Annotated in this window: 50 protein-coding genes (2 of these 50 running past the window's edge); 20 read left to right on the forward strand and 30 right to left on the reverse strand. The window is 72.2% G+C overall.

Translation table 11 applies throughout. From position 1 onward, the window contains the following. Positions 1 to 179 carry the start of an ABATE domain-containing protein gene (locus HHX35_RS02400; RefSeq protein WP_182897357.1) on the reverse strand. 394 nt of this gene lie to the left of the window's left edge, so only the first 179 of its 573 coding nucleotides appear in the window; its start codon is at positions 177 to 179; its stop codon lies off the left edge, out of view. 81 nt (positions 180 to 260) lie between these two features. Here HHX35_RS02400 and HHX35_RS02405 point away from each other — a divergent pair, with 81 nt between their 5' ends. Further along, positions 261 to 749 (forward strand): DinB family protein, encoded by a 489-nt coding sequence (locus tag HHX35_RS02405; protein WP_182897358.1) that lies wholly within the window; start codon positions 261 to 263, stop codon positions 747 to 749. Next, entirely contained in the window at positions 746 to 1,936 is a 1,191-nt protein-coding gene (locus tag HHX35_RS02410) for a MalY/PatB family protein (RefSeq protein WP_259404686.1), read from the forward strand. Before HHX35_RS02405 ends, HHX35_RS02410 begins: the two co-directional genes overlap by 4 nt. A gap of 121 nt (positions 1,937 to 2,057) precedes the next feature. Here the strand turns inward: HHX35_RS02410 and HHX35_RS02415 are convergent, their stop codons facing one another. Continuing rightward, positions 2,058 to 2,828, reverse strand: coding sequence for a hypothetical protein (locus HHX35_RS02415; RefSeq protein WP_182897359.1), 771 nt, complete (start codon positions 2,826 to 2,828; stop codon positions 2,058 to 2,060). A gap of 160 nt (positions 2,829 to 2,988) precedes the next feature. Beyond that, positions 2,989 to 4,350: a type I glutamate--ammonia ligase gene (gene glnA, locus HHX35_RS02420; RefSeq protein ID WP_139578245.1), complete on the reverse strand. Its 1,362-nt coding sequence runs from the start codon at positions 4,348 to 4,350 to the stop codon at positions 2,989 to 2,991. Between the two features lie 246 nt (positions 4,351 to 4,596). Between glnA and HHX35_RS02425 the strand changes: the two genes are divergently transcribed. Next, positions 4,597 to 6,684: a sensor histidine kinase gene (locus HHX35_RS02425; RefSeq protein WP_182897360.1), complete on the forward strand. Its 2,088-nt coding sequence runs from the start codon at positions 4,597 to 4,599 to the stop codon at positions 6,682 to 6,684. Here the strand turns inward: HHX35_RS02425 and HHX35_RS02430 are convergent, their stop codons facing one another. After that, positions 6,685 to 7,647 (reverse strand): DUF5937 family protein, encoded by a 963-nt coding sequence (locus HHX35_RS02430; RefSeq protein ID WP_182897361.1) that lies wholly within the window; start codon positions 7,645 to 7,647, stop codon positions 6,685 to 6,687. 73 nt (positions 7,648 to 7,720) lie between these two features. On the opposite strand from HHX35_RS02430, the gene HHX35_RS02435 reads away from it, so the two are divergent. The 4 genes from HHX35_RS02435 (at position 7,721) to HHX35_RS02450 (ending at position 14,381) form a co-directional block, all read left to right on the forward strand. Continuing rightward, a complete protein-coding gene (locus tag HHX35_RS02435; protein ID WP_310738855.1) occupies positions 7,721 to 8,926 on the forward strand; it encodes an MFS transporter in 1,206 nt (401 codons plus the stop codon). A 71-nt stretch (positions 8,927 to 8,997) separates the two neighbouring features. Further along, positions 8,998 to 11,022, forward strand: a complete 2,025-nt coding sequence (locus tag HHX35_RS02440) for a sensor histidine kinase (RefSeq protein WP_182897362.1) — start codon at positions 8,998 to 9,000, stop codon at positions 11,020 to 11,022. 81 nt (positions 11,023 to 11,103) lie between these two features. After that, a complete protein-coding gene (locus HHX35_RS44455) occupies positions 11,104 to 12,582 on the forward strand; it encodes a BTAD domain-containing putative transcriptional regulator (RefSeq protein WP_182897363.1) in 1,479 nt (492 codons plus the stop codon). A 50-nt stretch (positions 12,583 to 12,632) separates the two neighbouring features. Then, positions 12,633 to 14,381 carry an NAD+ synthase gene (locus HHX35_RS02450; protein WP_182897364.1) on the forward strand — a complete coding sequence of 583 codons (1,749 nt, stop codon included), beginning with the start codon at positions 12,633 to 12,635 and terminating at the stop codon, positions 14,379 to 14,381. A 277-nt stretch (positions 14,382 to 14,658) separates the two neighbouring features. Here HHX35_RS02450 and HHX35_RS02455 read toward each other — a convergent pair whose 3' ends face one another. The 3 genes from HHX35_RS02455 to HHX35_RS02465 all read right to left on the reverse strand — a co-directional run bounded on the left by HHX35_RS02455 (position 14,659) and on the right by HHX35_RS02465 (position 18,554). Beyond that, a complete protein-coding gene (locus HHX35_RS02455; RefSeq protein WP_182897365.1) occupies positions 14,659 to 15,282 on the reverse strand; it encodes a TetR/AcrR family transcriptional regulator in 624 nt (207 codons plus the stop codon). A 7-nt stretch (positions 15,283 to 15,289) separates the two neighbouring features. After that, positions 15,290 to 16,804, reverse strand: a complete 1,515-nt coding sequence (locus tag HHX35_RS02460; protein ID WP_182897764.1) for an MFS transporter — start codon at positions 16,802 to 16,804, stop codon at positions 15,290 to 15,292. 415 nt (positions 16,805 to 17,219) lie between these two features. Beyond that, positions 17,220 to 18,554 (reverse strand): MFS transporter, encoded by a 1,335-nt coding sequence (locus tag HHX35_RS02465; RefSeq protein ID WP_182897366.1) that lies wholly within the window; start codon positions 18,552 to 18,554, stop codon positions 17,220 to 17,222. Positions 18,555 to 18,755: 201 nt separating this feature from the next. Between HHX35_RS02465 and panB the strand changes: the two genes are divergently transcribed. After that, complete coding sequence (gene panB / locus HHX35_RS02470) at positions 18,756 to 19,601, forward strand: 3-methyl-2-oxobutanoate hydroxymethyltransferase (RefSeq protein ID WP_182897367.1); 846 nt, start codon at positions 18,756 to 18,758, stop codon at positions 19,599 to 19,601. An 85-nt stretch (positions 19,602 to 19,686) separates the two neighbouring features. On the opposite strand, the gene HHX35_RS02475 is transcribed toward panB, so the two are convergent. Further along, positions 19,687 to 20,865, reverse strand: a complete 1,179-nt coding sequence (locus HHX35_RS02475; RefSeq protein ID WP_182897368.1) for a PLP-dependent aspartate aminotransferase family protein — start codon at positions 20,863 to 20,865, stop codon at positions 19,687 to 19,689. A 113-nt stretch (positions 20,866 to 20,978) separates the two neighbouring features. On the opposite strand from HHX35_RS02475, the gene HHX35_RS02480 reads away from it, so the two are divergent. Continuing rightward, the gene (locus HHX35_RS02480; protein ID WP_182897369.1) at positions 20,979 to 21,659 is read left to right on the forward strand and encodes an alpha/beta hydrolase; all 681 of its coding nucleotides are present in this window, start codon (positions 20,979 to 20,981) and stop codon (positions 21,657 to 21,659) included. A 19-nt stretch (positions 21,660 to 21,678) separates the two neighbouring features. Here the strand turns inward: HHX35_RS02480 and HHX35_RS02485 are convergent, their stop codons facing one another. The 5 genes from HHX35_RS02485 to HHX35_RS02505 form a co-directional block, all read right to left on the reverse strand. After that, positions 21,679 to 22,974 carry an esterase-like activity of phytase family protein gene (locus HHX35_RS02485; protein ID WP_310738856.1) on the reverse strand — a complete coding sequence of 432 codons (1,296 nt, stop codon included), beginning with the start codon at positions 22,972 to 22,974 and terminating at the stop codon, positions 21,679 to 21,681. An 86-nt stretch (positions 22,975 to 23,060) separates the two neighbouring features. Next, positions 23,061 to 23,732, reverse strand: a complete 672-nt coding sequence (gene npdG, locus HHX35_RS02490) for an NADPH-dependent F420 reductase (protein WP_182897370.1) — start codon at positions 23,730 to 23,732, stop codon at positions 23,061 to 23,063. 75 nt (positions 23,733 to 23,807) lie between these two features. Further along, entirely contained in the window at positions 23,808 to 24,575 is a 768-nt protein-coding gene (locus tag HHX35_RS02495) for an ABC transporter permease (RefSeq protein WP_182897371.1), read from the reverse strand. Beyond that, positions 24,572 to 25,336 carry an ABC transporter permease gene (locus HHX35_RS02500; RefSeq protein WP_182897372.1) on the reverse strand — a complete coding sequence of 255 codons (765 nt, stop codon included), beginning with the start codon at positions 25,334 to 25,336 and terminating at the stop codon, positions 24,572 to 24,574. The genes HHX35_RS02495 and HHX35_RS02500 overlap by 4 nt, the downstream gene beginning before the upstream one ends. Continuing rightward, a complete protein-coding gene (locus HHX35_RS02505) occupies positions 25,333 to 26,037 on the reverse strand; it encodes an ABC transporter ATP-binding protein (RefSeq protein WP_182897373.1) in 705 nt (234 codons plus the stop codon). Before HHX35_RS02505 ends, HHX35_RS02500 begins: the two co-directional genes overlap by 4 nt. Positions 26,038 to 26,169: 132 nt before the next feature. Here HHX35_RS02505 and HHX35_RS02510 point away from each other — a divergent pair, with 132 nt between their 5' ends. Next, on the forward strand, positions 26,170 to 27,024 hold the full coding sequence (locus HHX35_RS02510) for a sensor histidine kinase (RefSeq protein WP_182897374.1): 855 nt from the start codon (positions 26,170 to 26,172) through the stop codon (positions 27,022 to 27,024). Next, the gene (locus tag HHX35_RS02515) at positions 27,021 to 27,695 is read left to right on the forward strand and encodes a response regulator transcription factor (protein ID WP_182897375.1); all 675 of its coding nucleotides are present in this window, start codon (positions 27,021 to 27,023) and stop codon (positions 27,693 to 27,695) included. Before HHX35_RS02510 ends, HHX35_RS02515 begins: the two co-directional genes overlap by 4 nt. Positions 27,696 to 27,776: 81 nt before the next feature. Here the strand turns inward: HHX35_RS02515 and HHX35_RS02520 are convergent, their stop codons facing one another. Beyond that, positions 27,777 to 28,925, reverse strand: a complete 1,149-nt coding sequence (locus tag HHX35_RS02520; RefSeq protein WP_259404687.1) for a lipase family protein — start codon at positions 28,923 to 28,925, stop codon at positions 27,777 to 27,779. Positions 28,926 to 29,056: 131 nt separating this feature from the next. On the opposite strand from HHX35_RS02520, the gene HHX35_RS02525 reads away from it, so the two are divergent. Further along, the gene (locus HHX35_RS02525; RefSeq protein WP_182897376.1) at positions 29,057 to 29,635 is read left to right on the forward strand and encodes a hypothetical protein; all 579 of its coding nucleotides are present in this window, start codon (positions 29,057 to 29,059) and stop codon (positions 29,633 to 29,635) included. Positions 29,636 to 29,668: 33 nt separating this feature from the next. Here the strand turns inward: HHX35_RS02525 and HHX35_RS02530 are convergent, their stop codons facing one another. Continuing rightward, positions 29,669 to 31,051 carry an FAD-binding oxidoreductase gene (locus HHX35_RS02530; RefSeq protein WP_182897377.1) on the reverse strand — a complete coding sequence of 461 codons (1,383 nt, stop codon included), beginning with the start codon at positions 31,049 to 31,051 and terminating at the stop codon, positions 29,669 to 29,671. 115 nt (positions 31,052 to 31,166) lie between these two features. On the opposite strand from HHX35_RS02530, the gene HHX35_RS44460 reads away from it, so the two are divergent. Further along, entirely contained in the window at positions 31,167 to 32,231 is a 1,065-nt protein-coding gene (locus HHX35_RS44460; RefSeq protein ID WP_182897378.1) for a helix-turn-helix transcriptional regulator, read from the forward strand. A 39-nt stretch (positions 32,232 to 32,270) separates the two neighbouring features. Here HHX35_RS44460 and HHX35_RS02540 read toward each other — a convergent pair whose 3' ends face one another. Continuing rightward, on the reverse strand, positions 32,271 to 33,230 hold the full coding sequence (locus HHX35_RS02540; protein WP_182897379.1) for a LysR family transcriptional regulator: 960 nt from the start codon (positions 33,228 to 33,230) through the stop codon (positions 32,271 to 32,273). 103 nt (positions 33,231 to 33,333) lie between these two features. On the opposite strand from HHX35_RS02540, the gene HHX35_RS02545 reads away from it, so the two are divergent. Next, entirely contained in the window at positions 33,334 to 33,624 is a 291-nt protein-coding gene (locus HHX35_RS02545) for a hypothetical protein (protein ID WP_182897380.1), read from the forward strand. 67 nt (positions 33,625 to 33,691) lie between these two features. Here the strand turns inward: HHX35_RS02545 and HHX35_RS02550 are convergent, their stop codons facing one another. After that, on the reverse strand, positions 33,692 to 33,868 hold the full coding sequence (locus HHX35_RS02550) for a hypothetical protein (RefSeq protein WP_225898484.1): 177 nt from the start codon (positions 33,866 to 33,868) through the stop codon (positions 33,692 to 33,694). 43 nt (positions 33,869 to 33,911) lie between these two features. Between HHX35_RS02550 and map the strand changes: the two genes are divergently transcribed. Continuing rightward, positions 33,912 to 34,760: a type I methionyl aminopeptidase gene (gene map / locus HHX35_RS02555; RefSeq protein ID WP_182897382.1), complete on the forward strand. Its 849-nt coding sequence runs from the start codon at positions 33,912 to 33,914 to the stop codon at positions 34,758 to 34,760. A gap of 108 nt (positions 34,761 to 34,868) precedes the next feature. Here map and HHX35_RS02560 read toward each other — a convergent pair whose 3' ends face one another. The 4 genes from HHX35_RS02560 to HHX35_RS02575 all read right to left on the reverse strand — a co-directional run bounded on the left by HHX35_RS02560 (position 34,869) and on the right by HHX35_RS02575 (position 40,937). Next, on the reverse strand, positions 34,869 to 36,863 hold the full coding sequence (locus HHX35_RS02560; protein WP_310738858.1) for a cytochrome c oxidase assembly protein: 1,995 nt from the start codon (positions 36,861 to 36,863) through the stop codon (positions 34,869 to 34,871). After that, positions 36,860 to 37,426, reverse strand: a complete 567-nt coding sequence (locus HHX35_RS02565) for a copper resistance CopC family protein (protein WP_182897383.1) — start codon at positions 37,424 to 37,426, stop codon at positions 36,860 to 36,862. Before HHX35_RS02565 ends, HHX35_RS02560 begins: the two co-directional genes overlap by 4 nt. A gap of 120 nt (positions 37,427 to 37,546) precedes the next feature. After that, positions 37,547 to 38,845 carry a helix-turn-helix domain-containing protein gene (locus HHX35_RS02570; protein ID WP_182897384.1) on the reverse strand — a complete coding sequence of 433 codons (1,299 nt, stop codon included), beginning with the start codon at positions 38,843 to 38,845 and terminating at the stop codon, positions 37,547 to 37,549. A 568-nt stretch (positions 38,846 to 39,413) separates the two neighbouring features. Further along, the gene (locus tag HHX35_RS02575) at positions 39,414 to 40,937 is read right to left on the reverse strand and encodes a PucR family transcriptional regulator (RefSeq protein WP_182897385.1); all 1,524 of its coding nucleotides are present in this window, start codon (positions 40,935 to 40,937) and stop codon (positions 39,414 to 39,416) included. Between the two features lie 119 nt (positions 40,938 to 41,056). Here HHX35_RS02575 and HHX35_RS02580 point away from each other — a divergent pair, with 119 nt between their 5' ends. Then, a complete protein-coding gene (locus HHX35_RS02580; RefSeq protein ID WP_182897386.1) occupies positions 41,057 to 43,342 on the forward strand; it encodes a molybdopterin cofactor-binding domain-containing protein in 2,286 nt (761 codons plus the stop codon). Positions 43,343 to 43,427: 85 nt separating this feature from the next. Here the strand turns inward: HHX35_RS02580 and HHX35_RS02585 are convergent, their stop codons facing one another. Beyond that, on the reverse strand, positions 43,428 to 44,138 hold the full coding sequence (locus tag HHX35_RS02585; protein ID WP_182897387.1) for a hypothetical protein: 711 nt from the start codon (positions 44,136 to 44,138) through the stop codon (positions 43,428 to 43,430). Positions 44,139 to 44,521: 383 nt separating this feature from the next. Beyond that, positions 44,522 to 46,159 carry a SecDF P1 head subdomain-containing protein gene (locus tag HHX35_RS02590; protein ID WP_182897388.1) on the reverse strand — a complete coding sequence of 546 codons (1,638 nt, stop codon included), beginning with the start codon at positions 46,157 to 46,159 and terminating at the stop codon, positions 44,522 to 44,524. A 177-nt stretch (positions 46,160 to 46,336) separates the two neighbouring features. Between HHX35_RS02590 and ald the strand changes: the two genes are divergently transcribed. Then, a complete protein-coding gene (gene ald, locus HHX35_RS02595) occupies positions 46,337 to 47,455 on the forward strand; it encodes an alanine dehydrogenase (protein WP_182897389.1) in 1,119 nt (372 codons plus the stop codon). 22 nt (positions 47,456 to 47,477) lie between these two features. On the opposite strand, the gene HHX35_RS02600 is transcribed toward ald, so the two are convergent. Continuing rightward, positions 47,478 to 48,155 (reverse strand): DUF3105 domain-containing protein, encoded by a 678-nt coding sequence (locus tag HHX35_RS02600; RefSeq protein WP_182897390.1) that lies wholly within the window; start codon positions 48,153 to 48,155, stop codon positions 47,478 to 47,480. A gap of 106 nt (positions 48,156 to 48,261) precedes the next feature. On the opposite strand from HHX35_RS02600, the gene HHX35_RS02605 reads away from it, so the two are divergent. After that, positions 48,262 to 48,942 carry a DUF305 domain-containing protein gene (locus tag HHX35_RS02605; protein ID WP_285782824.1) on the forward strand — a complete coding sequence of 227 codons (681 nt, stop codon included), beginning with the start codon at positions 48,262 to 48,264 and terminating at the stop codon, positions 48,940 to 48,942. Between the two features lie 61 nt (positions 48,943 to 49,003). Here HHX35_RS02605 and HHX35_RS02610 read toward each other — a convergent pair whose 3' ends face one another. Beyond that, complete coding sequence (locus tag HHX35_RS02610) at positions 49,004 to 49,852, reverse strand: alpha/beta fold hydrolase (protein WP_182897392.1); 849 nt, start codon at positions 49,850 to 49,852, stop codon at positions 49,004 to 49,006. 88 nt (positions 49,853 to 49,940) lie between these two features. Between HHX35_RS02610 and HHX35_RS02615 the strand changes: the two genes are divergently transcribed. Beyond that, positions 49,941 to 50,813, forward strand: coding sequence for an AraC family transcriptional regulator (locus tag HHX35_RS02615; RefSeq protein WP_182897393.1), 873 nt, complete (start codon positions 49,941 to 49,943; stop codon positions 50,811 to 50,813). On the opposite strand, the gene HHX35_RS02620 is transcribed toward HHX35_RS02615, so the two are convergent. From HHX35_RS02620 to HHX35_RS02630, 3 genes are all read right to left on the reverse strand, one after another. Then, complete coding sequence (locus tag HHX35_RS02620; RefSeq protein WP_139578113.1) at positions 50,810 to 51,898, reverse strand: low specificity L-threonine aldolase; 1,089 nt, start codon at positions 51,896 to 51,898, stop codon at positions 50,810 to 50,812. The genes HHX35_RS02615 and HHX35_RS02620 overlap by 4 nt on opposite strands. Before the next feature lie 64 nt (positions 51,899 to 51,962). Beyond that, a complete protein-coding gene (locus HHX35_RS02625) occupies positions 51,963 to 52,616 on the reverse strand; it encodes an SDR family NAD(P)-dependent oxidoreductase (protein WP_182897394.1) in 654 nt (217 codons plus the stop codon). 23 nt (positions 52,617 to 52,639) lie between these two features. Next, positions 52,640 to 54,730 (reverse strand): DUF6421 family protein, encoded by a 2,091-nt coding sequence (locus tag HHX35_RS02630; protein ID WP_182897395.1) that lies wholly within the window; start codon positions 54,728 to 54,730, stop codon positions 52,640 to 52,642. Positions 54,731 to 54,903: 173 nt separating this feature from the next. On the opposite strand from HHX35_RS02630, the gene HHX35_RS02635 reads away from it, so the two are divergent. Continuing rightward, positions 54,904 to 55,614 carry a hypothetical protein gene (locus tag HHX35_RS02635; RefSeq protein WP_182897396.1) on the forward strand — a complete coding sequence of 237 codons (711 nt, stop codon included), beginning with the start codon at positions 54,904 to 54,906 and terminating at the stop codon, positions 55,612 to 55,614. On the opposite strand, the gene HHX35_RS02640 is transcribed toward HHX35_RS02635, so the two are convergent. Both HHX35_RS02640 and HHX35_RS02645 read right to left on the reverse strand, forming a co-directional pair. Then, a complete protein-coding gene (locus tag HHX35_RS02640; protein WP_182897397.1) occupies positions 55,554 to 56,216 on the reverse strand; it encodes a response regulator transcription factor in 663 nt (220 codons plus the stop codon). The genes HHX35_RS02635 and HHX35_RS02640 overlap by 61 nt on opposite strands. Beyond that, positions 56,213 to 56,844: the 3' portion of a sensor histidine kinase gene (locus tag HHX35_RS02645; protein WP_182897398.1), read on the reverse strand. Its footprint extends 550 nt past the window's final position; the window shows 632 of its 1,182 coding nt (coding positions 551-1,182); the start codon falls outside the window, past its right edge; it ends in the stop codon at positions 56,213 to 56,215. Before HHX35_RS02645 ends, HHX35_RS02640 begins: the two co-directional genes overlap by 4 nt.

Raw genomic sequence — 56,844 nt, forward strand, 5'->3', positions numbered from 1 at the left:
AGCAGCGTGCGCAGATCCTCGCCGTCGAGCGGCGGCTCCCCGGTGAGCACGCCCGCCTCCACCGACCATCGGGCCAGGTCGCCGGGGGTGCGCAACAGCTCCTCCGCGCGGGTACGGCGCCACTTGAGCGTGCCGGCGAAGTCCAGTGCCAGATTCCCGCCGACGAAGACGAAATCCACGTCACCACCTTGGCAGGTGACATCGGGGTGCTGCAAGCACTATCGTCACCCCCTGAACCAGTGACGCCATCGGAGGTCGCGGTGATCGACGAAGACGACTACCTCTACTTCGCCTGCCGGGCCCTCGACGGGATGACCGGCATCGTCGCCGAGCTGGGCGACGACCTCGCCAACGTCCGGCCGCCCTTCCCCGGCGCGAACTCTCCCCACGCCCTGCTCACCCACTGCCTCGGCGTGGTCTCGTACTGGGCGGGCGCACTCGTGGCGGGCCGTGAGGTGGTCCGGGACCGCGACGCGGAGTTCGCCGCCGCCGGGCCCGCCGGGCCCCTGCTCGAACGGGCCGCCGCCGTACGCGACCGGCTGGCGGTGGACGTGCGGGCCGCGCGGCCGGCCGAGCCGCTGCGGGGCACGCCGCCCGCCGCGTTCCTCGGGCCCGCTCGCGAGCTGACCCAGGGGGCCGCGCTCCTGCACGTGTACGAGGAGCTGGCCCAGCACCACGGCCAGATGGAGATCCTGCGCGACTGGATCGTCGCCTCCGCGGCCGGCTCCGGAACGAAAGGACGATCATGACCCGTGACCCCTTCGCCCACGTCGACGTCGACCGGCTGCGGTCCGGGTACGGCGTCAAGTGGGGCTCCCTGGCGTCCGGCGTCCTCGGCGCGTGGGTCGCCGACATGGACTTCGGCGTGCCGCCGGCCGTACGGGAGTGCGTGATCCGGCTGGCCGAGCGGGAGGACTTCGGCTATCCGTTCTGGCGGGGCGAGGATCCGGTGGCCGAGGCGTTCGCGGAGCGGATGGCCGCGCGGCACGGCTGGACGCCGCGGCCGGGGCGTGTCCGCGTCCTGACCGACCTGATCCAGATCCTCCAGGTGATGGTCGAGCACGCCACCCGGCCCGGCGACGGGGTGGCGATCCACGTGCCGTCCTATCCGCCGTTCCTGGCGAGCATCGCGCGGGCGGGGCGCCGGATCGTGCCGCTGCCCATGACGCGAACCGCGAACGGCTGGGGCTTCGCGGCCGAGGGGCTGGCCGACCGGCTGCGGGCGGCGGGCTGCCGGATGCTCGTGCTCGTCAACCCGCACAACCCGACCGGACGGGTCTTCACGCGGGAGGAGCTGGAAGCGCTCGCCGAAGCGGCCGAGGAGCTGGACCTGGTCGTCGTCTCGGACGAGATCCACGCCGACCTCGCCTACGCGCCGCACCGCCACGTCCCGTTCGCCTCGCTCGGGCCCGCGACGGCGGCACGGACGATCACCGCGACCTCCGCCACGAAGACGTTCAACATCGCCGGGCTGCGCTGTGCCGTCGCCCACGTCGGGCACGACGGCGTGTGGGAGGCGCTGTCGCGCATGCCGTACGACTACTTCGGCACGCCGGCCGTCGTGGGCCGGGCGGCCACGGTCGCGGCGTGGCGGGAGTCGGCGGACTGGCACGCCGGCCTGATGCGGACGCTGGAGCGCAACCGGCGGACGGTCGAACGGTGGGCCGCGGACCTGCCGTGGGACCTCGGCTACCACTCGCCGCAGGCCACCTACCTGAGCTGGTTCGACTTCACCGGCACGCCGCTCGGGGGCGTCGCCCCAGCCGAGCGCCTGGAACGCGAGGCGGGGGTCAAGCTGGCCGAGGGCGCCGAGTTCGGGCAGGAGACGCCGGTGGACACCGCCGGGTTCGCGCGGCTCAACTTCGCCACGAGCCCCACGGTCCTGGACGAGATCCTCGGCCGCATCACGGCGGCCGTGTCCTGCGGCTCGTCCTGAGCGAGGCTCCGCCGGCCGGTGGTCGCGAATCCCCGGGACCATCCGGCCGGCGCCGCGTCGGCTTCCGGGGCGTGTACCCCGGTGTCACGTACGGCAGGGCGGGATCATCGGCAGGACCGGGTCACTGGCGGGGCAGGATCCAGGTCGCCTTGGCGGCGGCGACGAGCGCGCCGTCCACCTCGTAGACCGCGCTCGTGCCGAACAGCTTGCGGCCGTCGCGGCCTTCCGCCCGGGCCACGACCGAGTATCGGCCCATCGGGTAGACCCGGCGGAACACCTGCCCGGTCAGCCGCCCGAGCAGCGGAGGCTGGATGGGCCGCCGGTCCGGGAAGCTGCGGTAGTGCGCCCATCCGGTGGCGCAGTCCAGCGCCGCCCAGACGATCGAGTCGGGGACCACGCCCTGCTCGTCGGTCACGTTGAACGGCACCCGCCAGCCGGCGGCCACGAGCTCGCCGCCCTCCGCGGGGTCCTCCACCGGGTCCTTCACCGGGCCGGGGAAGATGCGCAGCCCGTCGCCCGGCTCGCGCAGCCCGCAGGCGAAGCAGCCCGCGATCGCGTGGCCGTGCCTGCCGGGGAAGCCCGCCTCCGCGCGGGCCGCGTCGGTGAACCGCACGAACGGCGGCGGCGTCAGCGTCTCGGCGACGGGGATCGCCTCGACAAGGTGGCCGTCGCCCTGGCTGAGGACGACGGCGTTGCCGACGTGCTCGACCGACAGCGCGGTCTCCAGCGGGACCGGTCTGCGAAGGGTGACCTCCACCGGCGAGTCGTGACCGCCCCCGGTCAGCGTGCCGGCGAGAGTGCCCGCGATCCAGCCGCCGTTGGCGGTGCCCTCGGGCCCTCGGAAACGCTTCGGTACGGTCAGAACGGTCTGCAGCCCCGCAGCCGCCGTCATATGGCCCACGCCCTCCCTGAGTCACGTCTTGATACGGCTCACCCGTAAAAGTCGTAACAAGTGAACCGATTTTACTGTTCCGGCGTAGGGACCAGCCAAACAGACGGGAGTGTCAGAAAGATTTGCAGGCTGTAACACCGCGGTGACGGAGTGACCTCCGTCAGAGCACGGGCAGGTAGCGGCCGAGTTCGTACTCGGTCACCTGACGGCGGTAATCCTGCCACTCCGCGCGCTTGTTGCGCAGGAAGTAGTCGAAGACGTGCTCGCCCAGCGTCTCGGCGACCAGCTCGCTGTGCTCCATCGCCGCGATCGCCTCGTCCAGCGACTGGGGCAGCGGCTGGATGCCGAGCGCCCGCCGCTCCGCGCTGGTCAGCGCCCACACGTCGTCCTCGGCGCCCGGCGGCATCTCGTACCCCTCCTCGATGCCCTTCAGCCCGGCGGCCAGGATGACGGCGAAGGCGAGGTAGGGGTTGCAGGAGGAGTCGACCGACCGGAACTCGATGCGGGTCGAGCCGCCCTTGTGCGGCTTGTACATGGGCACGCGCACGAGCGCGGAGCGGTTGTTGTGCCCCCAGCAGATGTACGCGGGGGCCTCGCCGCCGGCCCCGGCGATCGCCTCGGCGCCGCCCCACAGCCGCTTGTAGGAGTTGACCCACTGGTTGCACACGGCGGTGATCTCCGCCGCGTGCCGGAGCAGGCCGCCGATGAACGACCGGCCGATCTTGGAGAGCTGGTAGTCGGCGCCGGGCTCGTAGAAGGCGTTGCGGTCGCCCTCGAACAGCGACATGTGCGTGTGCATGCCGGACCCGGGGTAGTCCGTGAACGGCTTGGGCATGAACGAGGCCCACACGCCCTGCTCCAGCGCCACCTCCTTCATGACCAGCCGGAACGTCATGATGTTGTCGGCGGTGGTCAGCGCGTCGGCGTAGCGGAGGTCGATCTCCTGCTGGCCCGGCGCGCCCTCGTGGTGGCTGAACTCCACCGAGATGCCCATCGACTCCAGCATCATGATCGCGTTGCGGCGGAAGTCGTGGCCCGCGCTGTGCGGGGTGTGGTCGAAGTAGCCGCCCTCGTCGATGGGCTGGGGCCTGTCGCCCTTCTCCGGCCGGTTGCGCAGCAGGAAGAACTCCACCTCGGGGTGGGTGTAGAACGTGAAGCCCATGTCGGCCGCCTTGGCCAGCGTCCGCTTGAGCACGAAGCGCGGGTCGGCGTGCGACGGCGAGCCGTCCGGCATCAGGATGTCGCAGAACATGCGGGCGGCGCCCGGCGACTCGCTGCGCCACGGCAGTATCTGGAACGTCGACGGGTCGGGCTTGGCCAGCATGTCCGACTCGTAGACCCGCGAGAAGCCCTCGATCGCCGAGCCGTCGAAGCCGATGCCCTCGGCGAAGGCGCCTTCCAGCTCGGCCGGCGCGATCGCCACCGACTTCAGGAAACCGAGCACGTCGGTGAACCACAGCCGGATGAACCGGATGTCTCGCTCTTCGAGCGTGCGGAGGACGAATTCCTGCTGGCGGTCCAAGGCGTACCTCACGGAGTTACAGGTCTGGTCGCCTACCAGTCTGCCTCCTGAGTGTTTCACAGGGGTTACGAGGGAGTGTGAGGCGGCTGTCCTGGGGATCACCGCGGACCCGGGTCGGCTACGGCGCCCGGAGGGACGGGTGGATCAGGTGACGTAGATCACAGCGAACAAAACCCATGGCGGGGTCGTCGTTGCTGTTGATCCGGCGTTGATCGGGTGTCGACCCGCGCGCCCTACCTTCCCGGCATGCCGGTGCACAACCCGAAGGAGCCCACGTCCGTGGCACGACCGCTGCTCGACTCCGCGGATCCCCGGCTCCTGCGGCTGCGGACGCTCGACTGGCCGGGCCGGGTGCGGGCGCTCGGGCCCGCCGTCGCGGTGGCGATCGCGGGCGTGGCGATCTGCCTGGAGCTCGCCGACGTCTGGGTGACCGCCCAGTTGCCCGACGCCCCCTACACGCCGCTGCCGTTCGCGCCCGAGGACGTGGCGGGCACCACGTTCCCGATCTTCGGCGCGCTGCTGGTGATCTCGCGGCCCCGGCTGCTGCTCGGCTGGCTGCTGTGCCTGGGCGGCCTGGGCTCGGCCGCCAACATCCTCGCCGCCAACACGGCGACCCTGCTCGTCCACAGCGGCGGCCATCCGCTGGTCCACCCGCTCTGGGTGTTCGCCGACGGCGTGTGGAACCTCACGACGTACGCGCTCGGCGTGCTGCTGCCGCTGCTCTACCCCACCGGGCGCATCCTGTCCAAGCGGTGGTGCGTGCCCGGGGGCGTGACCGCCACGGCCCTCGCCCTCGACTGGCTGTGCTCGCTGATCGCCCCGTCGAGCGTGCGCACCGGCTACAACGCGCTGGAGGTGGCCGCCTTCGCGCCGTACTACCAGGGCACCCGGCAGGTGATGCACGCGGTCGTCGCGGTGGGCATGGCGCTGGCGTTCTCCTCGCTCGTCGTCCGCTTCAACCGGGCCGACGGGATCGAGCGCCGCCAGATCCTGTGGCCCCTGGTGGCCATGGCCGGGGTGGTGATCCCCTGGGTGATCGGCTATCCGGTCTGGTGGACCGCCTCGCTCACGCTCCCGCTGGTGCCGGCCGCGATCGCGGTCGCCGTGCTGCGCTACCGGCTGTACGGCATCGACACGCTGATCAGCAGGGCCCTCGTCGGGGCGGGCCTGGTCGGCGTCGTGGCCGCCGTCTACGTGCTCGTCGGGGCGGGCTCCAGCCTGATCCTGTCCGGCGTCGACCGGTTCGCCGGCCTGGCCGCGGCCCTGTTCGCCGGGGCGTTCTTCCATCCGATCCGGGGCGGCCTGCAGCGCCTCGTCGACCGCGCGCTGTACGGCAGGGGCGGCGACCCGTTCGCGCTCGCCGCCGGGCTGCGGCGGCGGCTGCAGCACGCCGACCCCGCGCACGCCCTGCTGGCCGCCCTGGAGGTGCTGCGCGAGGGCCTGTCGGTCACGGGCATGGCGGTGGAGATCGACGGGACGGTCACGACGAGCGGACGGCCCGGTCCCGTGGCGCGGGAGGTGCCCCTGGTCTGGCACGGCGAGCCGGTCGGCCGCCTGCTCATCGGCCCGCCGGGCGGGCGCCGCTTCCCCGCCGCCCACGACGAGCGCGTGATCGCGGTGCTGGCGCCGTACGTCGCCGACGCCGCGCACACGGTGTCGCTGACCACCGCGCTGCAGCGCTCCCGCGAGCGCATCCTGACGGCCCGGGAGGAGGAGCGGCGGCGGCTGCGCCGCGACCTGCACGACGGGCTCGGGCAGACGCTGGCGTCGATGGCGATGACGATCAACATGGCGCGCCACAGCCTGGAACGGTCCCCGGAGACGGCCGACACCCTGCTGCGGGACCTGCGCGAGGGCATGAACAGCGTCACCGCCGACGTCCGCCAGCTCGTGTACGGCCTGCGTCCGCCCGCGCTCGACGACCTGGGGCTGGCGGGAGCCGTACGGGCCCTGGCGGAGGAGGCGCGCCCCGGCCTGGCCGCCGGCGGGGAGTCGGTCGCGGAGGTCGAGGTGACCGGGGACATGGCCGGGCTGCCCGCCGCCGTGGAGGTGGCGGCCTACCGGATCGTGCAGGAGGCGCTGACCAACGTGCGCAAGCACGCGCGGGCCCGGCGGGTGCGGGTGGTCCTGCACAGGAACGGCGAGCTGCGGGTCGTCGTGACCGACGACGGCGTGGGACTGCCGCCGGGCCGCAGGTCGGGTGTGGGCATGAGCTCGATGGCCGAGCGGGCGGCCGAGCTGGGCGGCACCTGCGCCGTCACCTCCGGACCCGGCCGCGGCACGACGGTCACGGCCCGGCTGCCCGCCGTGCCCGCCCCGCCCGACCTGGGCTGATCAGCAGACGGCGGCGAGCGACTCTCCGACGGGTGTCCGCCGGTAGAGCACCTCGCGGCCGAGCCGCCGCCGAGCCACCAGGCCCGCGTCGGACAGCACGGCGAGATGCTGACTGACCGCGCCCGGCGTGAGGCCGAGCCGCCGGGCGAGCCCGGTGGTCGAGCCGGGCTCGGCCAGCGCGGTGAGCACCTGCGCCCGGGTGCGGCCGATGAGCGCGGCCAGCGCCTCGGGCGTGCAGGGCGTGCCGTCCGACCACAGCGTCCCGACGCCCCGCGCCGGGTAGCACAGCATCGGCAGGTAAGGCTCGTACATCACCCAGACGTCCGGCCAGGAGAAGGCGCTCGGCACGAGGACGAGGCCGTCCCCGCCGAGGTCGCCGTCATAGTCGCAGCTCTTGGCCGTGACGAGCCGGTCGCCGTGCCAGGCGACGCCCGGATGCAGGTCGGCGAACAGCTCGCGCACTCCCCCGGCCGCCAGCGTGCGGGCCCGCCACATGACGTCGGCCTCCAGCAGCGCGCGGATCCCGGGCCAGAACTCCTCGAACGCGACCGTCCAGTACGCCCGCAGCTGGTCGGCCACCCTCCGCACGCCCTCCGCCGGGTCGTCGGCGAACCGCCGCAGCGCCGCGGGATCGGGCGTCTGCACCCACACCATCTCCTCGTACGCCGTGGTGGGCGGCGTGGCGCGCACCCGCTCCAGCTCGGCGGCGAAGTCCGGCAGCGGGGTGTCGGGCGGCGGGGTGAGGAAGTCGGGTATGTAGCCGCTCACCGGGACCAGCGCGAGCAGATCCCTGAGATCCACCTCACGCAGGCGCGGCCGTACGGCCCGCAGCCACGGCAGGTGCAGCGAGTGACGGCCGGGGGCGCGCAGCACCCGGAGGCTGGCGACCAGCTCCCACATCGGGGAGAACGCGAAGCGCAGCCGCGCCACGTCGTCCGGCGTGAACCGCCACTCCACCGCCACGGCCGTCCCCCCATGTTTCAGCCAGGGCTAAAAGATTGGCACGGGACGTCCCCATTGTCCAAGGGTGGACGCCGTGACCACTGTGATCAGCAGGACCGGCTTCATCCAGTCGAAGGTCGGCGGCCTGCCCCGTCCGTTCTGGGTGCTGTTCGGCGGATCGTTCGTCAACCGGCTCGGCACGATGGTGGAGCCGTTCATCGGCATCTACCTCACGCAGGCGCGCGGCGTCTCCCTCGCCACCGCGGGGCTGGTCATGACGATGTTCGGCGTGGGATCGCTGCTGTCGCAGCCGGTCGCCGGATGGCTGGCCGACCGCCTCGGGCGCCGGGTCACGCTCACGGGCGGCATGGTCGCCACGGCCGTCACCATGATCGCGCTCGGCTACACGACCAGCGTGCCGGGGCTCGTCGTGGGCATGCTCGTGCTGGGCATCGTGGTGGACGCCTACCGGCCGGCGTCGCAGGCGATCGTCGCCGACCTGGTGCCGCCGGAGGACCGGCCCCGGGCGTTCGGCCTGCTGTTCTGGGCCATCAACCTCGGTTTCTCGGTCGCCATGGTGGCCGGCGGCTGGCTCGCCCGTTCGGGCTTCACGGTGCTGTTCTGGGTCGACGCCGTCACCTGCCTGATCTTCGGCCTCCTCGTCTGGCGGGCCATCCCGGAGACCCGCCCGGCCCGCGAGGACGCGCAGCCCGGCCGGTTCGCCGACGTCCTGCGCGACCGCCTCATGCTGGCCTTCGTGCTGGGCAACCTGGCGTACGCGCTGGTCTACCTGCAGGCGTACAGCACGCTGCCGCTCGCCATGACCGGGCAGGGGCTGCCCACCAGCGCGTACGGCATGGCGATGGCGGTCAACGGCCTGCTGATCGTGGTCGTCCAGCCGCTCACGAACTCGTGGCTCGCCAGGTTCGACCCGTCCAGGGTGCTCGCGGCCGGGTTCGCGCTCGTCGGGCTCGGGTTCGCGCTGACCTCGCTGGTGTCGTCTGCGGCCGGGCACGCGGCGGCCGTGGCCGTCTGGACGCTCGGCGAGGTGCTCACGGCCGGGATCCCCGGGGCGATCGTCGCGACGCTCGCGCCGCCCCACCTGCGCGGGCGCTACTCGGGCCTGTACGGCCTGGCCTGGTCGGCCGGCTCCCTGCTCGCCCCCCTGGTGGGCACCCGGCTGCTGGCCGCCGCCCCCGGGCTGGTGTGGCCCCTGTTCGGCGGCCTCGGCCTGCTCGCGGCGGCGGGCCAGCTCCTCATCGGCCGCGCCGTCCGCCGCCGCGCCGCCCAGACGGTCTAGCTCCGCCGGGACTCACGCGCTGGCCGTTTCCTGGCCAGAACGGAACGGGACAGGACATAATCCATCGCAGGATGGACGAGAACCCCCCTGCCTTTCCCGCGCGGGCGGTGGCCTGGGCGATGGCGGCCGTGGCACTGGTCCTGACCCTCGTGGGGGTGCTGGTCCAGGTCCGGATCCCCGCGGAGTGGCAGCCGCACCCCCCGTTGACGCCGGACTTCGGCGTCGCGCTCACGTTCCCGCTCACGGGAGCGTTCCTGGTGTCCCAGCGGCCCCGGCTCAGCACAGCCTGGCTGATCTGCGTGGGCGGCCTGCTGGGGTCGGGCAACGTGGCCTTCACGGCGCTGATGTTCCACTGGGCTTCGCAGGGCGACATGGGAGCGGCCATCACGGCCCGGGCCGTCCAGTTGATCTGCTGGGCGGTGTCGGGCCTGCTGCTGGCGGTCATGGTTCCGCTCTACTCGCCCACCGGGGCGCTCCCCTCCCGCGGCTGGCGCGTGGTCGTCGCCGCCGGCGCCGTCACCACCCTCGCCGAGCTGGTCCTGGGCCTGCTGCGGCCCGACCCCGACCCGGCCGCGTACGACTGGCCGGCGGTGATCCACAACCCGCTGCAGGTCAGAGGCCTCCTCCCGTACTACGGCACGGCGTGGAACGTGCTGCAGTACGTGATCCAGGTCTGTGTGGTGCTGGCACTGGCCTCGCTCGTGCTCCGGCTGCGGCGCGCCGATCCCGTGACGCGGCGGCAGATCGCCTGGCCGCTGTCCATCTTCGCCGTGTACGTGGCGCTGTACCTGCTCGGCCCCGCGCTGTGGCTGCCCGCGACGCTGTGGACGGCGCTCATCCCGTTCGGGATCCTCTTCGCGGTGCTGCGCTACCGGCTGTACGGCATCGACACGGTGATCAGCCGGACGTTCGTCACCGCCGGGCTCCTGGGCACGATCAGCGCCGTCTACTTCGGGGCCGGGGCGGTCTCCAGCCTGGTCCTGTCCGGGTACCACCAGGTGGGCGGCCTCGCGGCGGCGCTGTTCGCCGGTGCGTTCTTCCAGCCGCTGCGCCGCGCCCTGCAGCGGGTGGTCGACCGCGCGCTCTACGGCAGGGTGGGCGATCCGGCGCTGCTCGCCGAGCGGCTGACGCAGGAGGTGCGGCGGGCCGACCCCGGCGAGGCGCTCGCGTCGGTGGTGACGGTCGTGCGCGAGGGCCTGGCCGTGGACGGGGTCGCCGTCGAGATCGCCGACGGCAGGCCGCGATACGTCGAGAGCGGCCAGGTCGGGCCGTCGCCGCGCGAGGTGCCGCTGGTCTGGCACGGCGAGCCGGTGGGCCGGCTGCTCGTCGGCCCGCCGGGAACACGGCGGTTCGCCCCCGCCCACGACGAGCGGGTGCTCTCCACGCTGCTCCCCTACGTGGCCGACGTGGCCCATGCCGTGCGGATGGCCGCCGACCTCCAGCGCTCGCGCGAGCGCATCCTCGCCGCCCGCGAGGAGGAGCGCCGGCGGCTGCGCCGCGACCTGCACGACGGGCTCGGCCAGACGCTCGGGGCGATGGCGATGACGATCAACTTGGCCAGGATCAGCCTGGCCAAGTCGCCGGACACGGCCGACGACCTGCTGCGGGACCTGCGGGTCGGCATGGACGCGGTGGCCGGCGACATCCGCGAGCTCGTGTACGGCCTGCGGCCCCCGGCGCTCGACGACCTGGGGCTGGAGGGAGCCGTACGGGCGCTGGCGGAGGAGACGCTGCCCGCGGGGACGGACGGCGTCGAGGACGTCTCGGTGCGGGTGGACGGCGATCTCGCCGGGCTGCCCGCCGCCGTGGAGGTCGCGGTGTACCGCATCGTGCAGGAGGCGCTGAACAACGTGCGGCGTCACGCGCGGGCCACCCGCGTCGAGGTCCGCGTCACGCGTCCCCCGGCCGGGGACGGCGGCGGCGAGCTGCGGGTGACGGTCGCCGACGACGGCATCGGCCCGCCCGCCCGGCTGCGCGCGGGGGTCGGCATGTCGTCGATGCGCGAGCGCGCGGCCGAACTGGGCGGAAGCTGCGTGGTCGCCGCCCCCGACACCGGCGGCACGGTCGTCGAGGCTCGGTTCCCGCTCACCGCCTGAGTGCCCGCCGCCCGCCTCGTGACCCAACCGAGAGGCGCTCGGCACGACCGGGAGTGCCACTGCCTCTACGCTTACCGTGCGATGGTGACTTTTCGTGCTCTTGGGCCGTTCGAAGCGATTACCGGTGGCGAGACGCTCGACCTGGGCGGCCAGCGGCAACAGGCCGTGCTCGCCCGGTTGCTCGTGGCCGGAGGGCGCGCCGTACCGGTGAGCGTGCTGATCGACGAACTGTGGCCCGGCGAGCCGCCCGCCCAGGCGTTGTCCACCATCCAGGGGTACGTCTCCCGGCTGCGGCGGGCGCTCGAACCGAACCGCGCGCCGCGCGAGGAGGCCGGCGTCCTGGTGTCGGCCCCGCCCGGCTACGCGCTGCGGGCGGACGTCGAGGACGTGGACTCCTGGCACTTCGAGCACCTGGTCAAGAGCGACCACGAGGGCCCGGCCGCGACGCTGGAGCGGATGGAGACGGCCCTCGCCCTGTGGCGCGGACCCGCGCTCGCCGGGTTCCAGGAGCTGGCCTGGGCGCAGACCGAGGCCACGCGACTGGACGAGCTTCGCCTGCTCGCCGTGGAGCGCCGCGCGGACGCCGCGCTGCGACTGGGCCGCACCGGCCCGATGATCCCCGACCTGGAGGCGCACGCGTCGGCGCACCCGCTGCGGGAGGAGGCCTGGCGGCTGCTGGCGCTCGCGCTCTACCGCGCCGGGCGGCAGGGTGACGCCCTCGGCGCGCTGCGCCGGGCCCGGGAGGCGCTGCGCGACGAACTCGGGCTCGACCTCGGCCCTACCTTGCAGAGGCTGGAGCAGGACATCCTCGTGCAGGCCGAGCATCTGGACGCCCCCGAGCCGGCCGCCGGCGGGCCGCTGAGCGGGCACGGTGTGGAGCCGTCCACGCTGTCCGTGCCGGGGGTGGCGGCCCTGCGCGTGCTGATCGCCGACGACCAGGCGCTGGTGCGCACCGGTCTCAAGGTGATCCTCGACAGCGAGCCGGGGCTCGACCTCGTCGGAGAGGCGGAGAACGGCGAGCAGGCGATCGCGCTCGTCCAGTCGGCGCGGCCCGACGTGGTGCTCATGGACATCCAGATGCCGCGCCTGGACGGCCTGGCGGCGGCCCGGCGGATCCTCGCGGCGGAGGCGCCACCGAAGGTGATCATGATGACCACCTTCGGCACCGACGAGAATCTCTACGCCGCGCTGCGAGCCGGAGTGAGCGGCTTCGTGCTGAAGACCTCCGCACCCGAGCAGCTCATCGCGGCGGTCCGGGCGGCCGTCGCGGGCGACGCGCTGCTCGACCCCGCGGTCACCACGCACCTCATCGCGGCCTTCGCCGGGCGGCGCGACCCGGCGGCGCCGGAAGGCCTGTCCGACTCCGACATCGACCTGATCAAGCTCGTCGCCCGGGGCTTCACCAACCGGCAGATCGCGATGACGCTCGCCGTGCCGGAGCAGGAGGTCGCCGACGAGGTCACGGCGCTGCTGCGCGGCCTCGGCCTGGTCGACCGCGCCCAGCTCGTGGTCCTGGCGTACGAAAGAGGGCTGGTCAGCCCCGGGTCGCCCGGCGCCTGACCCTTATCGTCGCTTTGACGACAAAGAATCGGACACCTTAGGGTGGGACCGTGGCTCAACTGCGTATCGCTCTCGCCCAGACCAATCCGGTCGTCGGTGACATCGCCGGCAACGCCGACATGCTCGTCGAGTGGACCCGCAGGGCCGCCGAGCGCGGCGCGCACCTCGTGGTGTTCCCCGAGATGTTCCTGACCGGCTACCCCGCCGAGGACCTGGTGCTCCGGTCGTCGTTCGTGGAGGCGTCGATCACGGCGCTGTCGAAGGCGGCCACGCGACTCGCCGACGAGGGTCTCGGCGACCTCCCCGTCGTGGTGGGCTACCTCGACCGGGCCGACCTCGCCCCGCGCGTGGGACAGCCCAAGGGCGCCCCGCTCGACGCGGTCGCCCTGCTCCACGAGGGCCGCGTGGTGACGAAGTCGGCCAAGCACCACCTGCCGAACTACGGGGTGTTCGACGAGTACCGCTACTTCGTGCGCGGCGACCGCCTGCCGATCTTCCGCCTGCACGGCGTGGACGTCGCCGTGGCCGTGTGCGAGGACCTGTGGCAGGACGGCGGTCCCGTCTCGGTGGTCGCCGAGGCCGGCGCCGGCCTGCTCGTCGTCCCCAACGGCTCGCCGTACGAGACGAACAAGGACGACGTGCGGCTGGAGCTGTGCGCGCGGCGGGCCCGTGAGGCGGGCTGCGCGCTCGCGTACGTGAACATGGTCGGCGGCCAGGACGAGCTGGTCTTCGACGGCGACTCGCTCATCGTGGACGCCTCCGGGGAACTGGTCGCCCGCGCGCCGCAGTTCGAGGAGGACCTGTTCGTCACCGACCTGGAGCTCCCGGAGGGCACGGGCGAGCTCGGCGAGTCGCGCCACGACGCGCACGACGGCACGGTCATCACGGTCGAGCGGGTGCTGCTGTCGGCCGCGCCGGTCGAGCCGTACGAGCCGGAGGCGCCGGTCGTCGCCGAGCGGCTGGACGACCTGGCGGAGATCTACAACGCGCTCGTGCTCGGCGTGCGCGACTACGTCCGCAAGAACGGCTTCCGGTCGGTCATCCTCGGCCTGTCCGGCGGCATCGACTCCGCCCTCGTCGCCACGATCGCCGCCGACGCCGTCGGGCCCGAGCGGGTCCACGTGGTGCTGATGCCCTCGCGCTACTCCTCGGACCACTCGATCACCGACGCGGAGGAGCTGGTGCGCCGCCAGGGGGTCGGCTCCCAGGTCGTCCCGATCGCCGACATCGTCTCGGCGTTCGAGAAGGAGATCGAGCTGCACGGCCTCGCGGCAGAGAACCTGCAGGCCCGCGTGCGCGGCATGCTGCTGATGAGCCTGTCGAACGAGCACGGCCACCTGGTGCTGACCACCGGCAACAAGAGCGAGCTGGCCACCGGCTACTCCACGCTGTACGGCGACTCGGCGGGCGGGTTCGCCCCGATCAAGGACGTGCTCAAGAGCGTGGTCTGGAAGCTCGCGGAGTGGCGCAACGCCCAGCCGGGACAGCCCCCGATCCCGGAGAACTCGATCACCAAGGAGCCGAGCGCGGAGCTGCGGCCGGACCAGCGCGACACCGACTCGCTCCCGCCGTACGAGGTGCTCGACCGGCTGCTGCGCGACTACGTCGAGCGGGACATGGGCCGCGACGAGCTGGTCGCGGCCGATCACGACCCCGAGCTGGTCACACAGATCATCCGCCTGGTCGACCTGGCCGAGTACAAGCGCCGTCAGTACCCGCCGGGTCCGAAGATCACGCCCAAGAACTTCGGCCGCGACCGCCGCCTGCCCATCACCACCCGCTGGCGCGAGCGCCTCTGAACGCGCACGTCGCGGGTGCGGGCCTGAGATAAGAATGCCGTGACCGGAGGCGGCATCGCCGGCAGACGGCCGCCCGCCCTCGCGTCCATTCCCGCCAGTGGTACCCGGATCTCCCGAGAAGGCTCGGCGCGGTGCTCCGCTCCGCGCAGCGCATGACGGTGACGAGCGTGGTCCGTACGACAGTCGGCCGCACGGACCGGGTCACGCCTCGGAGGTGAAGGGCCGCATCACGGCTCGGGTGGAGAGCCGGGTCACAGCTCGGGGGCGGAGGGACGGGTCACGGCTCGGAGGGGCGGGGGCGGAAGCCCTTGAGCGCCTCGTCGACGATCCGCTCGGGAACGTCGGCGTGGGACTCGCCGGGGTGGGACCACTTCGTGAGCCAGACCACCGCCCCGCTGAGGAGCGCCAGCGCCATGTCGATGTCGAGGTCCGCGCGCAGTTCCCCGGTCTCCATGCCACGCCGCAGAACCGCCGCCACCACCGCCCTGCGCGGCTCCACGGTCAGCTCGCGGAACCGCTCCGCCAGCCGGGGATGCCGCTCGGAGTCGCTCATGGCGATGTTCATGATGCAGCGGGTGCGGTGGTGGCTGGCCTCCTCCTGGATCACCCGGAGGTAGGTCACCAGGTCGTCTCGCACGGTTCCGCCCTGCGGCAACGGGATCGGCGGCTTGAGCGACGCCAGAGCGTCAACCACCAGATCCTCCTTGTTGGACCACCTGCGGTAGATCGTGGTCTTCCCGACACCGGCGCGGCTGGCGATCGACTCGATGGACAGCTCCGACACCCCGATGCCCTCGCCGAGCAGTTCGAGGGTGGCCTCGATGATCGACCGTTCCGCCTTCTCGCTGCGCGGGCGGCCCGCCGGGCGGGCCACCCCCTCAGCCGTCTGCTGCGTCTTCATGACGAGTTCACACTACCGCCGCTTCCTTTTCGGTCTCAGGCTTGGTGACCGCGGCCTGGACCGAAGCCTTGCCCGGCATCCAGCGGGCCACCACAAGAGTGCCGACGAGGGCGACGAGGGCCGATCCGAGGGCCGCCCAGTGGATGCCGGTGACGAACGCGGCGTTCGCGGCGTCGAGCAGCCTCGTGCCCTGCGGGCCCAGGTGCCCGGCGACGCCGGCCGCGCCGGAGATGGACTCGGTCACGACGTGGCGGAGCTGCTCCGGCAGGGCCGTGACCTTGCTCTCCATGTCGCTGCGGTAGCTCGCGGACAGGACCGCACCCAGGATGGCGATGCCCAGCGTGCCGCCGACCTGCCGGACGACGTTGCTCATCGAGGAGCCCACACCGGCCTTCTCGCGCGGCAGCGCGTTCATGATGGCCGTCGTCGCCGGGGGCATGATGTTGGCCATCGCGGCGCCCTGGACGAAGCCGAGGGCCAGCAGGATCCAGATCGGGGTGTCCACCTGCACGAAGGCGTAGCACGCCAGGGCCAGCGTGATGACGAGCATGGCCACCGTGCCGACGGCGCGGGCGCCGTACTTCTGCACCATGCGCGCGCTCTGCGGCGCGAAGATCAGCTGAGCGGCCGCGAACGGCAGCACGAGCGCCCCCGACTGCAGCGGCGAGTAGTTCCGGACGATCTGCCAGTAGAAGGCCAGGAAGAACATGACGCCCATGGCCGCGAAGAACACGAGGCCGACGGTGGCGATAGCGGTGGAGAAGCCGGCGTTGCGGAAGTTGCGCACGTCGAACGCGGGGTGGTCGATCCGGCTCTCGTACCAGACGAACGCGGCGAGGATCGCGAGGCCCAGCAGCGACGGCACGATGACCGAGACGTCGGCGACGGTGCCGAGGTCGCTGATCCGGACGATGCCGTAGACGAGGCTGATCAGGCCGAGGATGGACAGCAGCACGCCGACCGGGTCGAGACCGGACTTGTTCGGGTCCTTGGAGTCGGGCACGATCCCGGCGATCAGCGCCAGGCCGATGAGCACGATGGGCACGTTGACGAGGAAGACCGAGCCCCACCAGAAGTGCTCCAGCAGCACGCCCCCCGTGATCGGGCCGATCGCCACGGCGATGCCGACGCCGCCGGCCCAGATGCCGATCGCCTTGCCCCGCTCGTGGATCGGGAAGACGTTGGAGATGATCGCCAGCGTGGCCGGCATGATGGCGGCGCCGCCGAGGCCCATCAGAGCCCTCGCCGCGATGAGCTGCATCGGGTCCTGCGCGTACGCGCTGGCCAGCGAGGCCAGGCCGAACAGGACCATGCCGGCCATGAGCATCCGCTTACGCCCGTAGCGGTCGCCCAGCACCCCGAAGGTGAACAGCAGGCCGGCGAACACCAGGGTGTAGGAGTTCATCGCCCATTCGAGCTCGCTCTGGGTCGCACCCAGGCCGTGAACGGGATCGGCGATCGTCTTGATCGCCACGTTGAGGATGGTGTTGTCGAGGACGACGGCAAGCAGGCTGAACACCATCACGCCGAGGACCTGCCATCGGCGTGGGTGACCTGTATGGGCTTCTGTCTGGGCTTCCACGGATTCCCCCATGATTTCGATACGGCTGAGTTTCGCAACGCAAGCGTAGCGTTGGCTATTCCGATACGCAACGGGACCGTTTCATAATCTGGGCGGTGCCGCCGTATCCGCTGGTCAGTTGGGCAAAAGACGCTCGGCCGAGGCACCGGGCCCGCGCACTGCTCGGCCCCGGCACCCGCGCCTTCCGGCATGCGGGGACGTCGCGGCGTCTCGCACGGCCACCCCGGAGCGGGCGGCGGCGGACACCCTTCGCACGGCGGCCCCGAGGGACAGCCGCACGCCCCTTGTACATCCGCGCGGGGGCCGGTTCTATTCCCGCTCCGGGGCGGGATCCAATCCCGCGTGTGGCCCGGTTTCAGTCCGCGGCGGGGGCGGGCAGGGGTGTCGAGGCGTCCAGAACGGCCGCGACGTCCGAGCCGGCCGCCGGGCCGAGACCGCTCACGCCCCCAGAGCCGGCCGCCGCGGCGAGGCCGCTCACGCCCTCCGAGCCGGTCGCCGTGCTCGATCCGGCCGGGGCGAGGGCCGCGGCCGGAGCATCCCGCATGACCAGGGCGGCGAGCAGCGCCAGCGCGACGCCGACCGTTCCGGACACGGCGAAGGCCCAGGCGGGGCCGTGGGCGTCCAGGAGCCCGCCGGCGAGGGGCCCGGCCAGCGCTCCTCCGATCGTCAGCGACGTGCCGTGCAGGCCCATCGCCTCACCCCGCGCCGCCGCCGGGACGCGCCGGTTGACGGCGTCCACGGTGGACGACAGCGCCGGGGCGCACAGCAGCCCGGCCGGCACCAGCGCCAGGCACAGCCAGCCCCAGCCCCCGCCGACCAGGCCCACGGGCGCGGTCAGCACAGCCAGGCCGCCCGCGAGCACCACGGGCGGCAGCCCCCGGGAGAGCCCGCCGTACACGAACCCGCCGACGAGCGAGAACGCGCACCACAGCGCGATGACCAGCCCTGTCCAGGCGGTCGCGCCGTCCGCCTTGAGCATCGCCACGACGCTCAACTCGGTCGTGGTGAGCACGAAGGTGAGCCCGGACACCAGGCAGAGCAGGGCGAGCAGGCCCGGCCGCAGCCACTGCCGCCGGGAGACGGCCCCCTCGTGCCGCGCATCCTCCTCGGCCGACCGTGTTGGCGGGTTGAGCAGGTAGAGCGCCACTCCCGAGCCGGCCAGACCGGCGGCCACGCCGTACATCGTCGCGGTGCCGCCGAACGCCGTCACGCTCGCGACGGCGAGAGCCGGTCCGACCATGTACGACAACTCCACGCCCATCGAGTCGAGGGCGAAGCCGGTCTGATGGTTCTCCACCGGCACCATCGCGGCCACGCACTGCCGGATGGCCCCGAACACCGGCTGGCTGAACAGCCCGCCGATCAGGGCGCCCGGCAGCAGCACGGCGTACGGCATCGCCGGCGCGGCGCACCACAGGCACAGTTGCACGACGGTCGTCACGGCCAGCACCGGCCGCAGCCCGCGCCGGTCGACGAACCGGCCGACGAGCGGCGAGCCGATCGCGGCGCCCGCCATGGAGGCGGTGCCGACCAGACCCGCCTGGAGGAAACCCAGCTTCTGGTCGTTCACCACGTGCAGGGTCAGCGTCATGCCGGTGCCGGTGAGGGGAATTCTCGCGATCATGCCGACCAGCAGCAACGTCCGCACGCCCGGCAGGGCGAGCACCCGCCGGTAACGATCAAAAGCCATTGTGGTTCCTTACCTCCGCACGGCATTGTGCCGGGCGCCTCCGACATTCATGCGGCCGGGTCGCCTCATTCGTCCCTTTAGTCCCACTCGTCGCAGGCCAGGATTACGGCGCCCGTATGGGGGTGTTCCAGCCCATGGCGGCATGCAATGATCTGACTGTCCGGGGACGCCACAGGGGCGCCACGAGGCCTGGAGGTAGCCATGTCCTCTGTTTCCGTTGTGTCCAATCCCGCCCTCTACGGCGGGGCCGCGGGACGCAGGGTCACCGTCCGCGACATCGCGGCGGCCAAGGAGCGCCACGAGAAGTGGCCGATGGTGACGGCGTACGACGCGATGACCGCGAGGGTGTTCGACGAGGCGGGCATCCCGGTGATGCTCGTGGGCGACTCGGCCGCCATGGTCGTCTACGGCTACGACTCGACGCTGCCCGTCACGGTCGACGACCTCATCCCGCTCACCGCCGCGGTCGTACGCGGCTCGTCGCGGGCGATGGTCGTGGCCGACCTGCCGTTCGGCTCCTACCAGGCCTCACCGCAGCAGGCTCTGGAGACCGCGGCCCGCTTCGTGAAGGAGGCCGGCGCGCACGCCGTCAAGCTGGAGGGCGGCCACCGGGTCCTCCCGCAGGTGGAGATGCTCGTGTCGGCCGGAATTCCGGTCATGGCCCACCTCGGCCTGACCCCGCAGTCGGTCAACGCCTTCGGCGGCTACCGGGTTCAGGGCCGCGGCCAGGCGGGTGACGAGATCATGGCCGACGCCAAGGCGCTGGAGCACGCGGGCGCCTTCGCCGTCGTGCTCGAATGCGTTCCCGCCGACCTCGCCCAGCGGGTCACCGCGTCGCTGAGCATCCCTACGATCGGCATCGGAGCGGGTCCCCACACCGACGCGCAGGTCCTCGTCTGGCAGGACCTGATGGGCCTGACCCCGCAGCCCGCGAAGTTCGTGAAGAAGTACTTCGACCTGGCCGGTGAGATGGACCGGGCGATCCGCGCGTACGCCGACGAGGTCGTCTCCGGCGTCTTCCCCAGGCCCGAGCACAGCTACCGCTGACGCCCGGCGGGCGGCCGCGGCAGCGCGCGGCGGCCGCCCTTGACCGGCGTCTTCCGGCGGCGGGGGTCGTCCCCCGCGAGGCGTCTCAGATCGCGTCGAGCGCCTGGGCGAAGTCGGCCCACAGGTCCTCGGCGTGCTCGATGCCCACGGCCACCCGGACCGTCCCCTCGCCGATGCCCGCCGCGGCCAGGCCCTCGGCGCTCACCGTACGGTGGGACGTGGTGGCCGGGTGGAGGATCAGCGTCTCCACGCCGCCGAGCGAGGGCGCGAGCAGCGCGAGCCGCACGTTGCGCATGAACGCCTCGCCGGCGGGACGCCCTCCGGCGAGGTCGAAGGAGAACACGCCGCCGAAGTCGGGCAGGAGCTTCGCCGCGAGTTCGTGCGACGGGTGGGAGGGCAGGCCCGGCCAGTGGACCGCGGCCACGGCCGGATGCCCGGCGAGCCGCGTCGCGAGCACGCGGGCGTTGGCGCAATGGCGCTCCATCCGCAGCGGCAGCGTCTGCATCCCCCGCAGGGTCAGCCACGCGGCGAACGGGTCGGCCGTCGCGCCGAGCTCCACCGCGTACGACCACACCCTGCGGTACACGTCCTCAGAGGCGAACACGGCGATCCCGCCGACGACGTCGGTGTGCCCGGACAGATACTTGGTGACGGAGTGCACCACGATGTCGGCGCCGTGCTCGATGGGGCGGCACAGGATCGGCGAGGCGAAGGTGTTGTCGACCACGGTGAGGATCCCGGCCTCTCGCGCCGCCGCGCACATCCCCGGCAGGTCGGCCACCTGCGTCATCGGGTTGGCGATGGTCTCCAGATACAGCAGCTTCGTCGTGGGCCGCACGGCGGCGCGTACGGCCGCGGGGTCGTCCTCCGGCACGCGGGTGACCTCGACGCCGAAGCGCTCCGCCAGGTCGGCCAGCGTCTGCGCGGTGGCGCCGTACAGCGCCGACTGGGCGATCACGTGGTCGCCCGACTTCAGCAGGCCGAGCAGCACGGCGTTGATCGCGCCCATGCCCGAGCCGGCGGCCACGGCGGCCACGCCGCCCTCCAGGCCGGCGACCGCCTCCTCCAGCGCGCGCACGGTGGGGTTGGAGAGCCGGCCGTAGACGTACGCCCCGTCGGGCCGTCCCATGCCGTCGGCGAAGACGGCCGGGTCGTCGAAGACGAATCCCGAGGTCTGGTAGATCGGCATGGAGATCGGCGTGCTGGCCTCGGGCATGGGCCGGGGCAGATGGACGACGCGCGTTTCCGGATGCAGGGAGCTCATGCCGTCCAGAATTACCCAGAAAAGCCGTTCTTGTCAGGTTGGCCACCCGACGACCGGTTACGCGGCGAGCGGAGAATGCGTCCGGCGCCGCCGCACATGGTGAGGATGAGGGGATGGACGTCAGCTTCCTCCTCGTGCACAGCCCCTCCGTCGGTCCCTCGACCTGGGCCCCCGTCGCCGAGATCCTGCGGGCGCGCGGGCACACCGCCGTGGTGCCGCGGTTGACCGACGTGACGGCCGGTCCGCCGCCCTACTGGCCGAGGGTGGTGAGCGAGGTGGCGGCGAACGCGCCGCGCGGGCCGCTGGCCGTCGTGGCGCACAGCAACGCCGGGCTGTTCGTGCCGCTGATCGCGCAGGCCCTCGCCGGGCAGGTCGCCGCATGCCTGTTCGTCGACGCCGCCCTGCCGCCGCGCAGGGGCGTGTGCCAGGCGGCGGAGCCGGAGCACCTCGCCTTCCTGCGCTCGCTCGCCGACGACGCGGGCGTCCTGCCCCGCTGGACCGACTGGTGGCCCGAGGACGACGTCGCCGCCCTCCTGCCCGACCCGGTGGTCCGCCAGGTGGTCGTGGCCGAGCAGGCGCGGCTGCCCCTCGCGTACTACCTGGAGGAGATCCCGGTGCCCGCCCGCTGGGACCACCTCAGGAGCGGCTACCTGTGGTTCGCGGACATGTACGCCGCCCTCGCCCACGAGGCCGGGGAGCGCGGCTGGCCGGTCGCCCGCATCCCCGGCGAGCACCTGCACCAGCTCGTCGCGCCGGAGGCGGTGGCCGACTGGCTGCTCGCCAGCGTCACATAAGCGCAGTCAGCGGGCGCGCTCAGTGGGCGCCGAGTGCCCGAGCGAGCCGGACGACGACGAGACGGTTCGGCACGCCGCTGTCCACCAGCCTGCCGTCGGGGCCGAAGTCGCCGAGGCCGAAGTCGTTGTCGTTGGCCAGCGCGATCGTGCGCGGGCCGAGCACCGCCAGCCCCTCGATCTTGCCGGGCAGCGACGGCACCAGCGCGTTCGGCTCCAGCACGAGCGACTTGGCGGGCAGCCCGAGGCCGGACGCGCCGGTCAGCGCCTCCAGGGACGGAGTGGTCTTCGGGTCGTCGTACGGCCCGCCGAGCAGGTTCGTCGCCTTCGCCAGGTCGATCGAGTACACCCGCGCGACGTTGTCCGTGCGCTCGTCCACGAGCAGGCGGTCCCGGCCGGCGTACGCCAGACCGGAGATCTTCATCTCGCTCTGGTCGCCGTTCACCTTCGGATCGAAGGTCGTGACGTCCTCGAACTGGTACGGATACTCCCCGGTCACCTTCCGGCCGCGCAGGTCGAAGGTGAGGATGCGCCCGAACCGCGACTTCTTCGCGGCTTTCTTGTCGGGGTTGGCCAGCGGGCTCTGCACGGCCAGGTACAGCGTGCGCTGGTCGGACGAGATCGCGAGGCCCTCGAAGCCGCGGTTCTGCTGGCGGCTCGCCAGGATCGCGGGCAGCGTCTCCTTCACCGGGTAGTCCGCGCCCGTCAGCCCGAGCCCCGCGGGGACGTGCCGCTCCAGCACCCGGCCGTCCGGCGACACCCGCACCAGCGACGGGCCGTACTCGTCGACCAGCCAGAAGTCGCCGTCGCGGGTGCGCACGAGGTCCTCGACGTCCAGCCCGCTCGGGTTGTACGGCAGAACCGTGCGGCCGTCCCAGGTGTAGGGCGTCTCGTCGTGCCCCGCCTGGTTCGACAGGCCGGTCACGGGCTTGCCTGAGGCGCCGACGATCGGGATGTACTGCTTGATCTTCGCCGTGCCGCCCGCGAGGGCGACCCGGACGATCGCCGGAGCGAACTCGGGCACCGGGAAGGTCCGGCGCTTCTCCCCGTCCACGGTCGGCTGGCCGTTCGGGCCGCGGTCGGTGACGAGCCAGAACTCTCCGGCCCGGCCGGCCGGGAACAGGCCGCTGCCGACGCCGCCGAGCCGCACGCCGCGGTCGTCCGCGATGGACGGCTGCACCTGCTTCAGCGCGGGGGCGGGGAGTGTGACGTCGGCGACGACGACGGGGCCCTTGGCCGGATCGGCGGCGGCCGTACCGGTGGTGGTGAGGGTGAGCGCGGCGGCGATCGCCAGACCGGCGGAGACGTGACGTAGCACTGGAGACCTTTCAGACAGCGACGACAGCGCCCGAAGGTAGTGAACGACCACGTCTCCGACGTGACGATCAGATGAAGCGCGGATGGCTAGACGTCGGTCACCCGGATGCCGGCGTGGGCCTTGTATCGGCGGTTGATCGAGATCAGGTTCGCCGTGAACGCCTCGACCTGGTGGGCGCTCCGCAGCCGGCCCGCGTAGACGCCGCGCGCGCCGGGGATGCGGCCGGCGAGCGCGCGTACGACGTCGGTGGCCTCGCGGTCGTCGCCGAGCACGAGCACGTCGAGATCGATCTCGGCCACCGACGGGTCGAGCAGCAGCACCGCCGACACGTGGTGGAAGGCCGCGACCACCCGGCTGCCGGTCAGCACCGCCGCCGCCTGCTGCGCCGCGCTGCCCTCCTCCACGGGCAGCGCGTACGCCCCCTGCTTGTCGAAGCCGAGCGGGTTGACGCAGTCCACCACGATCTTCCCGGCGAGCGGTTCGCGCAGAGACTCCAGCAGTGCCTTGTGCCCCTCCCAGGGCACGGCGACGATCACGACGTCCGCCTCGGCCGCCACCTCGGCGTTCGCGGCCCCGCGTACGCCGATCTCACGTGCCGCCTCCTGGGCGCGCTCGGCGCTGCGCGAGCCGATCAGCACGGTGTGCCCGGCCAGCGAGAACCGGCGGGCCAGTCCCTTGCCCTGGTCTCCGGTCCCGCCCAGGATGCCGATGGTCAGCGCGGAGACGTCGGGCAGATCTACGGAGGTGTGCTCAACCATGGGTCAGATCATGCCAGCAGGCGAGCGCCGCGACCTCTCCGGGGCGTCCCCGCCACGGTGTCCGACGATCGCGTTTCACACATCCCGTCGGCGGTATCCGAGCACGACAACGGCCATGAGGGCGGCGGTCCAGGCCATGAGGAGCAGCGCACCGTGCACCGGTGTCACCGCGCCGGCGTCGTCGGCCGGCGGGAACCACATGGCGACTCCGGCGCTGTCCGGGAGGTATTTCGCCGCGGAGACATGGTCGCGCAGGAGCGGCCCGGCGATGAAGAGATACCCCAGCAGGACGACGACCGCCGCGAGCGTCTGCCGCGCGAGGGCGCCGACGGCCGCGCTGATCAGCGTCGTGAGCGCGAGATACGCGGTCACACCGCTCAGCGCCCCCGCGACACGGCCCGAGGTCACGGGCGCGGCCGCGTCGCCGAGCACACCGGCCGCGAGCACGACCCCGGACGCAGCCGTGATCGCCGCCGCGGGAAGCACGACGATCGCCAGCGCGACGTGCTTGGCGGTGAACTGGAGGGCGCGACGGGGCATCGCGGTCAGCGTGGTGCGAATCTGCCCGCCGGTGTACTCGGAGCAGGCGGCCAGGACGCCGAGAACGACGAAACCGGCCTGCGCGTAGCCGATCGACGCCAGTCCGATGTCAGGAGCGCTCCCGGTTCCGGTCGAACCCCGCAGACCGGCGATCGTGAACGCGGTCGCGAGGATCAGATTCACTACGAGAGTGCCTCCGAGCGTGAGCCAGGTCGCCGGAAGAGACACGAGCTTCGACAGCTCCGCCGCGAGCGCGCGGGCTCCTTCCCGGCCACGGGTGCGAGTCGCCGGGGGGACCGTCATGCGTCCCTCCGCGTGAACGAGATCACGGCGATCACGAGCAGCACCGTCACCCAGGCGGTCATCACCAGGCCTCCGGTGAGCGGGCTGATCTCGGCGGTGCTGTCGGCGAGCTTTCGGATGAACATGCGGATTCCGGCCATGTCGGGCAGATAATTCGCCAAGGGTGTGATCTTGGTCAGCAGGTAGGTGACGGAGACGACCGAGGTGTTCGCGAGGAGCACCGCGAGCGGAACGACCCCGTGGCGGGTGAGCACGGTGATCGCGGAGGCGAGGAGCGCGGTGTACATCCAGTAGCAGACCACACCGGCCAGCCGTGGAACGTCGTCCGCTCCCCATGCGGGGGCGTGCTCGCCAAGCACCACCCGGACGACGCCCATGGTGGTCACTGTCGCGGTGATCGCGAGCAACGCGCTGCTGATCGCGATCGCGGACATCTTCGCAAGCAGGAATCGGAGGCGGGAGGGAACGACGGTCAGGCTGGTGGTGATCTGACGCCCGCCTCCGTATTCCGCGCTCTCGGTGACGTACTCGCCGCTGACACCGACGACGCCGAGAATGATCGCTCCGGCCACGCCGAAAGCCAGCTCCTGATAGCCGGTGTCGATCGCGGCGTTCGCCTCGGTGCCTCGGGTGATCGCGCCGAGGGCCGAGGAGGCGGTGATCGCGGCGATCACGCCCGGCACGAGCACCCCGGCCGCCGTCGCGATCCACACCGCCGGCGACGAGGCGAGCTTCGAGGCCTCCGCCGCGAGCGCCTTCATGGGGCACCACCGGTGGTGAGGGCGAAGAACGCGTCCTCAAGGGTGCCGTAGGGGCCGGTGACCTCGTCGACGGTGCCGTCCGCCACGACCTCGCCCTCGTTGACGATCACGACGTCGTCCACTGTCGCCGCGAGCTCCCCCATCAGGTGGCTGGACAGCAGCACGGTCCGGCCGGACGCGGCGCGTTCGCGCAGGAAGGTCCTGATCCACCGGATGCCGTCCGGGTCCAGCCCGTTCACCGGCTCGTCGAGGACCAGAACCTCCGGGTCGCCGAGCAGCGCCGTCGCCAGCCCGAGGCGGCGCCCCATGCCCAGGGAGTAGCCGCCGACCCGCTTGGACGCGGCGTTCGTCAGGCCCACGATCTCGAGTACCTCGTCGACGCGCGCACGCGGCAATCCGGCGGAGCGGGCCACCCACCGCAGGTGCGCCCGGCCCGTCCGCGCCCGATGCGCGCCGGAGCCGTCCAGCATGGCCCCGACCGTGGCGAGCGGATCACGAAGCTTCACGAACGGGACGGAACCGATGAGCGCCGTGCCGGAGGTCGCCCGATCCAGACCCAGCAGAATGCGCAGTGTGGAGCTTTTGCCCGCGCCGTTCGGCCCGAGGAGCCCGGTCACTCTTCCGGGGCGGGCCCGGAAGCTGACGCCGCTCAGAATCGTTGTGGAACCGCGCCGCTTGACGAGGTTGTCGATCGTAATCATGTCCACATGTGAACGCGGAGCATCACCTCCGGTCATCGGACCGACGACCGGACTCGGTGTCGCGGCTCAGACCCAGATCTCTCGGACCCTGGTCCGATGCGCCGTTCGGGGGCGCGTCCGTAGATTTGGAGCATGGGGGTCGACCAAGCACTTCCGAGACGCGGGCGGCGAGTCTGGCCACTGGCCATCGCCGCTCACGTCGTGCTGCTGCTCGTCCTTCTCACGGTCAGCCGCGGAGGTCTCGCCGCGGTCGTTCTCCCCGTCGTCATCGCCGCGCTGGCGTTGGCGGTCACCGTGTGGGCGGCGTTCTACGCGCGCCGGCAGCGGATCGCGTACGAAGCGCGGCTCGCAGCGTGGGCCGGCGAACGCGCGGCGCAGGCCGAACGGCTCCGGATCGCGCGCGAGCTGCACGACATCGTCTCCCACGGCCTCGGCCTGATCACTGTACGGGCGAGCGCGGCACGCTATCCCGGCACGGGGGACGACACCTCTGCGGCGCTGGCGGACATCGAGCGCATCGGGCGGCAGACCACGACGGAGCTACGCCGCATGCTCAAGGTGCTGCGTGACTCGACCGATGTGGCCGCGCCTCTGCGGCCCGCCGAGTCCTTCCACGACCTGCCGGCCATCATCGAGGATGCCGAAAGGGCGGGCCCGGCCGTCACTCTCAAGCTCGGCGAGATCGACGACATCAGCTCCGGGGCACAACTCGCGGTCTGCTCCATCGTGCGCGAGGCCCTCACGAACACCGCTCGGCACGCAGGACCCACCAGCGCGAACGTGTACGTCCGTCGCGACGGCGACTGGATCGTCACGAGCGTCTGGGACGAGGGCCCCGTGGACGGATGGACCCCGCATCCGGGAGCCGGGCACGGAATCGAGGGGCTGAGGGAACGTGTCACCGCGATCGGCGGGACCTTCGACGCCGAGCACGTCGAGAACGGCTTTCGCGTCACCGCCCGTATCCCTGAGGCTGGAATGTCATGAATGACGGCGGAACCTCGATTCGCGTCGTCATCGCCGACGACCAGCCCTTGCTGCGCCACAGCCTCGCCGTCGTCATCGACGCCAATCACGACATGACGGTGGTCGGCGAGGCGGGCACCGGCGATGAGGCCGTCAGGCTCTGCGCCGAGCTGCGCCCCGATGTCGTGCTCATGGACATTCGGATGCCGGGCACCGACGGAATCGCGGCCACCCGCCGCGTCACGGCCGACGCGGGAATCGGATCCGTGAAGGTCATCGTGCTCACGATGTTCGAGCTCGACGAGTACGTCCGCGCCGCCCTCCACGCCGGCGCCAGCGGCTTCCTCCTCAAGGATTCCCACCCCGACACGCTCCTTGACGCGATCCGCCGGACTCATCGGGGCGAATCGCCGTTCGCCCCAAAAGTCCTCACCCGCATGATCGAGGCCTACATCGCCCAGCCACCACGCGCGAAGCCGGCGAGCCTGGACGCTCTCACCGCGCGGGAGACCGAGGTCCTCACCCTGGTCGGTCGCGGGCTGTCCAACGACGAGATCGCGGCGAGACTCACGATCTCGATCAAGACCGTCAAGACCCACATCGGCAACCTGCTGAGCAAACTCCAGGCACGAGATCGCGCACACCTCGTCATCGCGGCCTACGAGGGCGACCTCGTCCACTCGGCTCGCTGAAGCGCGCGGGCGATCTTCTTCACGGCCACCGCCCGGCGGTTCCGCGGCCGCGGAGACCGCCGGCGGTGGTTTCCGGGGCGCTCAGCAGTTCGGGATCGCGGGGAGACCGGCGACGCGGGTGGCCAGCCACGCGACCGCCAGCGGGCCGCCCTCGACCGCGCCGAGCACGTGGCTGCCGGCCGGCAGGCTGGTCCACAGGACGTTCACGCCCTGAGCGCAGTACTGCTTCCGCAGGGTTCTGCCCACCTCGTACGGGATGATCTCGTCACCCTTGGCGTGGTAGAGGAACAACGGCACCCGCGGCGCGGACGCGCCGAGGCGGTTCTCGGCGAGGCGGGCCCGCCAGTCCGGCAGGTTCAGCACGTCGGCGGTGGTGAACTCCGCCAGCCGCCGCCCGCCGAACTCGGCCCGCAGGTCGCTCACGCAGTCGTCGCGGGCGTCGTCGAACAGCGCCGCGCCCTCGGGGGTCAGGTAGCTCTCCAGGTGCAGCTCGGGATAGGCGGCGTCCAGCCCGATACCGGCGGCCGCGGCGAGCCCGAAGTCGCCGGTGCCGTCCAGGTGGTCGGCCACGGCCCGCAGGTCGGCCGGCACCCCGCCCGCCGCGACGCCCTTGAGCCGCAGCTCGGGCGCGTACGACGGCTGGAGCTGGGCCGCCCAGGCCGCCGACGACCCGCCCTGCGAGTAGCCCATGACCACGACGGGAGCGCTGCCGGACAGGTTCGCGCCCGGCACCCGCGTCGCCGCCCTGATCGAGTCGAGCACGGCGTGCCCCTGCGACAGGCCCGCCATGTACGTGTGGCCGCCCGGCGTGCCGAGACCCTCGTAGTCGGTCACCGCGACGGCCCAGCCCTTGAGCAGCATCAGGCTCATGATGGCGAGCTCGGCCTCGGTGCCGCCCTCCATGGCGGCCGACGGGGCGCACTGGTCGCCCATGCCGTGCGTGCCTACGGCGTACCCGGCGATGGGCCGCTTGCCGAGGGGATACGGGGAGTCGGGCACGAGCAGGGTGCCCGAGACGACGTTCGGCTCTCCGGTGGCGGAAGTGGACCGGTAGCGGAGGTGCCAGGCCTTCACCGGCACCTCCAGCAGCTTGCCGGGCACGAGGTAGACCGTCGTACGGCTCGCTTCGACCACGTCCCCGGCGGAGGTCGCGCGTGCGGTGCCGCCCAGTGCGGGCAGCAGGAGGAAAGCCCCGATCATGGACAGGGTGGCACGAACGCGAAGGTTCATGAAGCCGCCTTCCGGCTGTTGGATCACGTTCCAGGATCGGCGCCGTGGGCTGATCGTTACCTGAGGGTAACGGTGTGTCAAGGACCCAATTGGCGGGACTTCACGCGCTCATGTCAGGCACCATGACGGTCATGGACGCCGCATCGGTGAACCTGTTGCGCGAGGTGCTCGCCTCCACCGGATGGCTCGAACGCACCCGGGAGCTCGGCCTGGCCCTGCGGGCCACCCGGTCGCCCGGGGGGCTCCTCGTCGTCGGCACCCCCGAGGACGAGCCGTGGCATGTCACCGCCCACCTCACGGACGAGGCCCGGCTGTCGGGGCTCGCCCAGCTCTCCCCCACGCTCGTCCGCTGGGCGCCGCCGCCCGGAGCGCCCGCCCACCTGCGGGTCGGGATGGAGCGCCTGCGAAGCGCCGGCAGGGGCGAGACGCTGTTCGTGGTCGCCGAGCAACGAGCCCCCGTGCCCCTGCTCGAGCGCGTGGACGACGCCCGCCGCACCGGCGCCACGATCCTCGCCATCGACGGCGGCGACCCCGAACTGGAGTCCCTGGCCCACGACGCGATCGCCGTGCCGGCCGAGGGGGCCGTCCTGAGCTTCGACGCGGCGCAGCACCTGGTGAGCAGCGCGGCCGGGGAGGTGCGGCGGCTCGGCCTGCGGGAACGCCTCGCCCGCCTGGCCGAACGGATCACCGGCCCCCACGTGAGCGACTGAGGTCGGGCCGGGTTCCCGGTCCCCCAGCGCGCCTCAGGCACCTGCGGGTGGGATGTTCTGGTTCAACGCGAAGACGTTGTCCGGATCCATACGCGCCTTGAGCCGGGTCAGACGGCTCCAACTGCCGGGCAGATACGCCTCTCGGATGCGGCCGCCGCCCTCGTCGCCCAGGTGGTTGACGTAGGTGCCGTGGGCCCAGGGCCGGGTGGAGTTCCACGTCTCGCCCACCCAATGGCGGTGCCGCTCGGGGTCCTCGGCCGGGTCCTCCCACGTGGCCGCGATCATCGTCATGTAGTCCGCCGACCGGTGACCGAAGGCCGTCGCCTCCGGGTCCCTGTCGGCGACGGCGCCCCCGAGGCGGCGGAGCAGCACCTGGTTCAGGGGCGACGACGGGTGGGTGCCGTGGCGGGCGAGCGCGGCAACGGCCTCGTCCGGCAGGCCGTGGAGGAAGTCGGAACGCACGTACTGCTGCCGCCCGGGGACGTTCGCGTCGTCGAGCATCCGCTGCAGGCCGGCGTACCCGGTCACCCCGAAGGTGTCGACGAGCGGCCGTCCGAGGCCGCGCAGCGACGCGGTCAGCTCCTGACCCGTGCCGTGCGGGCCGAAGTAGGCGGCCGCGATGCCGACGACGGGCCTGCCGACGGCCTCGGCGGGCACGAAGGGCGCCGCAGGAGCGGACACCAGCGCCGCGACCAGGGACAGCTCGCGCGGCGCCCGCTCGCCGGCCTGGTGGAAGGCGTGGAGGGCGTCGCGGGCGAGTTCTCCCGGATACATCACCATGCCCGCCCACGCGGGAGCGACCGGGTGAAGGCGGAAGGTGAACCGGGTGACGATGCCGAAGTTGCCGCCGCCGCCGCGTAGCCCCCACATCAGCTCGGGGTCGGTGTCGTCGTCGGCCGTCACGACGTTCCCGTCCGCGGTGACCAGCTCGACGCCGAGGAGGTTGTCCGCGGCGAGGCCGTGCAGCCGGGACAGCCAGCCGATGCCACCGCCCAGCGTGAGGCCCGCCACTCCGGTGTCGGAGATCTCACCACCGGGTGTGGCGAGTCCCTCCGCCTGCGCCGCCGCGTCGAACTCCCGCCACAGGACCCCAGGGTCCACGTCCGCGAGGCGAGCCGCCGCGCGCACCGCGATGCCCTTCATCAGGCTGAGGTCGATCATCAGCCCGCCCTCGACCACCGAGTAGCCCGGGATGCTGTGGCCGCCGCCGCGCACCGCGATCGGGAGGTCGTGGCGGCGGGCGAAGACCACCGCGGCGGCCACGTCCGCCGTCGAGCGGCACCGGGCGACGAAGGCGGGCCTGCGGTCGATCGAGCCGTTCCAGATCCGCCGCACCGTGTCGTAGTCCGCGTGGCATGGGGTGAGCAGTTCGCCCTCGAAACCGTCGAGGGCGGGAGCGGGGACGCCGATGATCATGTCAGTTCTCCTGTCTGTCGCGGTGACACGCCAAGACTGGAGCAGGGCGGTGCGCGGGCGGCATCCCTCAAGTGAGGGATGGTTCGGACGCGGGATCCGCGCCCATACTGGCGCCGTGAGAAGTGCGACAGTGCGGGACGTACGGGAGGCGGTGGCCGATCTGTCTCGCCGGGCGGACTCCCCGCTGGCGCTCGAGCGAGCGGTGGCCGCCCAGGTGACCCGGGTGGTTCCGGCCGATCTGTGGTGTGCGCTGACCATCGACCCGGACACGCACAACATCAGCGGCGGCTTCCACGACGAAGGACTGCCGTTCCGGTTGCTCGGCCGGTTGACCGAGATCGAGCAGCAGGAGACGGACCCGGACGTCCTGACCATGCGCGAGCTGGTCCGCAGCGGCGTGGTCGCACGCACCCTGACGCAGGCGACGGGTGGCGACCTCGAGCGCAGCCACCGTTTCCGCGACGTGCTGAGCCCGTCCGGCGTCAGGCACGAGGTCCGCGTCGCCTTCCGGGCGCAGGACGGCCGGGTGTGGGGTGCGATGGTCCTGATGCGGGGCAGCGACGTCCCCGATTTCACGGCGCGGGAGCTCGGCGTCCTGCGTGGGATCAGCCACGTCGTCGCCGACGGGCTGCGCCGGGCCACGATGCTCTCCGAACGGCCGGCGGCCGACCATGGCGGGCCCGGCCTGCTGCTGTGCAGGGTGGCGGCCACCGTCGTGGTCGATCACGTGTCGGCGTCCGCCCGGCGGCTGCTCGACGAGATCGACGACGGCCGCCTCGGCGATCTCCCGTACACGCTGGCGTCGCTGGTGCACGCGGCGCACCGGCGCGGCGTTTCCGGCGCCCCGCACCGCGTCCGGATGCGCGTCCGGACCGGACGGTGGCTGACCGCGCACGCCGAGCGTCTCGGGGAGGATTCGGTCTCCGTCATCCTGGAGGCCACGCGCCCGCACGAGATCATGGAGCTGCTCGCCGACGCCTACCGGCTCACCGCCAGGGAACGGCAGATCGCCGCGCTGGCCGGGCGGGGGCTCACCAACAAGGAGATCGGCTCGGTCCTCTTCCTGTCGGCGTTCACCGTGCAGGACCACCTCAAGGCCGTCTTCACCAAGACCGGCGCCCGAAGCCGGTCCGAACTCGCCGCCCTCCTGCACGGGCACCCTGCGACGCCACCGGAGTGACCGAGCGCCTCCGGCCGTGCGGGTGCGGCAGGCGGCGGGTCAGGGCGTGGGCGAGCCGAGCGGGGCGCGGCTGAGCTCGCGCACCCGCCGGTCCACCGCCTCGGCCGCATCGCCCAGCACCTCGATCACCACGGCCTGCATCGGGTCGGGCTCCCCCGACGTCGTACGGCTCACCCTGGTCAGCGCCTCGATCCTGCGGCTGCCCACACCGCGGATGCCGGTGACGACCACCTCGCCCGGCGGCACGTCGAGCAGCGCCAGCGACGGCACGATCGCCACTCCGTGCCCCGCCGACACCAGCCCGAGCACGGGCGGGAACTCCGCGATCAGGTGCACCCGGCGCGGGACGAACCCGTGGAGCTGGGCGAGCCGTTCGAGCGCCTGCCCGCACGCCTGGTCCGGCACCCCGGCCACCCACGGCAGGTCCACGAGGTCGGCGACGGTCGCGGGCACCTCGTCCCACGACGGCGGGGCGACAATGCGGTACTCGTCGTCGTAGAGGCGGTGCCGGGACATCGACGGCAGCGACGCGGCCGGCTGGCTCATGTCCCGTTCCGTCACGACCAGGTCCACGCCGCCGAGGCGCAGCTCCTGCACCGCGCCCGGCCCGAACAGCTCGTGGATCACGGGCGTGATCCGCGGGTGCCGTACGGCCAGCTCGCCCAGCGCGGGGACGAGCAGATGCCGGATCACGGTGGGGAACGCCGCGATCGTGACCGGCCCGGACAGCCGCTCGGCGAACCGGTTGAGCTCGTGCCTCGCCTCGGCGAGCTGCTCCTCGATGCGCTCGGCGTAGGCGGCCAGGACCCGTCCGGCCGGGGTCAGTGTGACCCTGCGCTGCGACCGGTCGAACAGCGCGAGGCCGACCTCCCGCTCGAGCTGGGCGAGCTGCTGGGAGACGGCCGAGGGCGTGAGGTGCAACGCCTGCGCGGCCTTCATGACGCCGCCTCTGCGGGACACCTCGTGCAGGATCCGCAGCCGCCGCGGGTCGATTTCCATGCAGCAGATCTTACGTTCGAATTAAGAATCCTTCACTTGCCCTTCACTCCCCAGGGGCAGATCATCACGTCATGAGCATTTCCGTGGACGGCGAATCGTCCTGATGTCCACCTTTATCGCGATCATCGGCACCGTGGGCGCCGTCGTCCTCCTGTTCGCGTACGCGATGGTGTCGTCCGGCAGGTTGTCCGCGGACGGGCTGCCCTACCAGTTGCTCAACTTCGGCGGGGCGGCCACCTTGATGATCAACAGCGCGTACCACTCGGCCTGGCCCTCGGCGATCCTCAACCTGGTGTGGAGCGGCATCGGCGTGTGGACGCTCGGCCGGCTCGTCGCCCGCCGCGCCACGGCCCGGCGGCACGCGGCCGAGCCCGCCCCGGCCCCGGGACCCTGAGACAGGGCACGGTGAGGCCCGGGGCGGTGAGACGGGGAGAACCGGGCCAGGGGAAGGGGTCAGGGGATCAGTCGTCCCATTCCTTGTCCTGCTCGGTCCAGCGTTTGTTGCGCTCGGCCGCCGTCTGCAGGGCGTGGGCGGCGGTGTCGCGGGAGTCGTAGGGACCGAGCCGGTCCTTGTTCGGGCAGCCCTTCTCGGGCTCGACGCTCATGTGCTTCAGGCAGAACCACCATTGATCGCTCACGTCCTTAATCGTGCCCCCTTGACGCGCAACTAGACTTGGCCGCATGACCACGCTGCTCCGCCCCGGGCGAATCTCGCCCATCCGTAAGGTTCCCGCCCACATCCCCCGGCCCGAGTACGTGGGGAAGGCCGAGCCCAAGAAGGGCGACAGCGACATCCAGACCTCCGAGACCATCGAGAAGATGCGGATCGCGGGCCGGATCGCCGCGCAGGCGCTCGAGGAGGTCGGCAAGCACGCCGCCCCCGGCGTGACGACCGACGAACTCGACCGCATCGGACACGAGTTCCTCTGCGACCACGGCGCCTACCCCTCGACGCTCGGCTACCGCGGTTACCCGAAGTCGCTGTGCACCTCGATCAACGAGGTGATCTGCCACGGCATCCCGGACGACACCGTGCTGCGCGACGGTGACATCGTGAACGTGGACATCACCGCCTACATCGGCGGCGTGCACGGCGACACCGACGCCACCTTCCTGGTCGGGGAGGTCGACGAGGAGTCCCGTCTGCTGGTCGAGCGGACCCGCGAGGCGATGATGCGGGCGATCAAGGCGGTCGCGCCTGGCCGCCAGCTCAACATCGTCGGCCGGGTGATCGAGGCGTACGCCAAGCGCTTCGGCTACGGCGTCGTCCGCGACTTCACCGGGCACGGCATCGCGACCTCGTTCCACTCCGGGCTCATCGTCCCCCACTACGACGACCCCTCGCTGTCGGTGACCCTGGTGCCGGGGATGACGTTCACGATCGAGCCGATGCTCACGCTCGGCACGATCGACTACGAGATCTGGCCCGACAAGTGGACCGCGGTGACCAAGGACCGCAAGCGGACCGCGCAGTTCGAGCACACGATCGTGGTGACCGAGACGGGTCACGAGATCCTCACCCTGCCGTAGGAGCTCCGGAGCGGTGCCGCGGCGCCTCGCCGGTGCTCCGGCGGAGGCGCCGCGCGGTTTCGGCGGGCGGACGATCACCCGCGGGCACAGCCCGCCGAGGCGGGCGGCCTACTCGGCGGCCCTGTCCCGCCTGTTCAGCTTCGCCAGGTAGTCGTTGTAGGCGTCCAGCTCCGCGTCCCCGGTGCCACCGGACTTGGCCGCCGCCGCGTCGGCCCGGCGGTCGGCCCGGCGCGCGACGCGTTCGTCGTCGCGCCACCACTGGAAGCCGAGCGCGAGCAGCACGATCAGCGTGGGGATCTCGCCGAAGGCCCAGGCGATTCCGCCGCCGGCCTGCTGGTCGGCAAGCGAGGAGACGCCCCAGGTGCGCCCGAGCTGGTCGTAGTAACCGGACGCGAGCACCGTGCCCATGCTCATCAGGGCGATCCCGAAGAACGCGTGGAACGGCATGGTCACCATGAGCAGCAGCAGCCGCCCGACGTGGGGCAGCTTGTGCGGCGCCGGATCCACGCCGATGATCACCCAGAAGAACAGCGAGCCGCTCAGCAGGAAGTGCACGGTCATCGCGATGTGACCGAGATGCTCCTCCATCGCGGCGGCGAACAGCGGGGTGAAGTACAGGGCGAACGTCGACACCACGAAGATCGCGGTCGCGATGGCGGGGTGGCTGACGAACTTCAGGACCCTGCTGTGCAGGATCACCGTGATCCACTCGCGTGGTCCCCTGTCGCCCCGGCGGGCGGCGGGCTTGAGCGCGCGCAGCGCCAGCGTGACCGGCGCGCCGAGCACCAGGAAGATCGGGACCAGCATCGACAGGATCATGTGCTCGGTCATGTGCACGCTGAACAGCACGGGCGAGTAACGCGCCACGCCGCTCTGCGTGCTGAGGACGAGGATGACGACGCCGAGGTACCAGCTGACCGTGCGGCCCTGCGGCCACCGGTCGCCCCGGCGGGCCAGCCGCACGACGCCCGCGCCGTACAGACCGGCCATGACGACGGCGAGCACGGCGAAGAACAGGTCGAACCACCACAGCGTCACCAGGTTGGCGAGCGTCACCGGCGGCGGGACCAGGTAGCCGAGCAGCTCGTAGGCCCGGTCGACCGGCGTGTCGACGGGCGGCGGGGCGGTCCGCGACAGCGCGACGGCCAGGCCGATCGTCGCCCCCATCAGCAGGACCTCGCCGAGGGCGAGGCGGAGGAAGGCGTGCGGCTCCCCCGCCGACAGCCTCGGCAGCGTACGGCCGCGGTGGCGCCAGCCGAAGAACCCGAGCAGGGCGAACGCGACGATCTTGGCCAGCAGGAGCAGGCCGTAGTTCGAGGTGAACAACTCGCCGACCGAGGTGAGGCGCGACGCGGCGGCGGCGAGCCCGGAGACGCCGACCCCGGCGAAGCACCACAGCGCCATCCGGGAGAAGCGCGCGGCGGCGACGTCCAGGAGCGGCTGCCCGCGCAGCGCGTGCACGCAGACCACCCCGAGACCGCCCACCCACAGGGCCAGGAAGAGCAGGTGCATGGCCACCGACGTGGTGGCCAGCCCGTGGTTGGGCGAGGTGGCCTGGTGCCCGGTGAGCGCGGGCGGCAGCAGCGTCACGAGCGCGAAGACCAGCAGCCGCCCGGCGGCGCCCGCCGTGATCGCGCCCCGGGCGAACAGCGCGATGGCGACGGCGAACAGCACGACCAGGGTCAGCGCGATGCCCTGCGGCACCTGGCTGGCGTAGCTGGTGAGCTCGTTGCCGGCGAGGATCTGCCCCACCGGCGCGCCGAGGGTCTCCGACAGGCTGAAGACCAGCGCCACCGCCGCGGCGACCGCCCAGGCCAGCGCGGACCACGACGCGCCCTTCACGTAACTTTGCGCCTGCTTGCCGAGCAGTCCCTTGTTGTTGGGCAGGAACGCCGCGGCCGCCGCCAGCAAGCCGACGGTCAGGACGCCGGAGACGTCCATCGCGAGCTTCGACAGCGGCAGCATCCAGCGGGTCAGCGTGCCCTCGTCGGGCAGGCCGGGGATGATCCGCGGCGTCGCGGCGCCGCCGAGCACCATCGCGATGACGAGTGCGCCGGCGGCCGCGCAGAGCGCCGCGGCGGTCAGGCGCACCGCCCTGTTCACGGCTTCTTCCGCAGGCTCAGGAACATCCCGATGCCGACGCCGGCGATCCCGAAGATCACCGCCCAGATCCACCCCGGAACGCCCCTCTGCCCTCCGTCGTCGGCCTGCGCCGCAGGTGCGGTCGCGGCGGCCGCCGGGGCGGACGCGGAAGACGTGTCGCCGGGAGCGGCCGCCGAGGTCGCCGCCCCCACCGACTGGTCGCCGACCACGGTGAACGGGATCTCCCCTTCGAGCGGATGCCCGTCGGGAGAGACCACCCGCCAGGCGATCGTGTAGCGGCCCGGGGGAACCGGCTCGGTCACCGCCTCGGTGACCTTGGGCCCGTCGACGACCGGGTCGCCTTTCTCATAGCGCTTGCCGTCCTCGCCGCGGACGATCACGACTGGGAACTGAACGGAGTCCGCGAACTCGAGCGTGACCTTTTGCAAGGTCTTGACCTGGGCGTTCTTCTGCGGGTCGCTACTCTTGAGCGAGGTGTGCGCCTGGGCCGGCAGGGTCGGCGCGGCACACAGCAGGAGAGCCGCCACGAGCGCGGCGAAGGCGGCGAGGAAGGGTCTCTTCATGGCACCTCCCAGGCTACCGACGCGGGGGTCCGGTCCATACCTCGCATCAGGAGACTGGGGATAACCCGAGGACATCCCGGGTGCGGGCCCCGCCGAGGAGGCCCGCCCTCGGGGCGGGCGTCAGAGCCCGGCGCAGGCGAGGGCCTGCTGGTAACTGGACATGCTGGGCTCGTGCTCGCCCAGCCGCGCCTGCATCTCGGCGACCGACTGCCACCGCTCGGCGATCGTGCGGGTCACCGGCAGACGGCGCAGCCGCTCGGCCGCGGCCTGCAGCTCCGCCAGCGCCTCCTGGTCCAGCCGCTGCATCCAGTACGCCTGTCCCAGCACGAGGCAGGCGTCCGCGGCCACAGCAAGGCTGCTGCCGTCCGCCAGCAGCGACTGCGCCTGCCGCGCGTGCTCGACGGCCTCGACCGGACGCCCCAGCGCCATCTGCGCACGGGCGATGTTCAGCTCACAGCGGGCGATCGCCGTCTTGCCCGCCGACGACTCCTTCAGCTCACGCAGCGCGCGCTCCGACAGCTCCTTGGCCATGAGGGCCTCGGCGGGACGTACCTGGAGGAGAAGCATCGCGAACTGCGACCGGAGCCGGGCGAGGTTGCGGGGCTCTCCGTTCTCCGACTGCACCGCGAGGGCGCGCTCGACCAGGGACATGGCCTCGTCTCCGTTGCCGGACGCCTGGGCGGTGAGAGCCGCGTTCCAGCACGCGGCCACCATGGACGTGGGCGTCCCCAGGAGCTCGGCCGCGGCGAGGAGCTCGGCGGCGAACTGCCGGGCGCGGAGGAGATCGCCGCGCTCGACGTACACGAACAGAAGGGTCGAGCCGAGCTCCACCGTGACGTCCGTCCACTGGGGGCGGGAGGTGGCCAGCCCGAGCGTCGACTCGCCGACGCGGACGGCGGCCTGGAGGTCGCCGAGCTCCCGGTAGCACCGGCACAGCGCGATGGCCACCTGGACCCGCCGCTCGAGCGGCTGTCCGTCCGCCTCCTCGCCGCTGAGGGACTCGAGCACGGTGATGGCCTCGGGGAAGTTCCCGCAGGCCTCCGTCGCCAGGGCGTACCCGTACTGGGCGTCCCTGCGCAGCGACGCCAGCCCGGCCAGGTTCTTGTCGGCGAGCAGCTCCGCGTAGCGCGACCTGGCCTCCGTCAGGTCGCCGTTCTCCAGGGCCAGCTGGGCGAAGCGGAGGCCCAGCTCGATCTCCTCCATCTGCTCGGCGGTGACGCCGTTGACCAGATAGGTGAGCGAACAGTCGAGTTTCTGGGCGAGAAGCTCCAGGACCGCGGGGGTGGGCGTGCGCTTGCCGCTCTCGATCAGCGAAACGTAGCTGTCGGACAATTCAGGATGAGCGAGCTGCGCCTGTGAGAGACCCCGCTGCCGACGAATGGCCTTGATCCGCTCGCCGACCATGCCTTGACTAGTCACACGCACCCCTTGAGAAGATGAAGGCCGGACAGTCGTCCCCCATGAAGGAGATCCTCATGCGCCGCCTTTCACTGTTCACCCTGGCTGCTCTCATATCGCTCAGCCTGGCACCTGCCGCTCATGCTACGGCCGCAACCGGCTCCGCGTCAGTAGCAGTCTTGTCCGCGGAGCCCTGCTGCTGATCCCCCACCATCGAGCCTGTTGAGGCACCGCCTTCCAACGGCCTGTCCGGTTCCGAGCCCGCACGATTTCCGCATTGGCGGCCTGACCAGGCGGGCTCTCGCCTGCCTCGATGCATGCGGGATCAGGCACCCCCCACCGTGAGGCGGCGAGAACGGCGACGGCCTGTCGTGCCCCCATAAGCTCTGTGGTGCCCTCATAGCGCGGCATCGCGCCGTAGGCCGCGACGATGTCGGGCCTACGGCGCCCGGCCGTTCGGGCCGGGGCCGGGTCGTTTTCAGCGTAATCAGTGATCGCGGAAAACATAAGAGGCGGATCCGAATCCAGAGCGAACGCCCCGCCTTGACCTGCTCTCTCCCGGCGATCTTCGTCCCGTCCGGCCCGGAGACTAGCCGGCGCGGAGGGCGAGGAAGAGGTCGACGCGGTCGGCCATGGACGACAGATCCTTGCCTGTCAGCTCCTCGACCCGCCTGATCCGGTAGCGCACCGTGTTGACGTGCACGTGCAGCCGCTCGGCACAGGCGTTCCACGATCCCGTGCAGTCGAGGAACGCGCCGAGCGTGCGCACCAGTTCGGCCCCGTGCCGCCGGTCGTAGTCGAACAACGGCCCGAGCAGCCGTCCGGCGAACGAGGACCGCACGTCGCCGGGCACGGTCGCCAGCAGCAGCGCGTGGGTGTAGATCTCGTCGCTGGTGACCACTCCCCCGCCGCGCGCCTCGGCCATCCGCCGGGCGTGGCCCGCCTCCTCCACCCCTCCGCGGATGGCCTGCGGCCCGGTCAGCGCGCCGCTCAGCCCGGCCGACACCGTGATCGAGGGCAGCCCGCCGGCGAGCACCGCCGTACGGGCGCGCAGCCACGCCGCGAGTGCCTCGCGATCGCCCCAGGGGGTGTCGTCGCGCAGGGGGACCAGCGCCACCGACGCGTCGGCGCCCGCGGCGGCCACCACCCCGCGGTCCAGCAACTCCTCCACCACCTGACCGCCCAGCAGGGCGCGGTCGGGGCCGTCCGCCGCCCCGTGCCTGCTCGCCGTCGCGGCGACCACCGCGTACGGCTCGGCCGGGTCGATGCCGCACGTCCGCAGCCGGGCCGACAGCTCCGCGAGGTCGCCGCCCGCGCAGGCCAGGGCGATGAGCTGCTCGGCCAGCCGGCGCTCCACCCGGCGGCCCTCCTCCGCCCGCGTCCGCTCCATCGCGACGCACGCCGCCAGCTCGTAGCCGATCTCCACGTCGACCTCGCCCCGGCAGACCAGGGCCCAGCCGGCGGCCCGGTGCGATCGGTCCACGGCGAACAGCGTGAACGGCCCGCCGCGGCCCACGACGACCGGCAGGCGGACGGCGGCGAGATAGTCGCGGGCCAGCCGTACGGCCTGCTCCTCGGGCAGCGCGCCCGCGACGACCGCGCCGCAGGCGGACACGACCGCGGCCGTGACACCGAGCTCGGCCTCCACCAGGGCGAACAGCTCGCCGAGCCCGGCCCCTTCGGCCACCGCCGCGACGATCCTGCGGTGCCGCCCGAGGGCGCCGCGCAGGTCGCCCACCTGGGCGGCGGCGACGCGCCTGCCGACGAGTTCGGTGACGGCTCCGAACGACACCTCGACGGGCACTTCGAGCAGCGGCAGCCCGCGTGCCCGGCACGCCTCCACCAGGTCGTAGGGGACCGTGCCGAGCCGCGCGTCGCCCGCGCCGAGCGCGGCCACGCCCGCCTCGGCCAGGGCGTCGACGAACCGGGCGGAGTCCTCGGGCGACTGGCGCCACATCAGGCCGGTCAGCACCAGTTCGCCGCCCGACAGGTATCGCCGGGGATCGGGCAGGTCGGTGATGAGCACGCCCTTGATCTCGCGGTCCAGCGGCTCGTCGCCCGTGAGCAGGGTGAGCCGCAGTTCCGGGACGGCGAGCAGATCATGCAATAGCACGACAGACAGCGTATTTGGAGGTATCTACAAGCATCGACTACGCCCGTCCCCGGGTTTCATGGCCGCGCCGATAGGCCCCGCCCCCGCCCGGTTGCTGTACTACGACGGTGGAGCGGCGGATGGCGACTGAGACGGCGACTGAGACGGCGGCGGGGACGGCGACCGCGACGGGGCGGCGTTCGGGCCTCGGCGAGAGCGCGCCGCGCCCCGACGGCACCCTGAAGGTGACCGGAGAGTTCGCGTACTCCTCGGACCTGTGGCTTGAGGGCATGCTCTGGGGCGCCACGCTGCGCAGCCCGCACCCGTCCGCGTGGATCCGCTCGATCGACGTCGGCCCCGCGCTCGCGATGCCCGGCGTGTTCGCCGTGCTGACCCACGAGGACGTGCCCGGGGAGAAGTTCTACGGGCTGGATCGCCGCGACCAGCCGGTGCTCGCCGTCGACCAGGTCCGCTACCAGGGCGAGCCCGTGGCGATCGTGGCCGCCGATCATCCGGAGACCGCGCGCCGTGCCGCCGCCGCGATCGTCGTGCACTACGAGGAGCGCGAGGCGGTGACCGACCTCCGCCGGGCCGCCTTCGACCCGTCCTGTCCCGCCGTCCACCCTGCCGTCCACCCTGGAAGCGATCAGGGCAACCTCGTACGGCACCAGCCGGTGAGGGTGGGCGGGATCTTCGAGGCCGAGGTGGTCGTCGCGGGCGAGTACGAGGTCGGCATGCAGGACCAGGCGTTCCTGGGGCCGGAGTCGGGCCTGGCCGTGCCCGCCGAGGACGGCGGGGTGGACCTGTTCGTCGCCACCCAGTGGCTGCACGTCGACCAGGACCAGGTGGCGCCGTGCCTGGGCCTGCCGAAGGAGAAGGTGCGGCTCACGCTCGCCGGGGTCGGCGGCGCGTTCGGCGCCAGAGAGGACCTGTCGATGCAGGTCCACGCCTCGATGCTGGCGCTGCGGACGGGCCGCCCGGTGAAGATGGTGTACGGCAGGGAGGAGTCGTTCTTCGGTCACGTCCACCGGCATCCGGCGCGGATGCGCTACGAGCACGGCGCGACGGCCGACGGGCGGCTCGTCTACGTCAAGGCGGAGATCCTCCTCGACGGCGGCGCCTACTGCTCGTCCACCCCCGCCGTGGTGGGCAACGCCGCATCGCTCGGCGTCGGTCCGTACGAGGTGGGCAACGTCTGGATCGACGCGTACGGCGTCTACACGAACAACCCGCCGTGCGGCGCGATGCGCGGGTTCGGGGCGGTCCAGGCGTGCTACGCGTACGAGTCGCAGATGGACCGGCTCGCGGCGGCCTGTGGGCTGTCACCGGTCGAGATCCGCGTCCGCAACGCCGTGTCGCAGGGGTCGCGCCTGGCCACCGGTCAGCTGATCGACAGCCCCGCGCCGCTCGCGGACATGCTCGGTGAGCTGGCCGCGATGCCGCTGCCGCCGGACCCGGCGGATGAGCCCGACCTGCGCCTCCTGCCGGGCGGCGTCGCGCAGACGACGCACGGCGAGGGCGTGCGGCGCGGCGTGGGCTACGGCGTCGGCATCAAGAACATCTGCTTCTCCGAGGGCTTCGACGACTACTCGACCGCCCGCGTGCGGGTCGAGCTCGCCGGCGACGAGCCGCACGTGCTCGTGCACACCGCCGCCGCCGAGGTGGGCCAGGGGCTCGTCACCGTCCAGGCCCAGATCGCGCGTACGGAACTCGGGATCGCCAGGGTCACGGTCGCCCCGGCGGACACCGCGGTCGGCTCGGCCGGGTCCTCCTCGGCCTCCCGCCAGTCGTACGTCACCGGCGGGGCGGTCAAGACGGCCTGCGAGGCGGTGCGGGCACGCCTCGACGCGCTGCGGGCGGCGCATCCGGAGCTGTCACTGGAGGAGGTGCTTGAGCGGTTCGGGCCGGTCGAGGAGACGCGGGAGTATCGCCACCGGCCCACGTTCCCCATGGACCCCGTCACCGGCCGGGGCGACTCCCACACGCAGCTCGCGTTGTGCGTGCACCGGGCCGTGGTCGACGTGGACGTCGAGCTCGGCCTGGTCAAGGTCGTCGAACTGGCCGCCGTGCAGGACGTCGGGAAGATCCTCAATCCGCTGGCCCTGGAAGGACAGATCCACGGCGGCTCCGCGCAGGGCCTCGGCCTGGCGCTGATGGAGGAGATCCAGGTCAGGGACGGCCGGGTGCTCAACCCCTCGTTCACCGACTACCTGATCCCCACCATCCTCGACATGCCGCCCATGCGGTTGTCGGTGCTGGAGAACCCCGACCCCCACGCGCCGTACGGCCTGCGGGGTGCGGGCGAGCCGCCCACGCTGTCGTCGACCCCGGCGGTGGCCGCGGCGGTCAGGGCCGCGACCGGGCTGGATCTCTCCCGTGTCCCGATCCGGCCCGATGACATCGCGCTCTCGCCCGTCGCCGGCTGAGCCCCGCCGTCGTACTCGGCGCGGCGGGGGTCAGTCGGCCGCGGTCAGTCGGCTGGGGTTGGTCGGCTGGGGTTGGTGGCTCGGGTCAGTCGGCGATGTAGCCGATGGAGGTCACCTCGTAGCCGCGGCTCTTCGAGCCCCGCACGTGCATGAACATGCCGCCGCCCTCGTAGGAGTAGGCGCAGCTGTAGCCCTTGGGCTCGGAGCTGCAGCCCTGGAAGAAGTACTTCACACCCTTCGGGTCGTACTTCGCCCGGAACAGCGTCTTGACCGCCGTGGTCGTGGCGATCTCCAGGCCCCGGTTGCGGTCGCCCGCGCGCCAGGCGTCGAACAGGTACTTGGCCGCGGCGGACGGCTTGGCGAGGTGGCGGGACTCGTACACCTTCGTGACCTTGGCGCCCGACACGACCATCAGGACCCCGTCGAGCCCGCCCGGCACGCGCACGCTGGTGTGGACGAACCGGCAGGCGTTGCCCGAGCAGCCCGCGAACTCGTCCGGGGCCCGGAAGGGGTAGGAGAAGAGCGTGGAGACCGCGCCCGCGGTGGCGACCCGGGATGCCGCGTGGCGGTCCGCGCGCAGCCAGGCGCCGAACAGCTTCTTGGCGACGGCCGCCGGTGCGGCCGTGCCGTGCGCGGATACCCGGGCGGGAGCCTGCCCAGGGGCCTGAACAGGGGCTTGCACAGGGGCGTGCGCTGTGTGCGCGAAAGCCGGGGCGGCGGCGAGCGGGGAGGCGGGGACCAGAAACGCGGCGGTCGCGGCCGTGGCGGCCGCGCCTCGCAACCATCGTGCTGACACGCGCCGTACGCTACCGGGATCTCCTTGCACCCGGATTGACCCCGGCTTGCACCGGCCGCCGCCGCCCTCGCGACGGCCCGCCCGGGGCCGTCGCCGGTGTCCGCCCGAGGCGAGGGACCGCTGGGCGGCCAGGCCGCGCCCTGCGGCGCCCAGGCATCCGGCCGCCGACGTCGCACCGGACAGCACCCCGCCGGCCACGGGCACCCACGCCACGGCCGTGGTGGCGGTCATGACGGTGGACGTGGCGTCGTGCCCCACGGCGAGGAACCTCCGGGCGACGATCGAGACCTGACGGCCCAGACCGGACGGCCGGGACGAGCGCGCCCCGGCCGCCGGCCGGCCGGTTCAGGTCCGGGAGCGCCCGCCCGGGCCGTGATGCGCGATCATTGGAAGCCCTCAGGGGTGGACTGCGTGCCTCCCGGTTGCCCCGCGCCGCCTGGTTGCGTCCCACCCTGCTGGGTGCCACCGCCTGGTTGCGTCCCACCCTGCTGGGTGCCGCCCGGCTGCGACCCTCCCGGCTGACTGCCGTCCTGCACCGTACCGCCCGGCTGCGTGCCATCGGTCTGAGCGCCGCCCGGCTGCGTTCCCCCGGGCTGGCCGGCGCCGGTAGCGGCGGGCGAGGCGCCCGGGTTCGGCTGGCCCGCCGGGGCGGATCCGGTCAGCAGCGCCATGATCGCATCGGCCTGGGCCTTGTCGAAGCCCGCGACGCCGAGGCTGTCCTGGGTGATCTCCTGGGCCACCCGCGGGGCGGCCACCACCTTCTCCCCCACCACCATCGCGAGCTGCTGTTTGACCGTCTCGCGGGTGAGCGCGGCGATCTGCTCCTGGCTGGAGGGGGACAGCACGAGCCTGATCGAGTAGGTGCCGTCGTTCTCCGGCACCTCCTCGATCTTCTGCACGGTCGTGACCGTGACCCCCGGGTCGAGCTGGTAGCAGGAGGTCCCCTTGTCGTCCGGGATCGCGTCCGTTCCGCTGCAGGGCGCCTGCCCCACTCCGGTGACCGGGGCGAAGTGCACGGGCGTCAGCAGGGTGCGTACGGCCGTCTGCTTGAGCGGCGGGGCGTCCGGGTTGCGGGTCATCACCACGGCGACGGCGCCGAGGACGCCGGACATGACGACCACCAGCACGAGGGCCACGACGAGGGCGATCGTCGTCCCCCTGGCCGCCCTCGGCTCCGTGGGCCCGGCGGGGGCGGGCGGCGCGTCACCCGGCCCTGCGGCCCCACCTGGGGGCGCGCCATCGGGCGCGACGGGCTCCACCGGCTCACCGGGCAGTGCGGGAGCATCGGCGACACCGGGCACGCCGCCGAGTTCGCCGGGAACCCCGAGCGGGTCACCCGGCCCACCGGGCACGCCGAGGGGGTCACCCGGTCCACCAGGTTCACCCGGCATGCCGAGGGGGTCATCCGGTCCGCCGAATCCGCCCGGCATGCCGAGGGAGTCTCCACGTCCGGCGGGCTCACCCGGCACGCCAACCGGGCCACTGAGCGTGTCACCGAGCGGATCACCAAGCCCGCCCGGCGGCTCACCGCGCGCACCGAGCGGGTCGTCGAACCCGCCGAGCCCGCCACGCTCACCCCGTGCACCACCCGGGCCACCGAGCGGATCGGCGAGCGGATCGGCGAGCCCTCCGCGCGCACCGGACACGCCGGGCACGCCGGTTGGCCCGCCCAACGGGTCACCGTGTCCGCCGGGATCACCGTGTCCGCCGGGATCACCGTGTCCACCGGGATCACCGTGTCCACCGGGATCACCGGGGTCACCGGGCCCGCTCACGGGCCCGCCGTACGTGTCACCCGCACCGCCGGCAGCGGCGGGCAGGACAGCCGTCTCTCCCGTGGCGCCGGACGCGCCGGACATGTCGCCGAACCAGCCGCCCCACCCACCGGACGTATCGGCGGGCACGCCGCCGCGGTCCTCGGAGCCGACCGGCTTCGGCATGGGCGCCGTCTCGGCTCCCGATGTCAGGCCGCCGGGCCGCGGGCCGGGCTCCTCGTCTCCCGGCACGGGCGCGTTGTGCATTCCCACCTCGATCCCTTACACCGCTCGCAGAGCCTACCGAGGTCTGCCAACCGCGGGTAACCGGCCGACCATGGAACGCTCAACACGCTCTTCTCTTGACAATTTGTCATGAATATCCGCCAAATGGTTGCCCGTTGCCCGATGTCCACACAGGCATTGGGAGCCGACAGTGAAAACATGAAGGTGGGAGTTCCCCGAGAGATCAAGACGCACGAGTACCGGGTCGCGCTCACACCCGCGGGGGTCAACGAGTTCGTACGCAAAGGTCATCGGGTCCTCGTCGAGAAGGACGCGGGACTGGGGTCCGCGATCCCGGACGAGGACTTCGCCGCGGCGGGGGCCGTCATCCTCGGCACGGCGGACGAGGTGTGGGCCGAGGGCGACCTGATCCTGAAGGTCAAGGAACCGGTGCCGGACGAGTATCACCGGATGCGCAAGGGCCAGGTGCTGTTCACCTATCTCCACCTCGCCGCCTCGGAGTCCTGCACCCGGGCCATGCTGGAGTCGGGCGTGACCGGCATCGCGTACGAGACCGTGCAGAAACCCGACCGCACGCTGCCGCTGCTCGCGCCCATGTCCGAGGTCGCCGGACGGCTGGCGCCGCAGGTGGGCGCCTACCATCTCATGCGCCAGGGCGGCGGGCGCGGAGTGCTGATGAGCGGCGTCCCCGGCACCTACCCGGCCAAGGTGGCGGTGATCGGCGCGGGGGTGTCGGGCATGAACGCCGCCGCGGTCGCCGTGGGCCTGCGGGCCCAGGTGCTGCTGCTCGACCGCGATGTCGACCGGTTACGCCACGCCGACCTCGTGTTCCGGGGAGGCTGCCAGACGGTGGCGTCCAACGCGTACGAGGTCGAGCGGGCGGTGGTGGACGCGGACCTGGTGATCGGCGCGGTGCTCGTGCCGGGCGCCAAGGCGCCGACCCTGGTGAGCAACGACCTCGTCTCGCGGATGAAGCCGGGGTCGGTGCTGGTGGACATCTCCATCGACCAGGGCGGCTGTTTCGAGGACTCGCGGCCGACCACCCACGCCGACCCGGTCTACCGGGTGCACGGCTCGGTGTTCTACTGCGTGGCCAACATGCCGGGGGCGGTGCCGCACACCTCGACGTACGCGCTGACCAACGTCACGCTGCCGTACGCGCTGGCGATCGCCGACCTGGGCTGGCGCGAGGCGCTGACCGCCGACCCCGCGCTCGCCCTCGGTCTGAGCACCCACCAGGGCCACCTCACGAGCCGCCCGGTGGCCGAGGCCCACGGGCTGGAGGCCGTGCCCGTGGACCGCGTGCTGGTTCCCTGAACCTGGCCAGGGGACGTCCGGATCAGGAGGACGGGGCCGCGCTCGGCATCGGCTCCTGCGTGGTCTCCGCCTGCGGCGGCGGAAGCGGCTTCTCGTCGGTGGTGCCGATGCCGCCCGAGCAGGAGGCACCGTACTCGGGGGTGTTCGTCGGGTTCTGCTTGTACTTCTTGACGAACTCCGGCAGGCGGGGGTCGTCCGCGGAGTCCAGCGCGATCTGGTGGTTCCAGGCGCTGGCAACGATCTTGGACGGCAGGCTCGGGTAGGGGCTCAGCAGCATGTAGTCGGCGGAGGCGATGCTCTTCAGCTTGTCCACCTCGGCCTTGGGCAGGTCGGGCCGGTAGGTGATCCACACCGCGCCGTGCTCCAGCGAGTGGACGCCGTGCTCGTTGTGGATGGGCTTGTCGTAGATGCCGCAGTTCTGCCAGTAGAAGTTGTGCTGGCCACCGACGGGCGGGGTCTCCTTGTAGGACACCTTCGTCCAGGAGTGGTCGGAGCCCTTGTAGTTGAAGGTCTTGACGGCGCTGAGCGACTTGGCCGAGCGGTCGTTGACCACGTAGACGGCGACGAGGGCGACCAGGACGACGATCACGAGGCCGCCTATCCCCCACATGAGAAGCGCGGCGCGCCGCTCCTTGCGCTTCTGCTCGGCGCGCATGCGGGCGAGGTGCTCACGCCTCGCCTGCGACTTCTCCTTGGTCATCGCTCCTCCAACCGCTGATCACTGACACCCCCGCTGCGTATGGAGAATAGTGGCTAAAGGTATTGCTTCGGGCAGAGCGACGGCCGTGGCGAGTAGCCTGTGGGCGGTGAGCACTGACATCGACGCCGCAGGGGACAACGCGGTCGAGACCGCTCCCCCGGCCCGGCGCCGCCTCCCCGCCCTCGGGCTGGTCGTCGTCCTCCTCGCGGCGGCGGCGCTCGTACTGTTCTTCACCAGGCAGGGGACGCCCGGGGACACCTCCCCGGAGGCCGGCTTCGCCAGGGACATGGGGGTCCACCACGCGCAGGCGGTGGAGATGTCCTTCATCCTCAGGGACAAGACCTCCGACCAGGCGCTGCGCAGCCTGGCGTACGACATCATCACGACGCAGAGCACCCAGCGTGGAATTTTCATGGGCTGGCTGCAGCAGTGGGGCCTCGACCAGAGCTCAAGCCGCCCGGCGATGGCCTGGATGTCCGGGCACGGGCACGGCGGAGGGTCCACGGCCGCCCTGCTGCCCGACGGAAGGATGCGCGGCATGGCCTCGGAGGAGGAGATGAACCGGCTCCGCCAGGCCACCGGCAGGGACGCCGAGATCCTCTTCCTCCAGCTCATGATCCGCCATCACCAGGGCGGCGTGGAGATGGCCGAGGGCCTGCTCAGGCTGTCGGACCGCGACGAGGTGCGCGCCCTGGCCCAGCACATCGTGGACGGCCAGAACGCCGAGATCCGCACGATGAAGGAGCTGCTGGCCAAGCGGGGAGCCCAGGCGCTCCCCGCACCGTGACCCGCTCCGTGACCCTCTCCGGCCGGTCCGCCGTCGGCTGCGGGTGACGGCGGCCGGGCCTTCAGCCTCTCGCGGCGTGGATCGCGGTGAAGGCCAGCAGGGGGCGTGCGGTCCTCGCCGGGTCCTCGAGTATGGGCGAGTGCCCGAGACCGGGCAGCAGCTCGACCTTCGCGCCCGGAACCGTCCGGTAGTCGGCGGCGGATGAGGATCGCCATCTGCGGTCGTCCTCTCCGAAGATCACCAACAGCGGCTTGCCGAGGGCCGTCAGCCGCTCCGGGAGCGTCTGTTGCTCCAGGTAGGCGCGGGTGGCCCCCATCGTCGTGGTGAGCGTGTGGTAGGTCATCATGCGCACCTCGTCCAGAAGCTCCTGCGGGATCTGATAGCCCGCGCGGCTGAAACCGGTGCTCGCGAACCGGCGGATCTGCTCGTCGGTCGGCGGCCACTGCGACGGTGCGATCGCGGCGGACTCGGATGCGATGAAGGCGTCCATGCCGGGTCCGGTGTTGATGAGCACGAGCGCGATCACCAGGTCGGGTCGTTGCTCGGCGAGAGCGGTGGCGACCGCGCCGCCGCTGGAATGACCGGCCACGATCGCGCGCTCGACGCCGAGCCGGTCCAGTGCCAGGCCGACCCGGCGTCCCTGGTCCGGCGTCGCGTAGCTCGGGCCGGCCGGTTTGGCCGACCGCCCGTGCCCGAGCAGGTCGATCCGGATGACGCGATGCGATCCGGTCAGCAGCGGAACCAGAGAGTCCCACGAGCGGGTCGAGGAGGCGGACCCGTGGATCAGCAGGAGCGCTGGGGCGTCGCGGGGGCCGTCCTGGCACACGTGGATGTCGCCGTCGTCCAGGGACAGCGTCGAACTCTCGGTGGCCTCGGCTTCCGCATGCCGATTGCCGTCGGAAACAGTCATGCGCCCACTGTCGCCGCCGGCGGGCGCCGTGTCTTGGACGAATGTTCCCTTCGGTCGTTCCCCTCGGCGCTCGCATAGCCTGGCGGCCGTGTCGACTTTCGTGCACGGTGAGGCGGTGTGGGACGTCGCCTCCCCGCGGGGGCCCAGCCGGGTGGCCGGTGTCACCATGGCCGGGTTCCGCGTCGGTGACCTGGACGCGCTCCGGATGGTCCCGCACCCGGCCGTGACGCTGCTGCTGGAGTTCGGCGCCGGTTCGCCCGTCGTGGATTACGCCGCCGGGCGGCAGGAGCGCGGAAGTCTCGTCGCGGGGCCCGGGCTCGGGTCCGGAGGCGCGGCCTGGGCACGGGGGGAGAACGTCGAGTGCGTGCAGGTGCGCCTGTCCCCGGTCGTCGCGCGCGCGATTCTGGGCGTCTCCCCCGCCGATCTCGACGGCGCCGTGGTGGCCCTCGACGACCTGTGGGGCCGGGAGGCGTCACAGATCCGTGAGCGGCTGGCCGGCGTCTCCTCCTGGGAGGATCGCTTCGCGCTGACCGGCGCGCTGCTCGCCCGCCGGCATGAGGCGGGACCGCCGGTGGACCCGGAGGTGGCCTGGGCCTGGCGCCGGATCGTCGGAGGCCGCGGCCTGGTCCGGGTCGACCGGCTGGCTGCCGAGCTCGGATGGAGCCGTAAGCGCCTGTGGTCCCGATTCCACTCGCAGATCGGCCTGCCGCCCAAGCGCGCTGCGAAGCTGGTCCGCTTCGACCACGCCGCCCACCGCCTGGTCGCGGGTGGCAGCGCGGCCCGGGTCGCGGCGGAGGCCGGCTACGCCGACCAGTCCCATCTGCATCGAGACGTCATGGAGTTCATCGGAGTGACCCCGGCGAGCGTGGCGGGCGAGCCGTTTCTGGCGGTCGACGACATCGCGTGGCCCAGCCGGGAGGCTCCCGCCAACGATGGGACGACGGCCGCGGGTCACGGCTAGGCGCGCAGCTCCTCGGCGAGCGCCGCGGCGAACGCGTCCACGTCGGCCTCAGTGGTGTCGAAGGCGCACATCCACCGCACCTCGACCATGCCCCCGCCGATCTGCTCGTTCCAGTTGTAGAACCGGAACCGCTTGCGCAGCCGGTCGGCCACATCGGCCGGCAGGATCGCGAAGACCGCGTTGGCCTCGACCGGGCGCGGCACGCTCACGCCGGGCAGGTCACGTACGGCGTCCGCGAGCCGCCGGGCCATCGCGTTGGCCTGACGGGCGTTGCGCAGCCACAGGTCGCCCCCGAGCAGGGCCTCGAACTGCACCGACACGAAGCGCATCTTCGAGGCGAGCTGCATGCTCGTCTTGCGCAGGTACGGCAGGCCGCGCGACGCCTCCGGGTTCAGCACGACGACGGTCTCGCCCAGCAGCAGACCGATCTTGGTGCCGCCGAAGGACAGCACGTCGACCCCCGCGTCCGTGGTCAGGGCCCGCAGCGGCACGTCCAGGGCGGCGGCGGCGTTGGTGATCCGCGATCCGTCGAGGTGGACGAACATCCCGAGCTCGTGGGCGTGGTCGCAGATCGCCTTGATCTCGGCCGGGGTGTAGAGCGTGCCCAGCTCGGTCGCGTTGGAGATCGACACGACCCGGGGCTGCGCCCGGTGCACGTCGCCGAACCCCCACGCCTGCCGGTCGATCAGGCCGGGCGTGAGCTTGCCGTCCGGGGTCGGCACGGTCAGCAGCTTCAGCCCGCCGGTGACCTCGGGCGCGCCGCCCTCGTCGGTGTTGATGTGCGCGGTCTCGGGGCAGACCACGGCCTCCCAGTGAGCGCACATCGAGCGCAGCGACACGACGTTGGCCGCCGTGCCGTTGAACACCGGGAACACCTCGGCCTGCTCGCCGAAGTGCCTGCGGAAGACGCCCCGGACCGCCTCGGTGTAGACGTCGTCGCCGTAGGAGATCTGGTGTCCCCCGTTGGCGAGGGCGATCGCCTCCAGGACCTCGGGGTGCACCCCCGCGTAGTTGTCGCTGGCGAACGTCCGGCTCGCCGGGTCGTGCCGGCGTACGGCATCGGTTGTCACGAGATGTCTCCCCATCGCGGTTTCGGGCCCGCGGCCGGCCCGTCCAGGCCGGGCCGCGGGTCCGGATCAGCAGCGTAGATCAGGGCGTGAGGTCGATCCTGCGGCCGTTGACCGCGGCCGGCTCCTCGTCCCACAGGCCCGCGACCGCCGCGGCCAGATCCTTCACATCGGTGAAGGTCCGATACGGCTTGTCCGGGTTCGCGGCCCTCATCTCATCGTGCACCAACGCGTTGACCACCAGGACCACCGCGGCGGCTGAGGTGTCCTTCAGCGCGTCGGCCAGCGACAGCGTCCACGCCTCGGCGGCGGCCTTCGCGGCGGCGTACGCCGCGCCGCCCTGCGTCGGCTTCTGGGCGGCCCGGGCCGACACGATCGCGAAACGGCCGTTCTCACTCGCCCGCAGCAGCGGCTCGAACTCCAGCGACACGTTCTGCAGGGTCCTGATCAGCAGGTCGTGCAGCAGGTCCCAGTCGTCGAGCGAGGTGTCGGCGAAGGTCTTCGACCCGCGCCAGCCGCCGACCAGGTGGACGACGCCGTCCACCCGGCCGTGCTCGGCCCGCACCCGCTCGGCCAGACCGCGTACGGCGTCCCGGTCGAGCAGGTCGACGGCCAGACAGCCCTCGGCGCCGGACTTGTCCACGCCGACGACCGTGTCCCCGAGCTCGGCGAACTTCCCGGCGACGGCGCGGCCTGCCGGGCCGCCCGCCCCCATGACCACGATCACCCTGCTCATCGCGCGTTCCTCCCCGGCCCCGTTCACGCCCGGATGCCCCGGGTCGACTCCACCACGTCGGTGAGCTTACGGCGCAGGGCCTCGTAGAACATGCTCAGGGGGAACTCGTCGGGCAGCACGGCGTCGACCATGGCCTTCTGCTCGGTGGGCAGCGCCTGCACGCCCTGCTTCCACGCGGACGCCGGGTCGGGCTCGACGTACGTCGCGACCAGCTCGTGCGCGGCGAGCCAGTGCGCGCGCTTGGACCGGTCGATGCCGTCGCGGTAGAGCTTCTCCACCTCGCCGCGCAGGTCGGCGACGCCGTCGGCGACCCGCGACCAGTCGATCGTGAGCCGGTTGTCGGTCCACCGCACGATGCCCTGCCGGTGCAGGTAGGCGAACAGCAGCTGGCCGCCGAGCCCGTCGTAGTTGCGCACCCGCTCGCCGGTGATGGGGAAGCGGAACAGCCGGTCGAACAGGATGGCGTACTGCACGTACCGCGCGTGCGGCACGCCCGCGGCCTCCAGCTTCACGGCCTCGCCGTACGCCGTGAGGTCGCAGCGCAGCTCCTCCAGGCTGTAGAGCCAGTACGGCATGCGCTGCTTGATCATGAACGGGTCGAACGGCAGGTCGCCGTGGCTGTGCGTGCGGTCGTGGACGAGGTCCCACAGCACGAACGTGTCCTGGGCGAGGTCCTGGGACGCCAGCAGCCGGGCGGCGTCCGGCGGCAGCTCCAGCTTCAGCGTGGCCGCGGCGGCCTCGCTGACCCGGCGGAAGCGGGCCGCCTCGCGGTCGCAGAAGATGCCGCCCCAGGTGAAGCGCGGCGGGGTCTGGCGCACGACCACCGTCTCGGGGAACAGCACGGCCGAGTTGGTGTCGTAGCCGGTGGTGAAGTCGACGAACGTGATCGGCACGAACATCGGGTTGTCGTAGCCGCCCCGCTCCAGCTCGGCCAGCCACTCGGGCCACACGACCCGGATCCACACCGCCTCGACGTTGCGGTTGGGATTGCCGTTCTGGGTGTACATCGGGAAGACGACCAGGTGCTCCAGCCCGTCGATCCGCTGGGCGTCGGGGTGGAAGACGTTCAGCGAGTCGAGGAAGTCCGGCACGCCGAGGCCGGCCGACACCCACGCCCGGAAGTCCTTCATCACCGCGTCGAGATACTCGGCGTCGTGCGGGAAGTGCGGCGCGAGCCGTCCGATGCCGTCGACGATCTCGCTGATGCACGCCACGGCCTCGTCGTGGTCGCCGGTGACCGAGCCGTCCTTGGCCTGGAGCGGGCGCAGCCGCTCCACGGCGGCCTTCAGCCGGGCGAACTCCTCCGCCACCTCGGGGCGGGACACGCGGGCGGCGCCGGACGCCTCGGGCACGCGGGCGGCCCAGGTCACCAGGTTGCCCCACAGCTTCTCGTGGTCGTAGTCGTGGATCGAGTCATCGCCGAACAGGTCGGAGTCGGCCAGGACGACCACCCGGCCGCGGCCGTGCCGTACGGCGGCGACGAGCGGGGCGTTCGCGGGGTCGGCGGACCCGGAGGTCGTGAACAGGACGCTCTCCCCGGCCGGCACGCCGAGCGTCCCGGCGCGGTAGAAGCAGGCCCGGCGCACCTCTGCCAGCAAATCCTGGGCCACACCGCCCCGCTCGGTCACGGCCTGCGCGGAGGGGACGCCGAGGATCCAGGTGGCAACGGTGTTGTGGCAGTTGGCGGGGTCCTGCACGGTCGCGTGCTCGACCGTCACCCCGAACCGGGTGAGCAGCTCGCCCAGGTTGCTGCCGTACTTCTCCTGCTCGTGCTCGGCCAGCACGATGAGCCCGCCGCCGCCCGCGACGTACGCCTCGAGCGCGTCGATCTCCTCGGCGGAGAAGACGGGGCTGCCGACCCCGGTGGTGCGCTCCCAGCGCTCGGCCGAGGGGTGCGCGACCACGAAGACGTCACACCCGTCCAGCACGTCCCGCGTGATCGGGCCCTCGGTGTGCGCGCGCACCGTGTGGCCGAGCCGCCGCAGCGCCCCGGCGGCCTCGGCATAGCTGTTGTCGTCGGGGTGGGCGGGATTCATGGCCTCGGCGACCTCTCGCCGGATCGTCCATGCCTCGCTGTGCGCCTCGTCGAACAGGACCGCCGGGAAAGCCTTCATGAAAAATCTCCCGTAGTGTGAGCCGTCTTCCGGAAAATATACACATACCTAGCCTTGCGGCGATAAGTCGCTCTAGCGGATGAGGAGACATCACCCGAGCGGCGGACGAGTCCCCGGGGGTCGCTCACCTACCGTCACCGGCCGTAGGGAGACAGACCCGAAGGGGAAGATCGATGTTCAAACTGTCCGACTCGGTGGCCTTCCGGCGCACCGTCACCGGAGTCCTGCTTTTCGTCGCGCCGCTGCTGCAGTTGGTCGCGCTCCTCGTCGACCCCGGCACCTGGGGCGACGACCGCGAGATCCTCAGCTACGGCGACAACCCGGCCCTGGCCCAGCTGGAGTCGGCGCTCTACCACTGGAGCTGGCTGCTCGTCCCGATCGCGGCCTTCGGCCTGCTGCACCTGGTGCGCAAGAGGTCCGTCGTCCTCGGGCACATCGCCGGCGGCATGACCATCGTCGGCTACATCAGCCAGTCGGCGCTGCTCATGATGGACCCCGTGGAGTGGTGGTTCGGGCAGCACTACCCGGTCGAGCAGGGCCAGAAGATGTTCGACGAGGTGTTCAACCTGCCCGGCACGATCTTCGGCTTCGTGATGCCGTGGCTCTACCTCGGCATGGTCGGCCTGCCGCTGCTCCTGCTGGCCGTCTGGCGCACCGGCTTCGTCCACTGGTGGGTGCCGGCCGTCGTGGCCCTGGGCTACCTGGGCTCGCTCGCGGTGCCGTACAGCCCGGTGATGATCCCGTTCTGGGGCGCCCCCGTCATCGCCCTGGGCTACCTCGGACTCAAGGTGCTGCGCATGACGAACGCCGAATGGGCGTCGTACTACCCGAGCGCCGACCCCGGCGTCACCACGCCCGACTCGTACGCGAACACGACCGCCTGAGCGCGGTCGCGCAGGTTCAGCTTCATGAGCACGCGGGCGACGTGGGTCTTGACCGTGGCCTCGCCGACGAAGAGCTCCTTGGCGATCTCGGCGTTGGTGAGGCCCCGGGCGAGCATCCGCAGCACCTCCAGCTCACGCGGGGTGAGCTCGGCGAGCTGGGGCGGCCGGACCGGCTCGTGCCGGCCCGCGAAGGAGGCGATCACCCTCGTGGTGACGGCGGGGTCGAGCAGGCCGTCACCCGCGGCGACGACCCTGATGGCCTCCACGAGCTGCTCGGGCGGCGACACCTTCAGCAGGAAGCCGCTGGTGCCCGCGCGCAGCGCGGCGTACAGGTTCTCGTCGGTGTCGAACGTCGTCAGCATGATGACCTTGGGCGGCCGGGGCGCGTCGAGCAGCTGCTTCGCCGCGGTGAGCCCGTCCATGCGCGGCATCGAGATGTCCATGAGCACGACGTCGGGCTGCACCCGCCGGGCCAGGGCGACTGCCTCGGCGCCGTCGGCGGCCTCGCCCACGATCTCCATCCCCGGCTCGCTCTCGACCACCATGCGCAGGCCGGCCCGGATCATCGCCTGGTCGTCGGCGAGGACGATGCGGATGGTCAATTCGTGGCCTCGCTCATCGGCACTCCCTGGGAGATCGGCAGCGTCGCGCGGACGCGGTAGCCGCCCTGCGGCAGCGGCCCGGCGTCGAGGGAGCCGCCGAACAGCTCGGCCCGCTCGCGCATGCCGATGAGCCCGTTGCCGGTGGACAGCGCCGGTCCGGCGCCCCCGCCATTATCGGTGATCTCGAGCTCCAGCCGGTCGGGGAGGTAGGCGATCCGGATGCGCGCGTCGGCGTCCCCGGCGTACTTGACCGCGTTGGTGAGGGCCTCCTGCACGATCCGGTAGGCCGACAGGTCGAGACCGGGCGCGAGCCGTACGGGCTCGCCCTCCGTCTCCAGCCTCACGCGAAGCCCCGAGGATCCCACCGTCGAGATGAGGTTGGGCACCATGTCGAGCCCCGGCTGGGGCAGCGCCTCGTCCTGCGGCATCCGCAGCGCGCCGAGCATGATCCGCAGCTCCTCGACCGCCTCCCGGCCCGCCCGCTCGATGCCGCTGAGCATCTCGGCCTCCTGGGAGGGGCCGTCCTCCTGCGCCGCGCCCATCCGGCGGCGCAGCACCCCGGCCTGCATGACCATCATGCTGACGCTGTGGGCCACCACGTCGTGCAGCTCCCTGGCGATCCTGTTGC

This window comes from Microbispora sp. H10830, from assembly GCF_014161375.1.
GTDB classification, from domain to species: domain Bacteria; phylum Actinomycetota; class Actinomycetes; order Streptosporangiales; family Streptosporangiaceae; genus Microbispora; species Microbispora catharanthi.

Coding starts and splice junctions, on each gene's coding strand:
- HHX35_RS02545 (WP_182897380.1), top strand. CDS start 33,334: ATGTCCACCTTTATCGCGATCATCGGCACCGTGGGCGCCGTCGTCCTC.
- HHX35_RS02425 (WP_182897360.1), top strand. CDS start 4,597: ATGCCGGTGCACAACCCGAAGGAGCCCACGTCCGTGGCACGACCGCTG.
- map (WP_182897382.1), top strand. CDS start 33,912: ATGACCACGCTGCTCCGCCCCGGGCGAATCTCGCCCATCCGTAAGGTT.
- npdG (WP_182897370.1), bottom strand. CDS start 23,732: ATGGTTGAGCACACCTCCGTAGATCTGCCCGACGTCTCCGCGCTGACC.
- HHX35_RS02610 (WP_182897392.1), bottom strand. CDS start 49,852: ATGACTGTTTCCGACGGCAATCGGCATGCGGAAGCCGAGGCCACCGAG.
- HHX35_RS02530 (WP_182897377.1), bottom strand. CDS start 31,051: ATGATCATCGGCGTCCCCGCTCCCGCCCTCGACGGTTTCGAGGGCGAA.
- HHX35_RS02455 (WP_182897365.1), bottom strand. CDS start 15,282: ATGAAGACGCAGCAGACGGCTGAGGGGGTGGCCCGCCCGGCGGGCCGC.
- HHX35_RS02590 (WP_182897388.1), bottom strand. CDS start 46,159: ATGCACAACGCGCCCGTGCCGGGAGACGAGGAGCCCGGCCCGCGGCCC.
- panB (WP_182897367.1), top strand. CDS start 18,756: ATGTCCTCTGTTTCCGTTGTGTCCAATCCCGCCCTCTACGGCGGGGCC.
- HHX35_RS02440 (WP_182897362.1), top strand. CDS start 8,998: ATGGACGAGAACCCCCCTGCCTTTCCCGCGCGGGCGGTGGCCTGGGCG.
- HHX35_RS44455 (WP_182897363.1), top strand. CDS start 11,104: ATGGTGACTTTTCGTGCTCTTGGGCCGTTCGAAGCGATTACCGGTGGC.
- HHX35_RS02525 (WP_182897376.1), top strand. CDS start 29,057: ATGGACGCCGCATCGGTGAACCTGTTGCGCGAGGTGCTCGCCTCCACC.
- ald (WP_182897389.1), top strand. CDS start 46,337: ATGAAGGTGGGAGTTCCCCGAGAGATCAAGACGCACGAGTACCGGGTC.
- HHX35_RS02515 (WP_182897375.1), top strand. CDS start 27,021: ATGAATGACGGCGGAACCTCGATTCGCGTCGTCATCGCCGACGACCAG.
- HHX35_RS02580 (WP_182897386.1), top strand. CDS start 41,057: ATGGCGACTGAGACGGCGACTGAGACGGCGGCGGGGACGGCGACCGCG.
- HHX35_RS02625 (WP_182897394.1), bottom strand. CDS start 52,616: ATGAGCAGGGTGATCGTGGTCATGGGGGCGGGCGGCCCGGCAGGCCGC.
- HHX35_RS02505 (WP_182897373.1), bottom strand. CDS start 26,037: ATGATTACGATCGACAACCTCGTCAAGCGGCGCGGTTCCACAACGATT.
- HHX35_RS02475 (WP_182897368.1), bottom strand. CDS start 20,865: ATGAGCTCCCTGCATCCGGAAACGCGCGTCGTCCATCTGCCCCGGCCC.
- HHX35_RS02510 (WP_182897374.1), top strand. CDS start 26,170: ATGGGGGTCGACCAAGCACTTCCGAGACGCGGGCGGCGAGTCTGGCCA.
- HHX35_RS02480 (WP_182897369.1), top strand. CDS start 20,979: ATGGACGTCAGCTTCCTCCTCGTGCACAGCCCCTCCGTCGGTCCCTCG.
- HHX35_RS02620 (WP_139578113.1), bottom strand. CDS start 51,898: ATGGGGAGACATCTCGTGACAACCGATGCCGTACGCCGGCACGACCCG.
- HHX35_RS02565 (WP_182897383.1), bottom strand. CDS start 37,426: ATGAAGAGACCCTTCCTCGCCGCCTTCGCCGCGCTCGTGGCGGCTCTC.
- HHX35_RS02415 (WP_182897359.1), bottom strand. CDS start 2,828: ATGACGGCGGCTGCGGGGCTGCAGACCGTTCTGACCGTACCGAAGCGT.
- HHX35_RS02465 (WP_182897366.1), bottom strand. CDS start 18,554: ATGGCTTTTGATCGTTACCGGCGGGTGCTCGCCCTGCCGGGCGTGCGG.
- HHX35_RS02460 (WP_182897764.1), bottom strand. CDS start 16,804: ATGGTGTTCAGCCTGCTTGCCGTCGTCCTCGACAACACCATCCTCAAC.
- HHX35_RS02540 (WP_182897379.1), bottom strand. CDS start 33,230: ATGGAAATCGACCCGCGGCGGCTGCGGATCCTGCACGAGGTGTCCCGC.
- HHX35_RS02500 (WP_182897372.1), bottom strand. CDS start 25,336: ATGAAGGCGCTCGCGGCGGAGGCCTCGAAGCTCGCCTCGTCGCCGGCG.
- HHX35_RS02495 (WP_182897371.1), bottom strand. CDS start 24,575: ATGACGGTCCCCCCGGCGACTCGCACCCGTGGCCGGGAAGGAGCCCGC.
- HHX35_RS02600 (WP_182897390.1), bottom strand. CDS start 48,155: ATGACCAAGGAGAAGTCGCAGGCGAGGCGTGAGCACCTCGCCCGCATG.
- HHX35_RS02520 (WP_259404687.1), bottom strand. CDS start 28,925: ATGAACCTTCGCGTTCGTGCCACCCTGTCCATGATCGGGGCTTTCCTC.
- HHX35_RS02410 (WP_259404686.1), top strand. CDS start 746: ATGACCCGTGACCCCTTCGCCCACGTCGACGTCGACCGGCTGCGGTCC.
- HHX35_RS02635 (WP_182897396.1), top strand. CDS start 54,904: ATGTTCAAACTGTCCGACTCGGTGGCCTTCCGGCGCACCGTCACCGGA.
- HHX35_RS02630 (WP_182897395.1), bottom strand. CDS start 54,730: ATGAAGGCTTTCCCGGCGGTCCTGTTCGACGAGGCGCACAGCGAGGCA.